Here is a 57,671-nt window from a genome sequence, read left to right as displayed (position 1 = left end):
TGCAATAACACAAACTGATCAAATTCCCCATAAAAGAAGACTATGCTTTGATTAAAGCCCAAAGGAGTGAGTACGGTCATGAATAAAAAAATTGGTTTAATATCTACTGTCATATTATCAACAGTTATGTTCACCGGCTGTCAAAATATGAGTCCGTCTGACCAGCGTATTGGTGCAGCAGCAGCGGGTGGTGCATTGGGCGGTGGTCTTGGCATGTTGGTGGTGGTATCGGTGCAGGCTTAGGTGCTGCGGTAGGTGCAGGTGTGGGTTCTAATACTCAAGGTGGCAGTAAACAAACTACAACCAAGAGTGCGATTGGTGCAGGTATTGGTTCGGTCGTTGGTAAAGCTATCATAGGTGGTGATACAGGTGCTGCAATTGGTGGCGCAATCGGCGGCGGTGCTGGTGCTGCGATTGAAGAAAAGAAATAAAAATAAGTGAAATGAAAAATAAGCGCCTTCAGGCGCTTATTTTATTAGTAGAAGGTTTTGCTTTTTTACGTCGGATATAAAGTGTCTTTTGGACTTCAGCAATTCTCACACCTGATTCATCGAAAATATTTAAATGATATGTTCTAAGAACAGGAGCATAGTTTTCGGCAAGTTCACGAATTTGTTCAATTTCTGCTAAATCAACGCGAATGTCAGCATAAACGGTACTTCGGCCAGGTGATAAAAAATTAATTTCAGCTGCTTTATCCCAAACAATATATTTTGATCCGAGATGATGCATAAGAATCAACATATAAAAGGGGTCAACCATTGAATAAAGGCTTCCGCCAAAGTGAGTGCCTACCAGATTTTGATTTTTCCAAGTAAGTGGCATTTTTACCCGAACATGACAGAGCTCTAAATTCATGACTTCAATATGAATTCCAGCTCCACGGTAAGGTGGGTAATGGTTAAATAAGAATTTGGAAATTGAAGGAATGTTCTGAAGTTTTTTTAAAATAGCCATAATAGTCAATTTTTTTTATTGCAACACTGGTCATACTAGATAAGTATCATCTTTTTTATATTGATGGCAATGCTTTATCCGATTAACGACATGATCGATTGAAAAACAAAATAGGAAATGATTATGCAGCCAAAGATTTATGCCGTAACGACAAGTGATCAACAAACCCTGTGTGCCAAAGCTTGGGGTGATGAGAAAAATACTCCATTAGTGTTAGTGCATGGTTATCCAGATAATCAGGAAGTATGGGAATCGGTCATTGAGCATTTAATCAATGATTTTTATATTGTGACTTATGATGTCCGTGGGGCAGGCTTATCCTCTATTCCTAAACGGATACGAGATTACCGTTTAGAACGTTTATCTTTAGATTTGCAGGAAGTCGTAGATGAGGTAATCCCAAATCGACAGTTCCATATGGCTGCGCATGATTGGGGTTCAATTCAGTCTTGGGAATCTGCAACAGAACCTAAATTTAAAGGCCGTTTACTCTCTTATACAACAATTTCCGGTCCATGTTTGGATCATGCGGCACTTTTCTTAAGAGAGAAGTTTAAAACATCACCTGCACAGATCCTAAAAATACTCACAAAATCATGGTATATCGGAGCATTCCATTTACCGCTAATTGCTCCAACTGCATGGTCGCTGTTTAGTCCAGAGAAGTGGGGTAAGATCTTAAATGACTTAGAGCGAAAAGATAATTTGCCTTTAAATAGTAATATTTCCTCAGATGGGAAATACGGTATTAACTTATATCGTGCGAATTTTATTCCACGTTTAACTCGTCCTCGTCAGCGTTATGCGCAATGTCCAGTTAAAGCAATTATTTTAAAGTATGACACTTTTGTCAGCCCAGAATATATTACAGAAGCGATGCCAAAATGGGTTGAAAACTTCGAATATGTTGAGCTTGAAGCAAATCATTGGGCGATTTTGAGTCAGGCTGAAAAAGTGGCAGCTCATATTCGCCAATTTATTGACTCGCAGAGCTAATAAGTGACTGTTTAATATACAAAACTGGTAATTCGGCGATATTTTCGGCTTCATAGAGGTGAATCTGGTAGAATATCGCCTTTTGTTTTGCTCTGAACTTATTCATGAATGCTGTCGTTATTGCGATTGCAGTGATGTTCTTATTATCACTGGCGCGCGTTTCTGTCGTACTGACTTTAGTGGTTTCTGCCATTGTGGGCGGCCTCGTAGCGGGTTTAAGCCTTTCTCAAACTGTTGAAGCCTTTAACGCTGGTCTTGGTGATGGTGCTGAGGTTGCACTTGCCTATGCAGTGTTAGGGGCATTTGCTCTGGCACTTTCAAAATCTGGATTACCCGATTTACTTGCCCATAAACTGATTGGTTTATTGGGAATGGAAGCGGGGAAAAGCCGAGAAACTAAAGTGAAATATTTACTATTAGGTATTTTACTGATCGCAGCTATTTTCTCTCAAAACCTTATTCCAGTTCATATTGCCTTTATTCCAGTATTGGTTCCGCCTCTATTGCGGGTAATGAACCATTTAAAATTAGACCGCCGCGCCGCAGCCTGTGTACTTACGCTAGGCTTAGTTGGGACATATATTTTCTTACCTGTTGGCTTTGGTGCGATTTTCCTTGAACAGATTTTGATGGGAAATATCAACAAAATTGGTGCTGCTTATGGTTTACATGTAGAACGTGGCATGATGCCTATTGGTATGGCAATTCCAGTTTTGGGAATGGTTCTAGGCACCTTGGTTGCGGTATTTATCAGTTACCGTAAGCCACGGATTTATGCTGACCGTTCGATAAGCCCTGTAACTACAATTGATTTAGATAAACCTCTTCGTGCAACTGCACAAGATGAAACAGCAGACTTAAAAGCAGACGCAGAAGAACTTAAACATGAGGCAGAGCAAGGCCCTGTTATTGCTAAAAAAACAATTTTTATGGCTTTACTGGCTATTGGACTCACTTTAGTTGCGCAGCTTTATTCCGGCTCAATGATCTTGGGTGGTTTAGTGGGCTTTGCAGTGCTTTCTACGGCAGGCATTTTTAAATGGCAAGATGCAGATGATGTCTTTGTACAAGGCATGAGAATGATGGCTCTAGTCGGCTTTATTATGATCTCTGCTGCCGGTTTTGCTTCGGTTATGACTCATACCGGAGATATTAACCAGTTGGTTAAAGGTGTGGTAGAAATCATTGGTGATAACCGTGCGCTTGCTGCATTTTTAATGCTTTGTATTGGCCTATTTGTCACGATTGGTATAGGTTCATCTTTCTCAAGTGTTCCTGTATTAGCTGTTATTTATGTACCTTTATGTGTCCAGTTCGGTTTCTCACCGTTAGCGACAATTGCACTTATCGGGACAGCTGCTGCTTTAGGTGATGCTGGATCTCCGGCTTCTGATTCTACCTTAGGACCAACAGCAGGTTTAGGTGTAGATGGGCAACATGACCATATTTGGGATACTGTGATACCAACATTTATTCACTTTAATATTCCGCTATTAATTTTTGGTTGGATTGCAGCCATGGTTTTATAATTTTTATAAAATATTAAATAAAGACCTCCTTAGTTTTTATCTAGAGATAATGATTAAGGAGGTTTTTTTGTGGTATAAACAAAACATGTATTTAGAATAAACTATATTAAAATACTCGGGATTTAAAGTTTATTAAAAAGGTTGGTTATATAAAATAATTCTGATTAATTAGGTTGGAATAAAAACCAATTAAAATAGTCGGTTAATATATAATTTTATTTAAAACAGTTATTTAAAAATAAATATAAAAATAATTTTATAATGGGTGTTGCATCAATTTAAAATAAATGTTTATTATAAATATAAATAAGGTTGGAGATATTAAAGTGTTCAAGAAAGTATTAGTTGTTGCATTAATGGGGGTGTCTTCATTTACTTTTGCTGGTAATTGGCAAGTAAAATTTGGGGGTAGTGTTATTGCTCCATCTGAAGATACAACAACACCTTTAGGTGTAGTAAAGGCTGATCATGAATATGCATTTTCTCCATCAGTAGAATACTTTTTTGGTCAATCTCCATTTTCGGCAGAATTATTATTAGCAACACCTATTAATCACGATGTATTGCTCAATGGCGAAAAAAAAGCGCGTATTAAACAATTACCACCAACAATTACAGCAAAATATCATTTTAAAAACTCGACTCGTTTTACACCGTATATTGGTATCGGGGCAACAGCATTTATTCCTTGGGATGAACAAGGTGTTGCTGTAAAAGTTAAAGAAGATTTTGGTGTCGCTGGCCAAGTTGGTTTTAATTTCCAACCTGCTGATGCTAAAAATTGGGGAGTATTTGTAGATGTTCGTTATGCAGATATTAGTCCAGAGGTAACAATTGACCCTTCAGTAGCTAATTATAAGTTTGATTTAGATATCAACCCGTTTGTTTACACTTTAGGTTATAGCTATAAATTCTAAGCATAATAATAAATAGAAAGAATATAATAATAAACCTAGATTCAGGCACCTCACATAGCTTTTTATGTGAGGTTTTTTATTTCATGGTTCTCACTAAAAAACGCATAAAATAGACAGTTTTATACATATTTTACCGCTCTTTATTTCTAAACTATTTTTTATACATTTTTAAAGGAATAACATGATGAATAGAAAATTTGCCATGGGGCTAGCACTTTTTAGTGGTTTAGCTTTTACGCATAGTTTGCAAGCTGCTAGTTTCTCTTGCAATGCTGCAAAAACAAAGACTGAACTCAGTATTTGTAAGAACCGGTCTTTAAATGATGCCGATGTCAAAATGGCAACGACATATCAAATTGTTTTACATGCACTACCAATGGGTGGACGTGATAATCAAAAAGATACACAGCAGCAATGGCTGAAAAAAAGAAATGCTTGTGCAGCTAATGTGAGTTGTATTTCTAAGGCATATCAGCAAAGACAAAAACAACTAGACACTATTTTACAAGATAGGGTCTTAAGCCATGGACCATTTTAATTAGAGTAAAATTTTTTAATATTCAGGATTGAAAAATTCTAGAAGTACTCCATTCATAAAGCATTCGAGAACAAACAGACTTCAAAATTTAAGGAGTGATTTATGAGTGAACAAGCATCACAAAATTATAGTTTCCAAGCGGAAGTAGCACAGCTTTTACATTTAGTGACGCATTCTCTCTATTCAAACCCTGAAATTTTCTTACGTGAACTTATCTCTAATGCATCAGATGCATGTGATAAATTGCGTTTCGAAGGAATTAATCATCCTGAATATTATGAAAATGACCCTAATTTACATGTACGAATCAGCTTAAATAAAGAAGATAAAACTTTAACGATTTCTGATAACGGTATTGGTTTAAGCCAACAAGAAGCTATTGATAACTTGGGTACAATTGCAAAATCAGGTACTAAAGATTTCATGTCAAAATTGACGGGTGACCAGAAAGCGGATGCTCAGTTAATTGGTCAGTTTGGTGTTGGTTTCTACTCAGGTTTTATTGTTGCCGATAAAATTACGGTTGAATCACGCCGCGCAGGTCTAGATGCTTCTGAAGGGGTGCGTTGGATCAGTGGTGGTACAGGTGAGTTTGAAGTTCAGCAAATTGATAAAGCTTCACGCGGTACTGACATTATTCTTCACTTACGTGATGATGCGCTTGATTATTTAGAGTCTTATAAAGTTAAGCAAATCGTTAATAAATATTCTGACCACATTAGCTTGCCAATTGAAATGCAAAAAGAAGTTTGGCAAGAAGAAGAGGTTGCTGAAGGTGAGGAGCCTAAAGGCGGCCAAATGGTCAAAACAGATGAGTGGGAAGCAATTAACTCGGCAAGTGCCCTATGGACACGTAACAAGAGTGAAGTGACTGAAGAGCAATATGTTGAGTTCTATAAAAACTTAACTCACGACTTTGAAGCTCCGCTTGCATGGGCACATAACCGTGTAGAAGGTAGTACGGAATATACCCAGTTACTTTATATTCCAAGTAAAGCACCTCATGACATTTTTACACGTGAAGCAAAAGCAGGAATTAAGCTGTATGTAAAACGCGTATTTATTATGGATGATGCGGACAATTTAATTCCAAACTATTTACGCTTTGTACAAGGTGTCGTGGACAGCGCTGATTTACCGCTTAATGTCAGCCGTGAGTTATTGCAAGAAAGCCGTGATGTTAAGACAATCCGTGAAGGTAACGCACGCCGTGTACTCACTTTGCTTGATGGCTTAGCTAAATCTGAAGATGAAAAAGACCAAGAAAAATTCAAAACGTTCTACACTGAGTTTGGCTCAGTTCTTAAAGAAGGTTTGGGTGAAGACTTCGGTAACCGCGAACGTATTTTAAAATTATTACGTTATGCAACTTCAACAAATGATGAAGTAACAACTTCTTTTGCGGACTATAAGGCACGCATGAAAGAAGGCCAAAAAGCTATCTATTATGTGACTGCTGAAAGTTTAGCTGCTGCTAAGAACTCTCCACAGTTGGAGTTGTTTAAGAAAAAAGGCATTGAAGTATTATTAATGGCAGAGCGTGTTGACGAGTGGGCAATGAACTTTGTTCACGAGTTTGACGGTACGCCATTGAAGAATGTATCTAAAGGTGCAGTTGATTTAGGTGACTTGCAAGATGCTGAAGAGAAAAAGGCACTTGAGCAAGCGGCTGAACAGTTTAAGCCTGTTGTTGAGAAATTAAGTGATTCATTGAAGGCTAAAACCAAAGAAGTCCGTGTAACGACTCGTTTGGTAGATTCTCCGGCATGTTTAGTGACTAGTGAAGGCGAGTTGTCTCCTCAACTTATTCGTATGCTCAAACAAGCAGGGCAAGCCGTACCTGAAATCAAGCCAATTTTAGAAATTAACCCTGAGCATCCTTTAGTGAAAAAACTTGAAGGTTCAGAACAATTTGATGATTTGGCGAATGTGATTTTTGATCAGGCGGTGATTGCAGAAGGTGGATTACCGGAAGATCCGGCAGCTTATGTGAAGCGCATTAATAGCTTGTTGCTAAAATAATTTTGCAATAGAAAAAGCCTCTGAATTATCAGGGGCTTTTTTGTGGATAAAGAAAGAGTTATCCACAATTTGATGGTTTTTGTCTAAAAATTAGCTTCTAGATTCATTTGGACACTGAGCTGATGCTTGGGGTCATCATCAAGATGGTTAAAGAAATTAAGATCATTTTGCATAAAAATCCAATCTCTCCATATCGGTTGACGCCATGAAATATAAGGACCCCAGCTATTTAGTCGAATATCATTTTTGGTATATACGCCACCGCTATAAATACCGTAAGTCAGACGATTATCTTTTACAAATTCAAATTGTTGGAAAGTCCAATTCCCCCAGTTGTAATCTTCTTTTCCACTCTTATTTACATTAAATGTATTGGAAAATAATGTGTTATCTTGCATTTTCTGCGTTAAGTTCAGCGTCGTTTCAGTGTAATTCCGGCTAGTCGAACCATATCGGAAAATTTGCTCAGTATCTAGACTCATGTTATGTCGTAAATTCCATTTTTTCTTGGCAAGAAATTGTACATAAACATCACTTTCCGAGTTTGAGCCTAGATCAAGATCATTTTCAAACGGCATCCAGGTTGAAATGGTATTCCAACTTGCTGTGAGCGGATTATTTTCTGAAACATGAAGAGTTGAAGCTTTCTTCTTAACCTTGCCAAAGGTTTTATAAGGATGTTTGGGTTGGGCTGCGCGACTCCACAACGTATCATTTCCAAATACCGCCATCAGGTCCTGAATAAGTGCGGTATCTGAACTATGATCTGGTTCTACTTCGCATGGTGAATGTAAAAAAGATACAGTCTGACTTTTTGTTTTCAGAGTAACCACAGACGAATACAGGGGTCGCCTTGTAGAGCGTAAGTGTTTCAAAGAAATAGGAAAAAGCTGTATATGAGGAATTAAAACCAGCATACCTAAGCTATAAATGCAAAGTAAGGCAGTAGATCTGTATTCAAATGAAAAAGAAGAGAATTGATTCATTTTTCTGAAGATCAGGAATCAAAAATTAGCTCGTTATTGTAAGAAGAAAAACTTAAATTTTTATTTAAAAGTATTTTATTATTCATCACCTTGGATGGGGAACCCAAGGTGATTTTTAAGCTTAGAAAAGGGCTTCTAATCGTAAGAATGTGCTCACATAATGGTTGCGATCTTCACGATGGTCATTAAAGTAATTGAGGTCGCCTTGTACAAAGAACCATTCACGTAAAACAGGCTGACGCCATGATACAAATGGTCCCCAACTGTTTAAACGTAAATCGTTGTCATTGTAGTAGCCACCTGTATAAATGCCATAGTTAAAACGGTTATTTGCAAAGAAGCTATGTTCTCGGAAAAGACGGTTTTCCCATGTCAAATCATCATCTTGATCATCGGCATAAGTTAAGCTGAACTGGTTTGATAAGATTGGCTGATTTGGACGAGTATGGGTAAGTTCAAGATTAGTACGTAAGTAGTTTTCACTATCTATGCCATAACGATAAATTTGTTCTGCATAAAATTTAAAATCATTACGGAGTTGCCAGTCTCTCGATGCTTTTAAACGGACATAAATATCATCGCCAGAACGGATACCTAAGTCAGCGTCTGTTTCAAAAGGTAGCTTTTTCGAGAAATTTGACCAACGTAATGCGATTGAGCTGTTGTCATCTCGAGTTCGTTTACCATCTAACTTTTTATTTGGATCTTGATTTGGGTTTTGATTGATATTGGCTGGGCTATTATTAAATTCGTCATCTAAAGAGTCATCACCAAATACCACACTTAAACGCTTCTCTAGAGTAGGTAATTTAATCTTACCGCGAATTCTGGGCTTGATTTCATAATTATCATATTCATTCCAATAGTTATCGATCATGACCCGAATGGTGGCTGACGCGGGTTTTTGTGGGTCAACTTCACCAAACCAATTATCAATTTTTCCAGATGTACGATCGGCCCAATTACGGATTTTCTTTTGTTTACGGTCAAACCAAGTCTGATCTTCGGTTTGCTCGGTTGGTGGAACAATCGGTTCGTTGGACTGCTCCGGGAAAATCGTTGGGGTTGCATCAATCCATCTTGGAATTTGGTCTAAAAGATTTTCATCTTTATTTTCTTCAGTTTGTGCTCCAGATGACAAACCGTTTACTTGTTGGGTTGAGGAAGAATTTACTTCTGCATGAGCCATACATACTGAACCAAATCCTAAGGTCAAAAGGGCAAAAAGCTGCCGATATGTAATGATGTGAAATGTTTTCATATCTATCTTTATGTTTTGTTGTTATTGTCACTTTTGTAGATTTTTCTAATAAAATCAAGAGGACGACACAAAACTTAAGTAAATTTAACTTTTCTTACATATTTGAAATTAATTAAAAAGTTTAAGCTATTAGCGATAATTTTTAAGCAAAAAAAATCCCCCAAACTAGGGGGAGTTTTTGATCAAGGAAACTTCAAATTCCGATCATTAAACACATAAAAAACAGAACATTACAGCGCGAATATTCTAAGCCGCAATCATAAACCGATTTTAAACAATTGAATAGTTCTTTTTTTAGAACGCTCTATTGCTAAAATGGTGATAAAACATACGACTCGTTCACACTTTATTATTAAGCCTATTTATTTTGTGGAATATCGCATGTTTCATCATTACAAACAGCTGCGTCATCTTGCTCGATATTTTCAGCATTTGCCTTGAGTTGTGCTTGTTCTAGTACTTGTAAAAACACTTCACGAGGTTGTGCTCCTGCAAGTGCGATTCTTTGGTCAAATACAAAGAAAGGTACGCCAGTTACATTGAGTTGCTCATGTGCAATTTTTTCATCATGACGAACAAAGTCAGCCAACTCATTTGTATCGAGTACATATTCAACTTCGGCATTATCAAGGCCAATACGAGAAGCAATTTCTTCTACAACTTCGCGTTCGCCAATAGTTAAACCTTCAGTCATATAAGCATGGAAAAAGGCTTCTTTTGCTTCGTTTCCTAAACCTTTACTTTGTGCAAGGTGGATAATACGGTGTGCATTAAAGCTATTGCCTGAGTTGGCTTTTTGCCATTGGAAGTCAATACCTTCAGAAGCAGCCATGGCCGCAATGTTGCGTTCCATTTCTTCCATCTCTTCATAGGTACGGCCATATTTTTTAGCCAAACGCTCAGTATTTGAAGTGTCATGTTTTGCGGGAGCATCAGGATCTAGTTCGAAACTATGCCAGTGAATATCAAGCTCGATACCTGCCTCGGCAGCGACATGTTCAAGGCGTTTTTTGCCGATATAGCAGAAAGGGCATACTACATCAGACCAGACATCAACACGCATGGGAGAATCTCATAAATATAATTTACCCATCATAATAGGGGTGATGTACACGGATTTAAAGCATTGAATAGAGAATAGAGTGTTGCGTATTGTGAAATAAATGGCATATAAAGAGCTATAAGCTCTATTTTATAACTATAAAGAGCAAAACTATAAGAATGGAAATAGGAGGTGTGTATGCGCCGAGTTTTGATTGCAATTGCAAGTCTGGTTGTTATTACGAGTATTGTTTTTTTTACCTATCAACATATAAAACAGCAGCAAGCCAAAGATAGCAGTCAAATGTTTGATGTGGTAATGACTGAAAAAATGAATCAGCTTTATGATCAGGCCCAAGACTGGACTAAACCTGTACAACTTGATATTCACGATAAACGGCTGGCAGGACACTACAAACAAGTCTCAGAGTTTCTTTTGAGTTATTGGGTCCAAAATGTAAATGCACGTAATGAATATTTAAGAGAATTAAAAGCTGCGAAATGGGATACGTTTTTAAATGTTGACCGTTTAGATCATGATAAAAAACAAAAATATGCTGAAACCGAAAAAATGCTAGCCGATGTTCGCAGAGCTTCAGATAAGTATCAATCCGAATATGAAAAAATTCATAAAACCTTCTTGGCAAAAATTCAGGAACTGTCTGTTGATAAAGAGATGAGACAAATCCTCGAAATAAAATTAGGAGCTCAGCAAAAAGCCGATCAGGACCATGCAATTTTTATGATTGAGCTACAAATTTTAGATAAAGCAGAAGAAATGTTTAAGCTTTTAAAAACTTATCCATGGCAAAAGAAAGATCAGATGATACTTTTCCATGAAAATGCTCAGGTCAAAAAGTTTAATGCACTGTATCAAGACGTTTTAAAACTTAATGCAAAAATTGAAAAAATTAAGAAAAAGAATGTAGCTGCCTTGGAAGGAGAGTTAAAAGAATAGCTATAGGAGGAGCATCACTTTTTAAATATTGGTGCTCTCAGCTTTTCCTTTTGCCAAGAAAGATTGTAATAAACTTTGAGAAGTTTGCAGTTTGTTTAACTGATCGGACACATGCTTAAGTTCTGTTTGCAGTTTTTCTTGAACCACTGGACACAGCGTAAATACCCGTTCATCTAAATCAAAACATGGCAATAAAACATGAATGTCTTTCAGGTTCATACCTGCGTCATTTAATATTTTAATTTTCTTAATATTTTCAATATCTTTTTGCGTATAACTTCGATAATTATTACTCGCTCGATGAGGCTGTATAAGCCCTAAATTTTCATAATACCGCAGCATACGTGGGCTTACTTTTGTGAGCTCGGAAACTTTAGCTAGGTTCATAAAATATGGGTTGACCTTAACAGTGGTGTCATAGTTTAGCATGTTTTTATATTTCAAAATGGTACTTGTTCAATGATTAGAAAACTCATTTTATTGGTGATATTCGGATTAATGTCATTTGTTGCAAATGCCAAAACACTTGAACTTCAGGAGAAGAACATGCGTCAAATATTTGTGCTTCACGGTTACTCTGCTTCTATCGATGATCATTGGTTTCTAGATTTAAAACATCAAATAGAAAATGAAAATACAACGGTTACTTTAATTCCATTTCCAGATGCTGAGAATCCAGACGTAGATGCATGGCAGAAAGTTTTAGATCAACAGATCCCTAAGGTGGATGAAAATACCTATTTTGTTGCGCACAGTTTAGGGGTGATTACGTTACTGCACTTTTTGCAAAGACATGACTATCAAAATATTGGAGGAATGATTTTAGTATCCGGATTTTCTGGTTACATTTCAGTTTCTTCTGTTCTTAATAGTTATATAACGAAGAGTAAAGTCGATACAAATTACTTTAAGGACATAAAGAAAAAGCTGGTGTATTTATCGGATAATGATGATTTGGTTCCGCCCAAACTGACGATTGAATTGGCGAAAGAAATTGATGCGCCGCACATTACCGTTCCTAATGGTGGGCATTTTTTGGGTAGAGAAGGTTATACGAAATTTCCGCAATTAGTTGATTCTTTAAAACAGATGTTAGACAGCAAATAAAACCAATAAGTTAAATTGCACTCTATAATCTGAACACTTTTCTTTTGTCCAAGTTATAGAGTGTTTTATATAAATTTCATTCTTGAATAAATAAAGTCTCTTACTATTACATTAAAAATTTTAATTATATTTACCGTTTATCTGAGCCTTACTGAATCAAATTCGACTTTGTTGTAGCCTATTTATAGATACTTTTAATTTAATCATCATCTTTTAGTTGAAAATAGGGTGAGTGATTTTTGGAGCAAGTTATGAACTTTCTAAAACAATCAGCCTTCATTGCTGCATTTGCTTTTATGGGTTTACCGACTGTTCAAGCAGGAGAAGTGGCTACTTTACCAACAATTCGCGTTATGGCTGAATCTGAGCTACGTGAAGAGGTAGGATTTGTACCCTTCCAAGAAGATAAAAAAGTGCGTCAGGCGCTGCAACATCATGAGTATAAAACGCATTACGATATACAAAATGCTTTAGTCCCTGAAGGCATGACTACGGTAGATTATCAGCCAGTTATGGCACAGCCTGATTTGTCTCAACTTTCTCCATTTCTACAAGAATATATTTTAGCGGTAGCGGGTGGGATACAGTCTTCTGATCCAACCAATGGTATTTTTAAGATGTTAGAGCCTCTGAAAATTTACCGAAGTAATGTCGATGCTTTTCGTGAAGGTACGATGAAAGTAAATATTGATGACATTATAGATTTGCAGAAGAAAATCGAGAATGGATTAGCTGGTCGATAAAAAAATCCCCGCATTGAGCGGGGATTTTTATTTAAAAAGAATCTGTTATTTTGATCGAAAAGTAAAAGTTGCGTTATTATGGGTGTAACTATACTTATTTAAAAATAAAGATATGAGTACAAGATTAATTCAGCACCTCAAGAATAAATGCGAAGCAGATGCTAACGTTGCAATTTTATATGCTCAGTGGGAGTTCGATCAAAAGTTAGTAGGAAAGGCATTAGAAAATATTGGGGGATTTTATCCGCACTTTAGTAATCATAATGCATCACACTCACAACAAATATTAGTGAATATCGAACGTGTTCTTGGTGAAGATGTTGATTTGTTAAGTGCCACAGATGCATGGTTAATTCTTGAAGCTGCATATTGGCATGACGTAGGAATGTTAGTAGATGCAAAAAATGCTAAAGACGTGCATTCAAATCCTGACTTCAATTTTATGATCCAAACAATCGCGAATGAAAAAGGACATGATTTACAGAAATTTTGCCAAGCTTATGTCGAAAATAATTGGTTATCAGCAATTGGTACTGTAGATCATCCTTTTGATGGGGTGGAAAAATATCGCCAACTAATTGCGGAATGGTTTAGAAGAGGGCATGACAAAAGAGTTGGAAAATTGGTTGAAGACCCTTTCAAAGATTTAGGAATAACATCACCTAGAACAGAACTTTTACCGAACCGAATTTATCGTTATTTAGGACAAATTTGTGTTTCTCATGGTATGAGTTTTGATATTTTAATGGAAACGTTACCTTATAAACAGACAGGTTTAGGTACAGAAGATTGTCATCCGCGCTTTATAGGATGTTTACTTCGTTTAGGTGATTTATTTGATTTAGATGACAACCGTTTTTGCCCTGTTATGGCAAAGCATGTCAGTAATATGCCTTCAGTAAGTAAACATCATAATAATAAACATCTGTCATTGCGTGAATTTCAGCTTGATAAACGAACAGTAAAGCTAGTTGCAGAATGTCCTGATGAGATGTCTTATGTCGAAACTCAAAATTGGTTTGGATGGATACGTGAAGAATTCCAAAATCAGATGTCTCAATGGAATTTAATCGTACCAAGTTTAAAATTTGGTTCACTACCGACAATTGAGCAATTAGAAGTGAGGATGGAGGTAAAATATGATAAAGGTGTGAAAAAAGAAAAAATACTTTTAAATAATAAACCGATGAAGTTTACTATTGATGAAAAAAATGGCATGGAATTATTGCAGGGAGCAAATTTATACAGTAGTGATTTAAGTATTTATCGTGAATTGATCCAAAATTCTATTGATGCAACTATGCTTAGAATCTGGTTGGAAGAGGATCAAGAATTTCTGAAGAATATGAATCCTTATAATGATGAGTTTAGGAAAATTCTAGAAAAATATCCATTAGAAATATTAATTAATGATATTAAAGATGAAAATAATAAAAGTATTGGAGTTTGGCAGGTTACTATCAAAGATAATGGTATTGGTATATCATCTGATGATTTAAAATATATGCAAAGTATGGCTGGTTCAAAAAATAATATTAATAAGAATAAGCTAATTAAAGAAATGCCTACTTGGATGAAACCATCTGGTGAATTTGGTATAGGTTTGCATAGTTGTTTTCTTTTATCAAAAGATCTACCCGAAGATTATAGAGATATTCACTTTGTAACTAAAAGCTTTTATGCTAATGAAAGCTTAGATATTAAAATGAGTAGCCCTTTAGGAGGAAAGAAAGGTTATTGTTTTATAACAAAAAAATATGATTTTAAAAGTAAAGTTGGTACTGAGTTATCATTCTATATTAAATCAACTGGACTAATTTTGGATAATTTTTTTGAAAGTCTTAAGAAAAATAATTCAAAATTAGATATGAATATAATTTTTGAAGAATCTAAGAGAGTTTTTTTAGAAAGTATCTATAAAATTTTTTCTTACTCACCTATTTTTATAAAAAACTCAAAAAAATTAGAGTTCAATTTTAATTGGAGTAATGAACGGAATGTAGCATACAATTTTTCACTTGAATATAATGAGGTCAGTGATCGGTTTGTTGGTTTTAGAGGGCAAAATACTAAAAACACATTTATTAATTTTCCTTTTTCTATTATGTTAGATTATTTTGGTGAAAAAGCTAATGATGCTTTAGAGGTTAATAGAGATAAATGGAAGTCTAGTTTTGAAAAAAAACATAAGTCTGATGTAATTAAATTAATGACTGAGTATTTGAATTTGAATCATGATCAGGACAAAAATATAGAAGCAAAAGTGTTAAATAAGTTAGTGTTTAGAGATAAGACAAATATCTCTGGCTGGGAAGAGTATAAATTCAAATTTAAAGATACTAAATTGTCGATTTTAGACATTTTAGAATACGATGATGTATATATTCTAACTAATAATAACTCTGTGGTAAGAAAAGTAGTAAATTATATTGATGATGAAAAAGTATTAATAATAAATGGTGAATCTTATAAACAGCTAAGAATTTTATTTGATTTCTTAAATGAAGTTAAGTATGTTAGAGATAATGATTTTAAAATAAATTTTTATGAGTTAAATGAATGTGCTGATACTGAGCAATATGATAGAGAATATATTGATATTATGTTTTTGACGAAAGTTGAAAGTGAGCCATTTGATCAAATTTATGAATATAATTTTGATTGGTCAGAAATAGAAATAAACAACTTTGTTGACCCAGCTCAACATGAAAATGATCATATTTTTGAGATTGTAAGAAGTCACTATAATCAATGGTGGGGTAATTCATCAATATTGATAGAAGATAAACTTATATTGAAACTTTTTCCAATTTTAGTAATTTCTTATAAAAACACTAATGTAATTATTAGTCCTTATCAAATAATTAATTCAAACATAGAGTTAATGGATTTATCTTTGTTATCAGAAATAGTTTTTAATAATAATGTTGATTGTTACATTTCGATTAGTGAAATTAAAAATGAATATGAAAGGTTAAAAGGAATTTTAACTAAAAAAATTTATGAAATGAATGTTGGTGAAAAGTTTGCTTTATAAAAAAATCCCCGCACATAGCGGGGATTTTTTTATCTTGGTGTTAATTAAACACGTTCGATCACTGTTGCGATACCTTGACCAAGGCCGATACACATCGTTGCAAGACCGATTTGAGTATCTTGTTGTTCCATTACATTTAACAACGTAGTGGTGATACGAGCACCTGAACAGCCTAGTGGGTGACCAAGAGCGATTGCACCACCATTTAAGTTCACGATGTCTTGTTTGTCATATAGACCTAAGCCTTTAAGAACAGACAAGCCTTGTGCAGCAAATGCTTCATTTAACTCAACAGTCTGGATATCAGCAATTGATAAGCCAGCACGTTTAAGCGCTTTTTGAGTTGCTGGAACTGGACCATAACCCATGATTGCTGCATCACAACCAGCAACCGCCATAGAGCGGATCACGGCACGTGGTTTTAAACCTAATGCTTGTGCACGTTCAGCAGACATAAGCAACATTGCAGAAGCGCCATCAGAAAGAGCAGAAGATGTTGCTGCTGTTACTGAACCACCTTTAGGGTCAAATACAGGTTTTAATGCTTTGAACGCTTCAAGATTTGCATCTGGACGAATCACTTCGTCGATGTCGCAAAGGATTTTAAAGCCATTTGCATCGTGGCCTTCAACACCAATGATTTCATTTTTGAAACGGCCTTCTTGAGTTGCAGCCCAAGCACGACGGTGAGATTCAACACCGAATGCATCTTGTTCTTCACGGGTAATGCCGTTCATGCGACCTAACATTTCAGCAGTTAAGCCCATCATGTTAGATGCTTTAGCGTAGTGTTTAGATGCTTCAGGGTTAAGGTCGATGCCGTGCATCATACCTACGTGGCCCATGTGCTCTACACCACCAATAATGAAGATATCACCTTGGTTTGTTGCAATTTGTGCAGCCGCAGTGTGGATTGCCTGCATAGAAGAACCACAAAGACGGTTAACTGTTTGACCAGCCACAGTTTTAGGCAAGCCAGCCAATAAACCGATGTTACGGCCAATGTTCATACCTTGTTCTAGGGTCTGGTTTACACAGCCCCAAATCAGGTCTTCAACTTCATTTACATCAAACTGGTTACGGGCAACGAGCGCACGTACAAGTTCAGCAGATAAACTGTCGGCACGTACATTACGGAACATACCGTTTTTAGATTTGCCCATGGCAGAACGAACGCCATCAACAATCACAACGTCACGTGGATTTAAAGTAGCCATTCACGTCGCTCCTTAACCGTAGAATTTTTTGTTGTTAGCAGCCATGTCGCGCAACATTTGTGGCGCTTCATAAGCCTTACCTAAGTGCGCATATTTGTCGCAAAGTGCAACGTATTCAGCAACACCTGTTTGGTCGATGTAACGGCATGGACCACCACGGAATGGAGGGAAACCAATACCCATAATCATTGCCATGTCTGCCTCAGACGCAGTCGCTACAATGTTGTCTTCTAAGCAACGAACAGTTTCATTGCAAAGAGCAAGCATCATACGGTCAATAATTTCTTGGTTATCAAATTCGCGTTTTTCGCCAGTTACGAATGGAGCAATCACTTCATACGCTGTTGGATCAACAGTTTTTGCTTTCTTGCCTTTCTTATCGAGTTCGTATTTGTAGAAACCTACATCATTCTTTTGACCAAGACGCTTCGCTTCGTACATTGCTTCGATCGCGCCTTTGTAGTCTGGCTTCATACGGTCAGGGAAACCTTCAGCCATCACTTCAGCACCATGTACACCTGTATCGATACCTACAACATCGATCAGATAAGCAGGACCCATTGGCCAACCGAACTTAGACATTACATTGTCGATTTGCTGGAAATCTGCGCCGTCTTTTACAAGAAGGTCAAATGCACCGAAGTAAGGGAACAATACACGGTTAACCAAGAATCCTGGGCAGTCATTTACAACGATTGGTGTTTTACCCATTTTTTGAGCAAGAACGACCGTAGTTGCAATTGCTTCTTCAGAAGTTTTTTCACCACGAATAACTTCAACAAGTGGCATCATGTGAACTGGGTTGAAGAAGTGCATACCAACAAAGTTTTCAGGACGTTGTAATGCTTTTGCTAAACGTGTAATTGAAATAGTAGAGGTGTTAGAAGCAATGATCGTGTTTTCACGAACATTTTTCTCAGTTTCAGCAAGTACGATTTCTTTTACTTTTGGATTTTCAGTTACCGCTTCGATCACGATGTCGACTTCTTTAAACTCTTCGTAGCTTAAAGTAGGACGGATGCGAGCAAGTGTTTCACCCATTTGCGCAGGTTTCATTTTCTTGCGTTCAACTTGCTTGGTTAACAAGTTGTTTGCTTCTTTCATACCTAATGCAAGTTGTGGGTTACCAATATCCTTCATGATGATTGGAGTGCCTTTGCTTGCCGCTTGATAAGCAATACCACCACCCATGATACCTGCGCCAAGTACAGCAGCTTGGTTTACAGGATGAGCACCTTTTTCATGTTGCTTAGATGCTTTTTTAACAACTTGGTCATTAATGAATAAACCAATTAATGCTTCAGCTTGAGGAGTTACGGCTGCTTTGGCAAAGCCTTCAGCCTCAGCTTTTAACGCTTCATCACGTGCAAGGCTTGCACCAGCTTGTAATGAATCAAGTAATAATTTTGGAGCAGGGTATTGAGCAGGATTTGCTTTAGCAAGTACCGCACCTTTTGCTGTGTTAAACGCCATCATTTGTTCAAGTGGGTTCAATTTTACAGCTTCAAGTTTTTCTTGGCGTTTTGCTTTCCAGTTTAAACGACCAGAAATCGCTTGCTTAACCAGATCAGTAGCAGCGTCAAGTAATTTGTCCGCAGCAACCACAGCATCTACAGCGCCATCTTTAAGTGCAGCAGCCGGTTTCTTTGGAGTAGCCATTGCCATCCATTCAACTGCATTATCAATACCAATAAGACGGCTTAAACGAACACTACCACCGAAACCAGGGTAAATACCGAGTTTGATTTCTGGTAAACCGACTTGTGCAGCTTCTGACATCACGCGATAGTCACAAACTAAACACATTTCAAAACCACCACCCAAAGCCATGCCGTTAATAGCAGCAACTTTTGGAAGGTCTAAATCTTCAAAGCTATTGAAGATTTCGTGAACAGGCATAAGCCAGTCAACAATCGCTTTTTCGCCTTGTGCAAAGTTTTGACCAAATTCGGTAATATCTGCACCAACAATGAATGTAGATTTGCCCGAGGTAACAACTAAGCCTTTAATATCGTTATTAGCTTTTACAGCCGCGATAGCAGCTTTGAAATCTTCAATTGTTGCACGGTTGAATTTATTGACCGACTCACCTTGTAAGTCAAAGCGGAATTCTGCAATTCCGTCCGCAAGCATTTGGACGGTAATGGCATTGCCAGCGTGGATCATGCCTGATCTCCTTAGTTTTGGAGGATTTCTAAGTTGATGTTATGAAGCGTGTGTACAGCTCCGGTACACATTTATGCTTCGCTAATCTTACGATAACTATATCTAAAAAGAACCCGACAAGTTGTATCAAGCCGTGACGCAAGGGTCATCTTATTTTTAATTGAATTCATACCAATTAAATGCATAAAGAAAATCATAGAGATAGCTGCTGAGTAAAGGCTTTTGTTTTAATTTAAGTTTTTATTTATAAAAAGTATAAATCTTTAATTTTTTATATAAAAAATGAGAATTTTATCCTATTCACTTCTTGTCAAAAAGGTCAATTGTTCTGGGGTAATGTCTAAAAAAAATCGACTACAAAGTCACAATTTTCTAATGAATGATCACCACCACAAATTAAGCGCTTTTTTTATATTAAGGCCTCTTAATTTTCCGAAATGCACTGTTTAATTTTTTACATTCGCTTTTTATAAGTCAATTTTGTTAAAATTTGCGCCAATTAAATAAACTTCCGGTTGCTATTACCTTAGAAAATTAAGGTAAGGTTGCCCTAAACTTTGAAAGAGTAGCAATATGATTAAGTGGATCATATTAGCGATTTTTGTGATATCTGCATTGTATATCCAACATCGCGGCAAAGTGCGTCACTCGTTTTATCGTCAATTTTTTGACCATTCAACCTTGCTCGCACCGATTAACTTTTTAATGTACATCTTTTCAAAGGTACCGAATCAACCCTATATCGACACTCAACACTTTAAAGATTTAAAAGTGTTAGATGAAAATTGGGAAATGATTCGAGATGAAGCGAAAGCTTTATATGACCAAGGTGGGATTAAAGCATCAAGTACCTACAATGATTTAGGTTTTAACTCGTTCTTTAAAACAGGGTGGAAACGTTTTTACCTCAAGTGGTATGAATCAAGCCATCCTTCAGCTGCTGAACTTTGCCCAAAAACAACGGCTTTACTCAAAACATTACCAACGATTAAAGCGGCAATGTTTACAGAACTTGCTCCTGACAGCCGTTTGGTAAAACACCGTGATCCCTATGCAGGGTCACTCCGTTATCATTTGGGTCTGATTACTCCAAATGATGACCGTTGTTTCATTGATGTAGATGGTGAAAGATACTCTTGGCGTGACGGTCAAAGTGTCGTGTTTGACGAAACTTATATTCACTATGCTGAAAATAAGACCGATCAAAACCGTATCATCTTCTTTGCCGATGTTGAACGTCCAATGAAAGTAAAATGGATGGAACGTTTCAATCATTGGTTTGGTCGTAACGTAATGACTGCGGCAAGCTCACCGAATGAAACAGGTGACCAAACAGGGGGCTTAAATAAAGCCTTTGGTTATGTTTATCAAATTCGTATTAAAGCTAAAGCTTTAAAAGCTAGTAATCGTAAGTTGTATTACTTCTTGAAATGGTTCCTCATGCTTGGAATTTTCTTCCTGATTTTTGTTCGACCATACGTATTTTAATGAAAGCGCCCGAAAGGGCGTTTTTTTTATTGTGATTATTTAAATAATTTAGATTTATTTTTATGCATTTAAAACGATGATTATTAGCGTGGGGAGTATTTTATTTAAAATTTCAGGTGAATTCTATTTTAATTATTGGGATGATAAGGCGATTGGTAAATATATGCCTTTCTTGTACTTAATAAATTTTAAAAATTTGCGTGGAATATAAATGAATACGGTGATGAAACAAGCTTTAGTAATAACTACATTCACTGCAGCAGTGATATTGACTGGATGTGGTAAATCTAAGCCAGAGCCAAAATCAAAAACAGAAAAAGTCGAAGCAATTTCGGATTGGAGCTGTACGTACCCTGATAATTTAAATCAGATTCAAACCTCTTTGAAAAAAGAATATTTGAAACAAATCGAACGTAGTTTAAGGCAAAGTCAATATCAGGTTGATACGGATATTCTTAATAAAATTAATCACGGTTTGAAGTTTGAAATTAAAAATGTTCGCACTTTACCGTTAGAAGATGAAAGCCAAAAAAATACACAACTCAGCTGTGAAAGCCAATTGGTTGTTTCATTTCCTAAAGGTTTACAAAAACGTGCGGAAAAAGCATATATTGAAGAGTTGCGTCATTCTGATAAAGAATCGGATACGCTCAATGACTATTTTTCGGATAATGAATCCTCTTTGACCCTTGAAAATGATCAATTGAAAGGTGACTTTTTCTATAACATTACAAAAACAGATAAAGAAGGTTTGGTGTTTGACTTGCCAACTCAAAATAGTGTGATTGAAGGATTGGTTTTTGTTGCCACTAAAGCTGTGCAATATGCAGCTTATGTTAAAGAAAATGAGTTGATTGAAGAAAATATTGAAGAAAATCTGCAAATATCTGAGCAAAATAATGAAGAGCAGACTGCTCTGGCTCAGGAAGCCATGGATGTTCGTAAAAAAGAATTGGATGCTGACAAAGCGAAGCAAGTGGAACGCTTAAATCTGACTTGGGATAAATTGAGTGCCGATAAAAAAACTCAATTTAAACAAGATCAATCGGATTGGTTTAAAAAACGTGATGTTGAATGTAAGGTGCTGGCACAAAAGACTGTAGATGAAATTCCTGAAAAAGACTTAGAAACTTACCAAAAGCAATCCGATTATTGGACCGCTGAGATGCGTAAGCAAAATCAGGAAATGCAATATACACAATGCTTTATTCAAAAAACTGCAGAGCGAACAGTTTATTTAAATAATTTAAACTAATCTGAAACTCTCTATAAGTGCTTGGTCAATCGTGTTGAAATAGATGGGATTGACCAATCTTTAGTAAGTTCGAAAGGGCGTTTTTTTATGCTGTACAGTACTTAACGAATTCTGTGACTCATTTCACAGTGCTGGCAATTTGTTACAACTATTAAAAGCCAACAGATAATTTTGATTCTACAATGGCGCGGTTTTTTCGAAGACTTGGTTAGCGGAAGTAGGTTTTACAATGGCTCATGCTCATCACGCAGCTCATGCATATGTTCACCATATCAAAGTGAGAAAAGAAGAAAGTTCTCAAGGTGACTTAAAAACAAAAGCGATGTTAAGCAAAGCTTCTTCGGGAAATAAAAAATATCATCGATCGGCTTCTAAACGACATAAATCGGAAGATCAAAATATTGATCTACATAAGTTCTCAAGTAAGCTTGAAAGTATGTCTGCAAAGCACAGTAAAGAAAAATGTGCCAAGAATATTCGTATTGCTTTACAAGCAGCAGGCGCCGATGTGTCTAAGCATCCGGTAGCAGCTTCAGACTGGGGGCATACACTTGAGAAGAACGGTTATAAGAAAATTAAACCTGCTTTTAACCGTCCACAAGAAGGCGATATTTATATTATTGAGCGAACAAGTGGACACACATATGGTCATATTGCAGGTTACACAGGCAATGGCTGGTTCTCAGATTTTCGTCAAAAAACCTATGCGGTCTATAAAGAAAAAGACGTTAAATATAGCTACTATCGCCTCGATTCTTAAGGAAGTACGACACACTTTGTCGGGCTACTTTCCTATCCCTTTTCAAATTTAGGTTCTGGCACAGTAAAGCACTTGAAAAGTAAAGGTGAAAACATCACATTAGGTATTCAATATTAAGCCATGTATGCCAATAGTGAATCAAAACGCTCGTCCCCATATTGAAAAAATTTTAGCTAATCTGACCCAACTTCCAGGCGTTTATAAGATGCTAGGGAAAGAGGGGGAGTTGTTATATGTTGGTAAAGCTAAAAATCTAAAAAATCGGGTGTCGAGTTATTTTGTTAAAACCATTGAGCATCCGAAAACTCAAGCTTTAGTCGCTCGAATTTATGATATTGAAACGCTAGTTACACGTTCAGAAACCGAAGCGCTGCTTTTAGAACAAAACTTAATTAAACAACATCGTCCGCCTTATAACATTATGCTGCGAGACGACAAGTCATACGTCTATATCTTTGTATCGGCAGATAAACCGTATCCACGAATTGCCAGTGGACGTGGCAAAGGTAAGCACCAAATTGGTAAATTCTTTGGGCCTTATCCAAGTGCTTATAGTGCCCGAGATACCTTACTGGTTTTACAAAAGCTTTTTAATATTCGCCAATGTGAAAATAGTTACTTTTCACAGCGCAAACGTCCATGTTTGCAATATCAAATCAAACGTTGTTCGGCCCCTTGTGTAGGTTTGGTCTCGCCAGAAGATTACAAAGAAGATGTGAATAACAGTATTCGTTTCTTACAAGGTGATACTAAAGAGTTAAACCAGGAACTGATTGCGAAAATGGAACAGGCAGCGGCAGATCTTGAATTTGAAAAAGCTGTTTTTTATCGGGATCGGTTGTCTTTACTTCGCGAAGTACAAGCACAGCAAGCCGTTTTCAAAGTGAAAGGTGAAGCTGATATTTTGGCAATTGCCTATCAGGCTGGCGTGACATGTGTGCAGATTATGCATGTACGTAACGGTCGTATGTTAGGAGGTAAAAGTTATTTTCCTGATATGTTAGGCGATGACCTTGGTCAAATGCTAAGTGACTTTATGGCAAACTTTTACTTTCAGGTTGCCGATGAAGTACCAAGCGAACTGATTGTGAATACTGCCTTACCTGACCGTAAAGAGTTGGAAGAAGCCTTAGCACAGCAGTTTGAAAAGAAAGTCCAGATTAAGAGCAGTGTACGAGAAACACGTGCCGAATGGTTAGAACTTGCCGAAATGAATGTTCAACATGCAATTAAAGGGCAGTTGAGTAATCACTTAGAACTCAATGAGCGTTTCCACCAGCTTGAGCAGGTAGTTGGCCGTCCAATTGATCGGATTGAATGTTTTGATATTAGCCATACTATGGGTGAAGCACCGATTGCATCATGCGTAGTGTTTGACCAAGGTGGAGCACGTAAACGGGACTATCGCCAATTTGCCATTCAAGATATTACTGCGGGTGACGATTATGCAGCAATGCGCCAAGCTTTAACGCGTCGCTATAAAAAGGCAATGTTACCAGATCTGCTTTTAATTGATGGTGGTAAAGGCCAGCTCCATATGGCCATGGAAGTAATGCAAGAGCTTGGGTTAGAAGCTTTTATGATAGGTGTATCAAAAGGTGAAGGCCGTAAACCGGGGCTTGAAACGCTTCATTTTACCGATGGCACAAAAATCCAGTTACCTGAAGATAGTAAGGCGCTACATTTGATTCAACAGGTACGTGATGAAGCTCACCGTTTTGCCATTACTAAACACCGCGCTAAACGTGATAAACGCCGCAGTACTTCAGTTTTAGAAGCAATTCCGGGCTTAGGACCTAAACGCCGTCGAGATTTATTAACACATTTTGGTGGGATTCAAGGTGTGTTAAAAGCATCTGAAAAAGAACTGACAGTCGTGCCGGGCTTAGGTGAAGTGATGGCAAGAACGATTTATAAAATTTTGCATGAGTAGTCATGTCTTGAGAAGATGAGTGACAAAAGCGCTCGTAAATTAATAGCTGAATGATCATTCACATATTGGTCAAAATGATGAAAGATATTTCTTAATCATGCGCATGATTTAGGGATATGAATGTCATTACTGCAACTATGGGAAGATGTAAAACAAAATGAATGGATTGATATACCTGCAGGATGGTTACAGGACCGCACCGTTTTTGGTGGTCTTGTTGCTGGGTTATTAATGCAAAAAGCATGCTCCTATATTCAAGATTCAAATAAAAGATTATTAAGTTGTAGTGTTACTTTTGTAGGCCCTGTACAACAAGGCGCTGCCCGATTGACTATTGAAGTTTTAAGAGAAGGAAAGTCAGTCACTACGCTTGAAGCACGTTTATGGCAAGATGATGCAGTACAAACGATTTTGGTTGCAAGTTTTGGGGCTTCTCGTGCATCGAGTATTGAGGTAAAGCAAGAGCCAGTCGTCCCTGCTTATGTACCACCTGAAAACTTATCTGTCTTTCCTTTTGCGAAACATATGCCTGAATGCTTTCAGCATTTTGAAGTCTGTTGGGCTGAGGGGAATTATCCGGTAACGGGAAGTAAACACCCCGACTTTGGTGGCTGGTCAAGGTTCTCACCAGAGCAGCATGCGAATCGTCAAATGACATTATCTGATTTGATTGTTCTTATGGATATTTGGCCACCAGGTGTTTTGCCTATGTTTAAGCAAGTCGCACCTGCAAGTTCTTTATCATGGCATATTACTTATGTTCATCCAGTTCGGCACCAGTTGTGTGACTGGTTTAAATATAAAGTAACTACTGAATATGCAGCTGAGGGGTACTCCACAGAATATGCATATCTTTGGGATCAAAATGATCATTTAATTGCAATCTTGCGGCAAACTGTTACGGTATTTACCTAAGTAATCTACTTTCTCGATTCACATATTTCGTATAAAGTGGCTGTTACAGATAGATACAATATTGAAGTATGTGTCTTTGTCTGTTAAAAGATGCGTGAAGACTAAATTGGCGGTGTTTATGACCACAGGGCGAATCCTGAATATCCCAAATATCCTAACTTTGGCGCGTATTGCGCTTATTCCTGTATTTTTGGTGATTGCATATTGGCCGCCTGCAATAGGTATTGGTGAGCACGTAGGAAGTATGACACGTCATATTATCTTAACGGCTATTTTCGTGCTGGCTGCCGTAACCGACTGGTTTGATGGTTATTTAGCACGAACTTTAAACCAGACTTCAGCATTTGGCCGTTTCCTAGACCCGGTTGCAGATAAACTTATGGTTGCAGCTGCACTTATTGTTTTAGTGCAGTGGAAACCGACAATTGCAATGGCTTTCGCTGCAATTGTTATTATTTCACGGGAAATTACTGTGTCTGCTTTACGTGAGTGGATGGCAGAACTTGGCGCGCGGACCAGTGTAGCCGTATCAACAGTCGGTAAATATAAAACTGCATTTCAAATGATTGCGATTAGCGTATTCCTGTTGAATTGGCAGCCTTTAGAAGTATTGGCCTATGCTTTGTTATATACCGCCGTTATTCTGACTTTATGGTCAATGTTTATTTATTTAAAAGCTGCATGGCCATACTTAAAGCAGCCATAAAGTTAAGAAGATGTTCAAAAAGCCTTTCCTTGAGAAAGGCTTTTTTATTGGAAAGTGCAAGAATCGGGTCGTCATGGGGTCTTGGCTACTTTAAAGTAAGATTGAGTACTAAGGAGGTGACAGATGCAAATGCTTTCTTCTCGGCAATTTGCTGCGATTGCCACAATTATTGAATATTTATATGAACATCTAGACCAGCAACCAAGCTTAGAAGATGTCGCTACATATATGAATTTAAGCCCGAGTTATATCCAGCGGCAGTTCCAAGAATGGGTAGGCATTAGCCCTAAGAAGTTTGTGCAATATATGAGTTTACAGCAAGCAAAATATTATTTAATGCAGCAACGTAGCTTATTAGATACTGCTTTAAATACTGGACTGTCGGGTACGGGTCGTTTACATGATTTGTTTATTCAGCTTGAAGGGATGACCCCTGGTGAATACAAGCAGCAAGGTGATGGCGTTGAACTGAATTATTCAGTTGAAACGAGTCCATTTGGTGACTTATTGGTAGTAAGTAGTGATAAAGGGATTTGTTCTGTTCGCTTTGTTGATCACAGTGAGAACATACAAGAAATCGTTAAACAGTATTTTCCGAAAGCTCAGTTAAAAAATCACTCTCCGATTTGGCATCAACAGATTGCACAGTGGTTTAGACAAGATTTCTCAGAACATTTACAGCAGAAATTACCGCTTAATCTTGCAGGAACACCATTTCAGCTACAAGTATGGGAGGCACTGCTTACTATTCCCGAAGGACAGTTACGAACCTATCAAGATATTGCTGAGCAAATTGGAAAACCTAAGGCAGTCAGAGCAGTGGCTACAGCAATTGGCCAAAATCCGATTGCGTATTTAATTCCATGTCATCGGGTCATTCGCGCAACAGGAATGGTCGGTGAGTACCATTGGCAAAAAGGGCGTAAACTGGCATTGTTAGCTTGGGAAATGGCTAAGCAGCAAGGGGAGATTGCATGACACTAGATTTATTTTCTCCAGAACCTTGTTCAAATTTATTGCCTTATGATGGTGAGGTTCAGGATTATGGATGTATTTTAACTGTCGAAGAAGCTGAACAATATTTTCATTATTTGTACCACCATTTGGCGTGGCGACATGATGAAGCGAAGCTATATGGCAAGCACTTTATAACACCTCGTAAAGTTGCTTGGTATGGAGATGAGCATTATCGATATAAATATTCTGGTGTCTTTCGTGATTCTTTACCGTGGGACAAAGCACTTGCTCAGCTAAAACAGCAAGTAGAGCAGATCCTTTCAGAAAAATTTAATTCTTGCTTGGCAAACCTGTATGAAGATGGAACACAAGGAATGGCTTGGCATAGTGATTCGGATGTGTCTTTAGCCAGAACCACTACAATTGCCTCTTTAAGTTTTGGAGCAACGCGGAAATTCTCTTTTAGGCATATTCAAACCAAAGAAAAAGTTGAGATGTGGTTACAACCGGGTCAACTTATTGTGATGCGTGGTGAGACTCAACAATATTGGCAACACCGTTTAAATCGTTCAACCAAGATTTTACAACCACGCATTAATTTGACTTTTCGTCAGTTCAAATTTTCATAAGTTTTTTCTAAAAATTGGGCAAGAAAAAAGCCCATGATGGCAACATGAGCTTATTCCTCTGAGGGAGAGCCTACTATTGATGAGCTGCTGATGAAAAGAATCATCAATAGGTGCTAAAATCATAATATGAGAATATTTTGATATTTTCAATGCTTCAAAGTGTAAGAAAACTTTAAATTATCAAAAATATTATTTTAGATCTCGCCCTTTTCTGAAAGTTCCATAAAGCGCTGCTCAATCAATGCCGCGTTTTCTTGCAAAATTTCAATCAACTTTTCAATATTTAAAAAATCAAAGCGGTTCTTTGATGCGACTAACGTTAAAGCCAAAGGAACTTCTTTACTCGAAAAACGAACGGGTACAGCAAGCCCTGAAACATTGGGGTCAATCTCACCTTGCGAGAAATAGAAGCCTTGTTTTTTTATTTTACGCATACGTTGAATAAAGCTAGGTTCGTCTACAGCAAAACCTGATTCAGACAGCTCATGTTGAAAACGTTCATAGTAGTCATGCATGCGTTGTTTGCTTAAATGTGAAACCATCGTTTTTGGTGAGGCCCCAACATAAATTGGGCGTGGGCAGCCTCGACCATATGAAAGTAATTCAGTATCTTTAAAAATCTCATGATGAATATCAATGCAGTAGTCATCATTTAAATAGGTGAGTAAACAGCAAAGTTCAGTACGCTCTACAATATTTCGCATAAATGGCGTGCTGATTTGGACCAATGGGTCGGTTGTTCTAGATACATAGTCAAGAACTGCTATTTTTGAGCCTAAAGTGTAATCGCCAGAAGTACCATTAATACGTTTTAATAAGTCGGCTGATACGAGTTCTTTCAGATAACGGTAGCTGGTCGGTTTAGACAAGCCAAGTTCTTCGCAAATAATATCGACATTAATCACTGGTCGTGAAACGGAAAATAAATCCAGTACGGTTAAAATTTTGCCAAAACTTGAAATTGCCATGATGTCTTATTCGTATCCTTAATAAACGGGTCACACTTGAGTTCTTATAACAGAAAAATTGAAGCTTTGTCTCAATTCCAAGATAACTACCTGATTTAAATATTTTACGCTCAGAATCAGAAAAGTTCTCTTGATTCACACATCATATATGATTAACTAAAAACATATCAAATTATCAAATAAAGATATTTTAGTTGACTAAATCACTTTAATTTGAAAAAATTGTGCAACAAAATATCTAATCGAGAAATTGGTTTATTCTACCGGCTTTCTCGATGTCTCTTCTTTCCTAAGCTTGGTCGTATAAATAGCGGTCAAACTGAAATCATCTCGGTACATCATGCAGAGATGTAGGAAAAATCATTGTATTGAAGGATGCTCTCATTAACTCATTTGTCTTATAGGCAAATGACAAAGTCGTATTGTCTTTTTTTAAAAGCAAACGGACACTGATGAGCATGCTCATCAGTTCAAATCTATATTTGAGATGAGTTCATGTTATTAAAGCAAATACTGGCTTTCCGCCCGAGTAAGCTTGATCTAATTTTTGCAATAAAGACATTTATTGCCGGTATGTTGGCATTATTTGTTTCGTTCGAATTAGACCTGATTAATCCAATGTGGTCGATCGGTACCGTCCTGATTATCGCCAATCCTTATTCGGGTATGGTGTCGTCTAAGTGTGTTTATCGTTTATTGGGAACGGTAGGCGGGGCCATTATTGCCTTAACCATTACTCCGCATCTGATTAATACGCCGTGGATCTTTACGGTTGTGTTATCACTATGGGTGGGCTTTGCGCTTTATGTGTCTTTATTAGACCGTACTCCTCGCAGTTATGCATTTATGTTGGCAGGTTATTCAACCGCAATGATTGTGTATAACGCGATTACTTATATTGATCAGTACAATATTTTTGATATTGCTTTGGCTCGTGTACTTGAGATTTCAATTGGTGTGATTTCGAGTGCGGTTGTGTCTGCGACTATTTTGCCCATGCATATTGGTTCGGCAATCAAACAGCGTGTAACGAAAACCCTCAAAGATACAGAAAACCTGTTTGCTAATTTGTTAAATGCAGATCAACAGCAAAACAATACACAGCTTTTAGCTGCTATTACTCGTGATACAACCGATATTCATGCTCTGGCAGTTCACTTGAGCTATGAAAAAGGTGAGTTGCATGGTATGACCAAACCTTTGCAAGAAATGCTCCATCAAATGTCGATGGTGGTTGCAAACTTGGTTGCCTTATCTGAACGAATTAAACAACTGCAAGAACTCAATTTTATTGAAAGTCATTCAGATAAATTAAAGCAGCTTTCAGGGCATGTGATTCATTTTCTGGAACAAAAAGATCAGATGACTGATGAAAATATTCTGCAGTTACCTGACGAGTTTGAAAATGATTTCTTGAACTTAAATGATTCGGCTTCTGAACATCAGCAAGTGTTATTGGCTGCCATGAAAATGGATGTGCGTCATTTCATTAGTAATGTTTTAGCTGTAAAAGTTTTATGGCAACGCATCAAGCAAGGTAATAAAGAGATTCCAGATAACATTACCCCTATGACGACTAAATATCCAAGTTTACACCGAGATCATGGTGTGGCAGTCAGAGGTGGTATTAGTGCAGTGCTGATTACATTTATTGTGACTGGTGTGTGGATTCTTTCTGGCTGGAAAGCTGGGTTCATGATGGCACAGATCGGTGCAGTAACTGCCTGTATCTTAACAGCCCTAGATAACCCTGTTCCTGTCTTACGTATTTTTATATGGGGCAGTGTGGCTTCGGCGGTTTTAGTTTTTATTTACGCGTTTGGTATTTTCCCTCATGTCACAACGTTTTGGGAACTTGGACTCGTTTTATTACCAATGTTCTTGTTTGCGGTTTCCATGATGGCGAATCAGGCACTCATGCCGGTCGGGATGGTGCTAGGTATTAATACCATGATGGGGCTGAACTTGCACAATGCTTACAGCATGGACGCAGTGTCTTATTTAGATAGCTCATTTGGTATGGTCATGGGCGTATTGGTGTCATTAGTCGTTATTGATGTTGTGCGTGCCATGTCATCCGATACCAGTGCAAACCGTATTTTGGCTTTACATTACCGTGCGATGCGCCAAGCCATATACATTCCTTATGGTATTGAATTTAAAGTTCACTTACGGGGGATGTTAGACCGTGTTGGTGTCTTAAATACTAAAATGGTTCAGTCAGAAGAGATTAAAAAATCTATTCAACAGGCTTTGGTTGAATCAAGTGCGATCATTGATTTAAGCCGACTACAAGAGCTAGCAAATCAAGTTCCGACATCTTCAGAATTGGCCCATCACATTGGCCGTTTGCAACAAGATTTAGATGAGCTATTTAGAGCTAAAGAAAATGAAAAAGGTGAAAGTGATGTATTGGTACAGCACATTCACCAAACCTTATTTGAACTTAAACAACTTGCTTCAAATATTGAAGATATGACTCTGCGTCAAAGATTATTTATTTCACTAAATAATATTGCTTATAGCATGTGTCATGTTTCATCAAACCAAATGAATGCAGATCGTACGCTTACAGGAGCCACAGCGCATGGGTGAGTTTAATGTCTACGGTATTTACGTGCCTGCTTTGCTCGTCCAAGCCATTTTTGCATATATATGTTTTCGCTGGTTAAGTCCCTTAACCAACAAATGGATTGCACAAGGCTGGATTGCATTACCCAGTATTTTCAATTTGTGTTTTTACCTTTTACTACTTTTGGTGATACACCAAATTTTTGTTGGGTTAGGTGCTTAAAGATGATTGCCAGATTAAAGATTGAGTTAGGTGAGTAAAATGAATCAATTGGAGTTGAAAAAAGTCATCCGTCCAGTGATTTTGATTGTCGCATTAATGATTGCTGTCTATACCATTGTGCATTTATGGAACTACTATAATGCAGCACCGTGGACACGTGATGGTCGAGTTCGTGGTGACGTTATTCAGGTCTCTTCAGATGTAGCAGGCCTTGTAACGGAAGTATTGGTTCAAGATAACCAGACTGTAAAAAAAGGTCAGGTGCTTTTTAAAATTGATGTCTCTCGCCGAGCTTTAGATGTAGAACAAGCAAAATCTGATTTGGCAAAAGCAAAAGCGGCCTATGCTCAAGCACAAGCAGGTCTAGCCCAAGCCAAAGCAAACTTGATTAAGTCGAGTACTAACATTAAGTTAGCCGAGAAAAACGCAAACCGTTATTCAAACTTAATGGATGGTGCGATTTCTAAGCAAGAACAAGATCAGGTCTTTGCAACTCGCGATCAATCACACGCGGAACATGAGCAACTCCAAGCTGCTATTCAACAAGCTGAAGCCACTATTAAACAGCAACAGGCATTGGTTGAAGCAGCAACAAGTAATTTACATTTAGCAGAACTCAATATGCACCGTGCGGCTGTTGTTGCACCGGCAGATGGAACATTATCTAACTTTGATTTGCGTCCGGGTAATTATGTTCAAGTTGGACAAGCGGTTGCAGCATTGCTAGATCGTAAGCAGCTTTATGTTGTGGGATATTTTGAAGAAACAAAATTAGACCGTATTCATATTGGCGATGAAGCAACTGTGCAATTAATGGGTGATAGACAGAAAATTAAAGGCCATGTGCAGGGTATTGCATCGGGTATTGAAGACCGTGAGCGTTCAAGTAGTTCGAAACTGCTTGCAAATGTAAACCCGACATTTAGCTGGGTTCGTTTAGCGCAGCGTGTACCTGTAAAAATTGTTTTAGACGAAGCACCAAAAAATGAGTTGGCTTTTGTGTCTGGCCGTACTGCTACAGTACATATTATTGAAAAATAAAAAGCTTAAGTTTTTAAACTCAATAAAAAAGCATGTTTGAAACATGCTTTTTTATTTTATGGCGTTAAACCAACAGGATTGCGATACCAGCTCTGAATTAGCAAAGCTGCGGCAAAACTATCGGCTGACAACTTCTTGGCACGACCTTGTTCTTGATAAAAACCAAGTTCTTCTCTTGCCTCACGAGTGGTGAGTCGTTCATCGACCATCCACGTTTCAATATTGGTTTGATGGCGTAGGCGACGTGCAAACTTACGTGCCCGTGTTGAAAGTTCTGACTCGCTATCATCCATATTCAATGGAAGACCAACAATAAACAAATCAGGCTGCCACTCTTTCACAATTTTTAAAAGTTGGTCCCAGTTGGGAATACCATCTTTCATCACAAAAAGTGGTAATGGGTTAGCACTTTCAATTGCAGACTGACCAATCGCCATTCCCATCTTTTGAGTGCCAAAGTCAAAAGCCATAATTGATTTTGATTGCGTTGCGGTCATTAGGCGTGCCCGATTTCAGAAGCCAGCCATGTACGATCTACACCAATTTTTTTATAGGCTGCATCCCAACGATCATCGTACGGTAAGTTAAAAATCAGATCCATATCGGCATCACAGATAAGCCAGTCACCACGAGCGATTTCATCTTCTAGCTGGTTTTTACCCCAGCTCGCATAACCAAGGGCGATTTGGTAGCGGCCAACACCTTCGTTATGCGCAATCGCATCGAGAATATCTTTACTGGTAGTAATACAGACATTCTCACCCACAGCAATAGAAGAGTGCCATGTTGGTTGGCCTGTATGAAGAACAAAGCCTGCCTCAGGGCGTAAAGGACCACCTTGTAAAACCTCATGCGGATTTACATTGTCTGCATCAATGTCTAAATCATTGAGTAGCTCTTTAATTTGGATACCGGCAGGGCGATTGATAATAATACCTTGGGCACCTTCTTCGTCATGACGGGCAAGATAAATTACTGTATTTGCAAAAAAGTCATCTGCCATTTCTGGCGGGGCAATCAGACAACGGTGAGTCATATATTGTTTGGTCACCTAAGCGGTTCTCCCTCAAAAAATGTCGCTATAGGGTCTCTCGACCCTTTTTATCTATATAGGTTCTTTTTATCAACATACAAGAGTTAATCGGATTTCGCCAATCTTTTTCTCTCATTTTCTTTATTAAGTTGAAGAAGCCTGAAATTTAAGTTGACGTAATTGTTTAGCATGCTGCAAGGTTGTTTCATTAATTTCAACACCTCCTGACATGCGCGCTAACTCGGAAATAATTTGATTTTCATCAAGTTGTACAATAGTACTACTTGCCGGATCAGTTTGTTGTTTTTTGACTAACAAATGTTGATCGGATTGTGCAGCCACCTGTGCTTGGTGGGTAATACATAAAAGTTGGACATGCTGAGCCAAGTCGGCCAATAAACGTCCAACCACTTCAGCTGTACCACCACTAATTCCGACATCAATCTCGTCAAATACCAAAACTTCTGCTTCGGTCTTTTCAGCATTCATGACTTGCATAACGAGTGCAATACGAGAAAGCTCACCACCAGATGCTACACGTGCCAATGGTTGAGGAGGTATGCCTTTATTGGCAGTAAATAAAAGTTGAATAAAACTTAAACCTTCTGCATTTGGTTGCTCTAATGGTTCAAACTTAAACTCAAAGTGTGCCTCAGGCAGCGCTAAAGGTTTAACCTGTTCAGTTAATTGTTTTGCAAGTGGAGCAGCAGCTTCACGACGAATATTGTCTAAATGCTGGGCTTTTTCTAAAAATTCTTGATGTGACTTTTCTACTTGTTCAGCCAGAGTTTCAGGGTCTTCTAACTGATGTAATTGCTCAAGCTCACTTTGCCAAGTTTCGTACTCTTCTTTAAGTGTTTCTGGTTGAGTACGGTATTTACGAGCAAGTCGATGGAAAACCTCTAGCTTGGAGTTCAGTTCTTCCATCCGTTCAGGATCGAAACTCTGACGGTCAATAAATTGACGTAAATTTGATGTGGCATCATCAATTTCACTTTGCGCATTTAATAACGAATTATAAATTTCGGAAAGCTGCTCACTACGCCCCGCATGAGACTCTAGACGGCGAATGATCGACGACATTTCTTGAGTAATGTTTTGTTCAGCTTCATCGAGCGCATTTAAACTATAGCTACAGTCTTGCATAATATGTTCATGGTGACTGAGGCGATCAAACTCTTGCTCGATTTCTTTGTAATCGGTTTGAATGACTTCCTCAAGCTCTTCAATTTGTAGCTCTAAGGTCGCAATACGTTGAAGACGGGTCGCTTGAGCATCGAGCGCAGCCTGATGCTGGCGGATATTACGCTGCCATGTACTATATGCTTCACGAACATCATTTGCTTCGGCGTAAAAATTACTATAACGATCTAGCCAATGCTTTGGATAAGGCGGCTCAAGTAGCTGTTGTTGGCTGTGCTGGCTATACAACTGAACCAATAAGCGGCCTAATTCTTTAAGCTCAGAGAGACTACTTGGACGGCCATTTACCCATGCTTTGCTACGGCCAGTTGCAAAAATAACCCGACGTAAATGAATTTCTCCTGAATCATCATCTAGTTCATGTTCTTTTAACCATTTTGCTTCAGGGCTATTGTCCTGATAAGTAAAAACTGCGGTTACATCCGCTTTGTCCGAACCATAGCGGACATAATTTGTATCTGTACGTTCCCCTAAGCAGGCAGATAGTGCATCCAGTAATAATGATTTTCCTGCACCTGTCTCACCTGTTAGAACATTAAATCCTTGTTCTATATCAATAGCTAAATGATCAGCTAATGCAAAATTAATTAAAGTTAAATGTGTGAGCATAAACGCATCCAACGCGCCAAATTATGGGTTAAAGATAGAGAAGTTTTGAATTTGCTACAAGTGATCTATTATTCTAACTGAAATTATAGAACAGCAAGATTGCGGATCTTTACAATGAAAAAAACATTAAGCTTACCGAAAGCACCAATAGGGATGATCAACCGCCATAAAAAAATTAATCCTGCTGAAATGAATAAAATTTTAAATCAGCATTTTAATGCATTTAAACAGGCTGCTGCACAAGATGATTACGTCAAAGCATATCAACATGTAAAAAAAGCAGTAAGTCTGGTTCCCGGGCATCCCGGAGCATTGTCTGATTTAGCTTATACTGAGCTACGGTTACGCCGTTATGACGATGCATATCAACATTATATGCAAGCCATTAAAGCAAGTGGTTCTAACGTTAATACAAATTTATACGATGGATTGACCGAAGTTTGTCATCATTTAAATAAAAAAGAAGAGAAGATTAAATTTGGGCGTTTAGCCATTTCAACCAAAAAAGAACTCACAAAGAATGAGCCTGCTTTAAATATACCTACTCATAAACCCGCGCCCTTTAGCCCCAATCCACAAGAAAATATTATTGCTTTTTCTCTATTTGGAGCAAATCCACGGTACTGTGAAACTTCCATTTTAAATACTAAGTTAGCTCAAGAAATCTATCCTGAGTGGACGTGTCGATTCTATGTGGATGAGAGCGTTCCCGAACTTGTACAACAGCGGTTACAAGCAAATGGTGCACAAGTCGTACATGTCAGCCCCACTCAAAAACAGTTATCAGGTTTATTTTGGCGCTTTTTAGTTATGGACGATCCGGTAGTTAAACGGTTTTTAGTACGTGATGCCGACTCTATCGTGTCTTATCGTGAGAAAGCCGCTGTTGATGCTTGGCTTAAGAGTGATCAATGGTTCCATTTAATGAGAGATAGCTATTCTCATACTGAATTAATTTTGGCAGGTATGTGGGGCGGTTGCACAGGTATTTTTCATAATATTGAAGCACATATCAGGGATTATGTTGCCACTGGAAGGTATCCGGACAATCGAGTCATAGATCAACATTACCTGCGTTATTGTATTTGGCCGACTTTAAAACAAAGTGTGCTTGTACATGATAGCCAGCAATTTGATGAAAATAGTGCCGATTTTCCGGTTTATGATCTAACTTCAATGCAAAATGACCAAGACAATTTTCATGTAGGGATGGATAATGGTTCACCAGTAGTTACAACTGCGGTTAATCATCCAACGGCAGAAAAAGTTTACTGGATTTTATTCGATGAAAATCACGATGAAGTTTGCAGATATAATGCAATTGTGTCGAAGAGTCGAAATATTGAAGTGAATTTACCCCACGCTTTTGCTAAAAAAATTCAGTTACAGCAGTGGAAATTACAAGTCTATCCGTATGAAAACTGATTGATTAGTTATTTAGGCACAATTAAACTACATTCATCATAATTTATATAAATGCGGCATTATCTGGAGAGTGTGCATGAGTTCAACCCAATTTGATCATGTAACGGTCATCAAAAAATCAAATGTTTATTTTGGTGGAGCATGTATCAGCCATACCGTGCAATTTGAAGATGGAACGAAAAAAACATTAGGTGTTATTTTGCCGACTGAACAGCCTTTAACATTTGAAACCCATGTTCCTGAGCGTATGGAAATTATTTCAGGTGAATGTCGCGTTAAAATTGCAGACAGCAATGAAAGTGAATTGTTCCGCGCTGGTCAATCTTTTTATGTACCAGGCAATAGCGTTTTCAAAATCGAGACTGATGAAGTGCTTGATTATGTTTGCCACTTAGAAGGCTAAGAAATTACTGTTTAAATCGGGTACACTATGCCCAAAGAAATCCTGTGAAGTTGGCTTTACAGGATTTTTATTTTTTGCTCAAACGTTGTTAGAGGTCATGCATGGCAAAACCGGAATATTATTATGGCGTTCACTCAGTGGAGTCATTGTTAGAACTTGAGCCGGAGCGCGTGCTGACCCTGTTTACATTGAAAGGGCGCGACGATCTGCGTTTGCAGAAAATTCTGCAATTGGCCGAGCCTTTTGGAATTAGTGTACAAAAAGCAAGCCGTGATAGCCTCGAGAAGCTTGCGGGTTTGCCATTTCACCAAGGCGTAGTTGCAGCAGTACGTCCGCACCCGACTTTAAATGAAAAAGATCTAGACCAGCTCTTGGCTGAAACTCCAGATGCCTTATTGCTGGCATTAGATCAGGTGACAGATCCACATAACTTAGGGGCATGTATCCGTACTGCCGCTGCAATGGGTGTTCAGACAGTGATTGTGCCTCGCGATCGCTCAGCAAGCTTAACTCCAACTGCTCGTAAAGTCGCAGCGGGTGGGGCCGAAAAAGTTAAATTTATTCAAGTGACTAATTTAGCTCGTACTTTAGCGCATCTTAAAGAGACAACTCACGTACGTGTGATTGGTACAATGCTTGATGAAAATGCATTACCTATTCAGAAGTGTGATTTCTCGGGTGCTGTTGTGATTGTAATGGGTGCAGAAGACACAGGTTTACGTCCAATTACTCAAGCACAGTGTGACCAAAAAGCCTATATTCCAATGTCAGGTAACTTACAAAGTTTAAATGTAAGTGTGGCAACGGGTATGGCACTTTATGAAGCTTGTCGTCAGCGTTCTGAGGTATAATTTAGCTGCCTTCCTAGTTTTTATGCAGTCTTGATATGTCTCCCCGTACGCAAGGTTATTTTTTTGTATTGGTGACCATGTGTATTTGGGGCGGGTTTACGCTTTTTGCCCGCTTAAATGCACAATGGCACATCAGTGCTTGGGATATTGCCGCACTACGCTTTGCTATAGCCTTCCTAATTTTGATGCCTATCTTAATTTATAAAAAAGATCTCGCTTTTTTATGGAGTAAGCATGCGGTTATTTTGGCATTGATTGGTGGAGTCATTTACTGCCTTACGGTTTATACAGCTTTCCTTTATGCACCAGCTGCCCATGCTGCAATATTTTTAAATGGCTGTATTCCTATCTGTACTGCTATAGCTGCTTATATTTTATTTAGACAGCCATTTGATAAACATACATGGGTGAGTCTGGCAATTATGATTACTGCCTTGGCTCTCATGAGCGCATTGATGTTGAAAAGTAGTACCTCTGCTTTTGGAATTGGAGATTTACTTCTGTTTATCAGTGCGATTTGGTGGGGGATTTTTACTGTACTACTTAAACAGTGGAAGCTCTCTGCTTGGCATTCTATGGCAAGCGTCGCAATCTGGTCCGCAATTATTTATTTGCCGATTTATTTGTTGTTCTTACCTAAGCACTTTATGGATGTAGATCCTTTGCACTTAGCTGTACAAAGTATTTTCCATGGCGTGTTTGTCGTTATTATTGCGACATTAACCTATGTTGCTGCTATTCAGCGTCTTGGCGCATTTAAAACGGGAAGTATTGTAACTTTGGCGCCGTTTATTGCTGCTATTTTAGCTGTACCTTTACTTGGTGAATCATTAAGCCCATCAATTGTAGTGGGCTTAGTAGGTATGGGAATAGGTGCTTTACAGCCTTGGCGTTGGTTTAGACAAGATAGCCTGACACAAAAGATTAAGCAGCAAAATACACAAAATTAGTTTGCACGCTTCAAATAGCTTTGATGTAAAGGCTCTAATTGCTGATATAAATGTTCGAGTAATCCGTCGTTAAACACGATGTCATTTGCAAGCTCACGTTTTCGTTCGCGTGGCATTTGTGCAGCAATAATTTTCTGGATTTGTTCTTGGTTTTGTCCATCGCGCTGGCTCGCACGCTGAATTTGAGTTTGTTCACTCGCATCAATAAGTAGCGTGTGATTGACTAGTTCATGTTGATTTGTTTCAAAAAGTAGTGGTGAAACTAAAATCACATACGGACTTTTAGGATTTTGTAGCTGTTGAATAATAGATTGACGGATTGCGGGATGGGTAATTTGCTCGAGTGTATGACGCGCTTGTGGATTTTGAAAAATATATTCACGTAAGGCACGGCGGTCCAAACTGCCATCGGGTTGAAGCACCCAATCTCCAAAGGTTTGTTGAATTTTTTGAAGGGCAGGCTGCCCTTTTTCAACTACTTCGCGAGCAACAATATCGGCATCGACGACTTGGATTCCTTGGGATTCAAACCATTGTGTTGCAGCTGATTTACCACTGCCTATACCACCTGTGATTCCCAGAATAAAAGCCATCTTAACCTCCCAAATAAATTTTCATAATCTGATCACCCCATAAAAAGGCAACCCAACCAGCAATGGCAATATATGGCCCAAAAGCAAAAGGCTGATTGTCATTTCTTAATTTTAATAAAATGATGCCAATGATTGCGCCAAGTAACGATGACAATAACACAATTAACGGCAGCATCAATGGCCCCATCCATGCTCCTAATGCTGCAAGCAATTTAAAGTCGCCGTAGCCCATACCTTCTTTGCCAGTGATCACTTTAAATAAGTAATAGACAATCCAAAGACATAGGAAACCAATGAGATAACCCCAAATGGCTGAGTTGGGTGAGGTATAAATATTAAAGGTATTAATACCTAAGCCGAGCGCAGCTAAAGGTAGGGTAAAGCGATCAGGCAATAATTGTGTATCGAAATCAATAAAGGTAAGGGCTATCAGTACCCATGTGAGGACGAGTCCAAAAAGCATTTGTATGGTTGGACCAAACACTATGACGACTACTAATGAACATAGCATGGTGAGTAGTTCGATGGCTGGATAGCGAATACTGATCGGGTGTTGGCAATGGCCACATTTTCCTCTTAACACAAGCCAGCTTATAACAGGAATATTTTGATACCAACGGATTGGTTGTTGACATGCAGGGCACGATGAAGCAGGCTTATTTAAAGTTAACCTCTCATGATCAATAATCGGTTGCTCGGGATTGAGCAGCATTTGGCATTCTTGCTCCCAATCTTGTTCCATCATTTTTGGCGTACGGTAAATCACTACATTAAGAAAGCTACCGATACATAGGCTCACGAGTGCAACAGCAATATAAAGTGCAGTTAAGTTTTGAATAAAATACGCAATGATGTCTTGCATTATACAACTGAGCCCATTTGGAAAATTGGAAGATACATAGCAATTACCAGACCGCCTACGAGCACCCCTAAAATTGCCATAATTAAAGGTTCCATCATAGAAGTTAAACCATCAACGGCATTATCCACTTCATTTTCATAGTAAGTGGCAACTTTATCGAGCATGCTGTCTAGTGCACCCGATTCTTCACCAATTGCCACCATTTGTATAGCCATAGATGGAAAACGATTAGAGACCCGCATAGCAAACTGAAGCTGTTGACCTGTTGCGACATCTTCCCGGATTTTCATCACAGCTTTTTCATAAATCACGTTATTGGTTGCGCCAGCAGTCGATTCTAATGCATCAATAAGCGGAACACCTGCGGCAAATGTTGTAGCAAGCGTGCGGCTATAGCGGGCAATAATTGCTTTATAAACCAAGTCCCCAAAAATAGGTAACTTAAGCGCCAGTTTATCTAAGCCGTCACGAAACTTTTTACTGCGTTTTTTTGCTTCCAGAAAGGCAGCAATGACTGCGCCAATCGCAATAATCATAATGAACCAGTATTCCTGCATCCATTTCGACATATTCACAACCATTTGCGTAAATGCAGGTAAATCTGCTCCAAAAGACGCAAATAAATCTTGGAAAACGGGAACTACTTTAACCATCAAAATAATGGTCACCACAATGGCTACTACAATAACTGTTGCCGGGTATTTCATTGCTTTCTTGATTTTTTGCTTGAGCAATTCACTTTTTTCTTTGTAAATTGCAACGCGGTCCAGCATCGTTTCGAGTGCGCCTGATTGTTCACCAGACTCAACAAGTGAACAAAACAAGTTATCAAAATGTTGAGGATATTTTCTTAAAGCTGAGGCAAAAGTACTACCACCTTCGACTTCACCTTTAATACCGAGTACAACCTCACGCATGGCCGGGTTTTCTAAACCTTCAGCTACAATTTCAAAGCCTTGTACGAGTGGTACACCAGCTTTCATCATAGTCGCCAGTTGTCGAGTAAAAATCGTAATATCGAGTGTGGTGACTTTTTTCTTGAATAAACCTTCAAGAATATTTTTACGTTTTTCACGTATATTTCGAACAGTCACCCCTTGTTTGCGTAAGGTTACTTTGGCTAAAGCCATGTTTTTAGCCGGAAGTTCTCCTTTGATTTTTACGCCCTTACGGTCAACCCCTTCATAAGCAAAAGTCGGCATCATTTGTGCCTTTTTGACAGCCATTAGATTATCCTTATTTTTTAAATAGTGTCTTATTCACTGGTGACACGGTTAACTTCTTGTAAAGAGGTCACCCCTTGCATCACCTTTTTTAAACCTGAACGACGTAGATTATTAAACCCCAATTTTTCAGAAGCAGCTGCGATTTCTAAAGCGTTGCCATCTTCCATAATAATCTTGGAAATTTCAGGTGTAACTTTCATTACCTCATAAATACCGACACGGCCTTTATAGCCTTCACGACATTCAGGGCAACCTACGGGCTGAAAAACCCGAAAATCTGGGTGTGCTAAATCTTGTTCGGTAAAGCCCATTTCTAATAAGCTTTGTTTAGGAATATCAGCAGGTATTTTGCATTGAGAACAAAGACGACGTGCTAAACGCTGTGCAATAACTAGGTTTACTGATGTTGCAATATTAAAAGAAGGAACCCCCATATTGCGTAGACGGGTCAATGTTTCCGGAGCACTATTAGTATGTAGTGTTGACATCACCATGTGGCCGGTTTGAGCCGCCTTAATCGCAATTTCTGCTGTTTCCAAGTCACGAATCTCACCCACCATAATAATGTCAGGGTCTTGTCGTAAAAATGATTTAAGTGCGGCCGCAAAAGTAAGCCCTACCTTGGGGTTTACGTTAACTTGATTAATTCCTTCCAGGTTAATTTCTACCGGGTCTTCGGCAGTAGAAATATTGGAGCTTTCAGTATTTAAAATATTTAAACCTGTATATAACGATACGGTTTTACCAGAACCTGTTGGTCCGGTAATTAAAAGCATGCCTTGAGGTTTATCTAATGCCTCCATAAACAAAGCTTTTTGATCTTCTTCATATCCTAGTGCATCAATTCCTAGCATTGCGCTTGATGGGTCAAGAATACGTAGAACTAACTTTTCACCAAACAAAGTCGGGAGGGAGTTCACACGAAAATCAATCGCTTTGGTTTTTGACAGCTTGAGCTTGATACGACCATCTTGTGGGACGCGTTTTTCAGAAATGTCCATTTGAGACATTACTTTTAAGCGTGATGCCAAGCGGTTTGCAAGCTGTAGAGGGGGATTGGCAATTTGACGTAACACACCATCGACACGATAGCGCACCCGATAGGATTTTTCGTACGGTTCAAAATGTAAGTCTGAAGCACCCATACGAATGGCATCAATTAATAACTTATTAATATATTTAACAATCGGGGCTTCATCGCCTTGAGGAGCTTCTTCTTCATCTTCTTGAGCGGTAGGATCATCAAGATTAACATCGAGATCAAACTCTTCATCATTGAAGTCAAAGCTGCTTTCTTCTGCAAAATGCTGGCCTAAAACTTTTTCGAGTTTATGGTGCTCCACAATTACAGGCTCAACCAGCAATTTACTATTAAAACGAATTGCATCAATCGCTTCGATATTGCTTGGATTACTGGTCGCAACATATAAAATTTGCCCTCTTTGAATGAGCGGCAAAATTCGATGTTTTAAAATCAGTTTCTGATCGACCAGATCTTTAGGAATCTGAGAGGTGTCATAAACATCCAGATCGAAATATGGTTCAGCAAACTCAGCAGAAATTGTTTCAGCCAATAACGAAGGGGAGAGATGAACCTCTTCAATTAAATATGCGACTGTGTCCTGCTTAGCTCTTTTCGCTGCATCTAATGCAGTTTGCATGGTCGCTGCCGACACATGCTTTTCTTCGACTAAACGTCGAAAAAACCCCGTAAATTTTGGAGATGTATGTAATGCTGACATCTGCCTGCCTATGTTAATGTGTTTATAATTGGTATATGAAAAATTATACTTTTGTTATGTAAAATTACTACCTTAGAAAATGTTGCTCGGGTCCTACTCAGCCTATTAAAGCTTGAACCAGTCGAAGTTTTTCTTTATTAATTTTTAGAACGTCGGACTTTTAATAAAGTAAAGTTTTTTCTTAATTTCAAACACTAGAAAAGATATGAGTAATCGCGTTAAAGAAAAGTATCTGAAATTTGTATAAATGCGTGTAGAATGTGCTGCATTTTTTGATGAAAGGTGAGCAGTATGTCGGGTTCGACGATTACGCCTTGGGTAGTTGGTAACTGGAAAATGAATCCAATGCGTGCCAACGCCAACCAACTTATAGAAGAATTTAAACAATTATTGCAACAAAACCAAATTGCAGATGAAAACTGCCATGTGGGCGTTGCCCCTGTTTCTATTGCTCTTACAACGGTACAAGCGCAATTACAGGATGCTGCAAGAACGGTATATACGGTTGCACAGGATGTATCACGTGTTGCTGGTACAGGCGCTTATACTGGCGAAGTCAGTGCAGAACTATTAAAAGATAGCCAAATTAATTTCGTACTGGTCGGACACTCTGAACGTCGTGATATTTTTGGTGACAACGTTGAAATTTTGAAGACAAAACTCCAAAATGCATTAAATGCGGGTATGACTGTCATTTATTGTGTGGGCGAAAGTCTTGAACAACGTGAGCAAGGTCAGGCCGAGCAAGTTGTTTTACAGCAAATTTGTGATATTGCACCTGTAGTTACTGCAGAACAATGGCAAAACCAAGTGGTTATTGCCTATGAACCTATTTGGGCAATTGGTACAGGTAAAACAGCTTCTCCGCAAGATGCGCAAGCGATGCATGCTAAAATTCGTGAAGGCTTATGCCAACTTACATCAGCCGGCTCAAATATTGCTATTTTGTATGGCGGTAGTGTAAAAGCTGAAAATGCTGTTGAGTTAGCTGCATGTCCAGATATCAATGGTGCGTTGGTGGGTGGTGCTTCATTAAATGCAGCATCTTTTTATCAAATTGTACAAGCCTTCGCGCAAAGCAAATAACGAGGATAGGGTATGCACTCTTTTGTACTTGTTGTACATATTATTTTAGCAGTACTGATGATTGCATTAATTTTAGTGCAACATGGTAAAGGCGCAGATGCAGGTGCCTCTTTTGGTGGAGGTGGCGCAGCAACAGTATTTGGTGCGTCTGGTTCAGGTAACTTCTTGACTCGCGTGACTGCAATTTTGACAGCTTTATTCTTTGTGACCAGTTTGACTCTGGCTGTTTTTGCCAAGAAGCAAACGACTGAAGCATATAGTTTGAAAACTGTACAAACGACTGCGCCAGTGCAGACTACATCGCCTGAAACTTCACCAAATGCACCAAAAACCGGCCAATAATTGGAAATAAGACTTTCCTTTTGGAATTGAAAGGACTAGAATGCGTCCCACAAGCTGCGGTGGTGGTGGAATTGGTAGACACGCTACCTTGAGGTGGTAGTGCTTTCGGGCGTGGGGGTTCAAGTCCCCCCTTCCGCACCAACTTTGAACCAGAAAGTTGAGTGCAAGCAGTTTTGTTTTTGATGCGGGATGGAGCAGTCTGGTAGCTCGTCGGGCTCATAACCCGAAGGTCGTTGGTTCAAATCCAGCTCCCGCTACCAATTTGATTAAGGTGCAACTTAATCAAGCGAATATTGGATAAGTTTACATTGACTTTTTTCGATATTTGTATATAATTTTTGCACGTTGATGCGGGATGGAGCAGTCTGGTAGCTCGTCGGGCTCATAACCCGAAGGTCGTTGGTTCAAATCCAGCTCCCGCTACCAAGTTTCTTAAAGAGGCTCACAGACAAGGTGGGCCTTTTTGCACAGTGGACTATTGTTTTCTGTGCTATATAGGGGCGATTAACGCCCTTTTTTATTGGTTATCGTATCGCTATCGTGTAGTGTCGACATCAATTGGTCAAATAGTCATGCTTCACTATAGTAAGTCTGTGTCGGTTAAAACAACCGATTGAATCGCACGAGAATGACGAGAGTAAATGAAATTATCAAATAAATCCCAAGCATTGTATGACATGATTGCTCCAGCAGTGGAGGCATGTGGTGTCGACCTTTGGGGAATTGAATTCCTTCCACAAGGTAAGCGTTCATTATTGCGTATTTATATCGATAGACCGGTTGATGAAAATGCTGAACCAGTGATTAATGAAGATGGTGAAGTAGAGCAAGGCCGCGGTATTGGTGTAGAAGATTGTGTTCGTGTTACACAACAGGTCGGCGCAATGCTGGATGTCCATGATCCGATTTCAGGTGAATATGCATTAGAAGTTTCTTCACCAGGTTGGGATCGCCCATTTTTTCAACTCGAACAGTTGCAAGGCTACATTGGACAACAGGTTGCTTTGCGTTTGATTGCTGCAGTAGAAAATCGTCGTAAATTTCAAGCAAAACTCCTTGCTGTAGACCTTGAAAATGAAGAGATTCAGGTTGAAGTTGAAGGAAAGCATGTGCTTGATATCGACAGCAACAATATCGATAAAGCAAACTTGATCTATCAAGATTAAATTTATTTAAATTATATAAGAAATCGGTAGGTGACTTATGGGCCGCGAAATTCTTACCGTTGTTGAAACGGTTAGTAATGAAAAAGGTGTTAGTCGTGAAGCGATCTTCGAAGCTTTAGAACAAGCTCTAGTTGCTGCAACGAAGAAAAAATTTTACGAGGGTACCAATTCTGAAGAAGCTCAGCTTCGTGTAGAAATTGATCGTAGAACTGGTGATTACCGTACTTTCCGTCAATGGACTGTTGTGGCAGATGAAGATCATGAAATGCCAGCATGCCAAGACGCAATTTCTGATGTTGATCCTGCAAAATGGTCAATTGGCGACGTTCGTGAGCTTGAAGTAGAATCGATTGAGTTCGGTCGTATCGCTGCGCAGATTGCGAAACAGGTTATCGTACAAAAAATTCGTGAAGCAGAGCGTGCATTAGTTGCTGATGCTTATGAATCAAAAGTTGGCGAGCTAATTTACGGTGAAGTGAAAAAGCAAACTAAAGATGGTTTCATCATTGACTTAGGTGACAATGCTGAAGCTTATTTAGCTCGTGAAGAAATGATTCCTAAAGAGATTCTTCGTCCAAAACAACGTGTAAATGCTATTTTATATAGTGTAAACCGTGAAGGCCGTGGTGCTCAGCTTCTATTATCACGCGCTAAGCCTGAAATGCTTATTGCTTTGATGAAGAAAGAAATTCCTGAAATTTCTGAAGAAATTATTGAAATTAAAGCTGCGGCACGTCAACCAGGTGTTCGTGCAAAAATTGCAGTAAAAACGAACGACCACCGTATTGACCCTGTTGGTGCATGTATTGGTATGCGTGGAACACGTATCCAAGCGGTACAGCAAGAGTTAAATGGTGAGCGTATTGATGTTGTAGTTTGGTCTGATGATCCAGCTCAATACATCGCAAGTGCATTAGAACCAGCTGATGTATCAGGCATTGTGCTTGATGAAGATGCAAAAAGTGCAGATATTATTTTTGCTACTAACGATCAATTGGCGCGTGCGATTGGTTCGCAAGGTCAAAATGTTCGTTTAGCTTCTGATTTAACTGGCTACAAACTCGACATGATGCTTGAAGAAGAGTATCGTGCTCGTCAGCAGAATGAAGCTCAGCAATATCTCGACATGTTCGTATCACGTTTAGATATTGAAGAAGACTTGGCAATGGCGTTAGTAGAGATGGGCTTCACTTCTTTAGAAGAGATTGCTTATGTGCCAGCTGAAACTTTTGACGAAATTGAACTTGACGCTGAGTTAGTTGAGTTATTGCAAAGTCGTGCAAAAGAAGCTGCATTAACTGATGCATTGAAACAGCAAGAAAATATTCAAGAACCGAGTGCAGACCTTCTCAATATGGAAGGCATGACCTCTGAGATCGCTTACTCGCTAGCCGCTCGCGGTATTATTACTGTTGATGATTTGGCAGATCAAGCAACTGACGATATTTCTGATATTGAAGGTCTTGGTCATGAAAAAGCAGGTCAATTGATCATGAAAGCTCGCGAATCATGGTTTAACTAGGAGATGAAATATGACGGACAAGTCGATTAAAGAGTTAGCTCTCAGCGTAGGACGTCCTGTTGAGAAGCTCCTAGAACAGGCTCGTGAAGCAGGTTTGCCTCAACGTACAGCAGACGACATTATTACCACTGAACAACAGGACACCTTAGTCAATTATTTGAAAAAGGTGCATGGTCAGGAAAGTGGTAACACAGGAAAAATTGCGTTGAAACGTAAAACAACCAGTACCGCTAAAGTTGCAAGTACTTCGGGTAAAGCAAAAACTATTAACGTAGAAGTACGTAAAAAACAGGTTTTTGCTAAACCAAACCCAGAACAAATTGCAGCAGAAGCTAAAGCGCGTGCAGAAGCAGAAGCTAAAGCCCGTGCAGAACAACAAGCGCGTGAAGCTGCAGAGCAAAAAGCGCGTCTTCAAACAGAGCAAAAAGCAAAAGCAACTTTAGATGCAATGCGTGCTGCTCATCAACAAGATAGCGCTGCACAGTCAGCTCCTAAAGCTGCTGTTGTAGTGAAAAAACGTGGTGGTGGTACAGTAAAACCTGCACCAAAACCAGCAGAAACATTAGAGCAAAAGAAAGCGCGTGAAGCACAAACAGCTCAGTTGAAAGCAACTGAAGAAGCTGCACGTCGTAAAGCGGCTGAGGAAGCTCAGCAGCGTACGCTTGAACAAATGCGTAAGATGGCATCTAAATATTCAAATGATGATGCTACTGCAACTATTCGTGTGATTGATGATTCTCCTCTTGCTTCAGGTCTTGTTGGCCAAGCTTATGAAGATTCATTTAATCAAGAAGACCGTGAAATTAAACGTGGTGGTGCTACAACTAACCCTCGCGCTGGTAAGAAAGGCGGTCGTCGTGGTCAAGAAGAGCAAAGCTTCGTTAACCATAACAAACGTGGTTTAAAATCAAGCCAAGCGAACAAGCATGGTTTTGAAAAGCCAGTTAAAAAGCAAGTCTATGATGTAGAAATCGGTTCAAGCATTGTTGTTGCCGATCTTGCTCAAAAGATGGCGATTAAAGTACGTGAAGTTATCAAGACACTTATGAAAATGGGTGAATTGGTTAACCAGAACCAGACAATTGACCAAGATACAGCTGCACTTGTTGTAGAAGAAATGGGTCATAACCCTGTTCTAGTTTCTGATACACAAGCAGAAGATAACTTACTTGAAGCAGCTGAAGAAGCACGTGGTGAACAAACTACTCGTCCTCCAGTTGTTACAATCATGGGTCACGTTGACCATGGTAAAACATCATTACTTGACCGTATCCGTCGTTCTAAAGTGGCGGCAGGTGAAGCAGGTGGTATTACCCAGCACATTGGTGCATATCACGTTGAAACAGACAAAGGGATTATTACATTCCTTGATACACCGGGACACGCAGCATTTACTTCAATGCGTGCACGTGGTGCTAAAGCAACGGATATCGTGGTATTGGTTGTTGCAGCAGATGACGGTGTAATGCCGCAAACTGCAGAAGCGATTGACCATGCACGTGCAGCAGGAACTCCAATTATTGTTGCTATCAACAAAATGGATAAAGAATCTGCTGATCCAGACCGTGTGTTAAATGAATTAACAACCAAAGAAATCGTTCCAGAAGAATGGGGCGGTGATGTTCCGGTTGCTAAGGTTTCAGCACATACTGGCCAAGGTATTGATGAACTCCTTGATTTAATTCTGATTCAATCTGAATTGATGGAATTAAAAGCATCTGCTGAAGGTGCTGCACAAGGTGTTGTTATTGAAGCACGTGTGGATAAAGGCCGTGGTGCAGTAACTTCGATTCTTGTTCAAAATGGTACATTAAATATTGGTGACCTTGTTCTTGCTGGTTCATCATATGGCCGTGTTCGTGCGATGTCTGATGAAAACGGTAAGCCGATTAAGTCAGCAGGACCATCTATTCCAGTGGAAATTTTGGGTCTACCAGAAGCTCCAATGGCGGGTGATGAAGTTCTTGTAGTAAATGACGAGAAGAAGGCACGTGAAGTTGCTGATGCTCGTGCAGACCGTGAACGTGAAAAACGTATCGAACGTCAAAGCGCAATGCGTCTTGAAAACATCATGGCATCTATGGGCAAAAAAGACGTTCCTACAGTGAATGTTGTTTTAAGAACAGATGTTCGTGGTACTTTAGAAGCATTGAATGCTGCATTACATGAACTCTCTACTGATGAAGTAAAAGTTCGCGTAATTAGTTCTGGTGTTGGTGCGATCACTGAGTCTGACGTAATTCTTGCCGAGTCTTCAGAAGCTGTATTGTTAGGCTTCAACGTTCGTGCTGATACAGCTGCTCGTCAGAAGAGTGACCAAGACGGTATCGATATTCGTTACTACAGCATCATCTATGAATTGATTGATGATGTAAAAGATGCCATGAGCGGTAAACTTGCTCCTGAACACCGTGAAACTATCTTGGGTGTTGCTCAAGTACGTGAAGTGTTCCGTTCTAGTAAGTTTGGTGCTGCTGCGGGCTGTATGGTTATGGAAGGCGTGATTCACCGTAACAAACCAATCCGTGTCTTACGTGATGATGTTGTGATTTTCCAAGGTGAACTTGAATCATTACGTCGTTATAAAGATGTCGTTGATGAAGTTCGTGCCGGTATGGAATGTGGTCTTGCCGTGAAAGGTTATAACGACATCAAACCTCTTGATAAGATTGAGGTTTATGATGTTCAAATGGTTAAACGGAGTCTTTAATGGCGGGTGGACAACGCTTAAAGCGAATGGCGGATTCAGTACAGCGCGAGCTTTCTGAACTTATCCGTCAGGAGTTGAAAGATCCGCGTCTGGGTGGTCTTGTGACCATCTCAGGCGTTAAAGTCAGTCCGGACTTAGGTTATGCCGATGTCTATGTGACCGTGATGGGTCGTGAATTAAGCGATGACCAAAACGAAGTGGCTCACCGTGAAACACTAGATATTTTGAATAAAGCATCTGGTTTTTTACGTCAGGAGTTGAGTCGTCGTATTAAAACGCGCATCACGCCTCGCTTGCGTTTCCATTACGATAAAACTAATGCATATGGTAACTATATGTTTGGTCTTATCGAAAAAGCGGTACAAGATTTACCGAAACGTGAGTCAGATGACGAAGAGTAATGAAAACTCAAAATAAAAAAGCCACCTTGGGGTGGCTTTTTTATGTGTTCAAGTTTTTATTCTTGAGGAGGTTCCATGGGTGGTTTGTTTTGTGAAAAACGTTGCCCAATTTTATAACGATCCCACGGTAGAGGACGTTCAATAGCTTCAGGAACTTCACCACTCAATGAGCGTAAACGTAAATGTAGCGCGGCTTGAGCAATTAAGTTGGCTGATACAGGTGCAGTAATAAAAGCCAACAGTGTAATAAGTAACTCGGCAAAGCCAAATCGGCCTTGAAAAGCAAAAAAGATCATTGAAGCAATTAAAAAGCTACCTAAGCCTAATGTACTCGACTTGGTAGGTGCATGTAGTCGCATGAATAAATCGGGTAGACGTACCATACCGATAGATCCGACTAACATAAAAAAAGCACCGAAAACCAGAAAGATCGAAACAATAATTTCTATTGTAATTTGCATTTTGACCTTCCCCTAATCGATTACATGACCGGTTGTAAAATAACGAGCTAAAGCAGCCGTTGAAACAAACCCTAGCATAGCGACTAACAACGCCCCTTCGAATAAAGAGGTGGTTGTCCAATAAATGCCTAACACAATAATGAGACAGGTCGCATTTAAAAATAGGGTATCAAGCGCTAGTAGGCGGTCGACAATAGATGGCCCCATCACCATTCGAAAAAGGCAAAGCAACATAGAGATTGTGATAGCAATCAAGCTAATGCCAAGAGCATAAGGTAGGATGGTCATGCGTTGTCCTCCGATTTGCTTTTCACATCAAAAATTTCCATGAGTGGAGCCTCATAGCGTTGTTTGATGTCTTGCACATCACTTTCAGTATTTTCTGTGCTAAGAGAGTGGACCAAAATATCACCACGCTCTTGATCAATACCGGCAGAGACCGTGCCAGGCGTTGTGGTAATAATCATTGCCAGTAAAGAGTTTACTTGTTCATGTTCTGTTTCTAATGGAACACGGTACCATTTAGGATGTAATTTTTTCGGTGACCCTAATACCAGTTTAGCAACCCGAAAATTGGAAATAATAATGTCCCACAAGACAACAAAACACAGTTTTATGGCAGGTTTCCAATGGATATGCGGGGTTCTGGTAATAAAAGGACGAACTAGACGGGGAATAACAAGCCCCAAAATTACAGCCATAAGCAGGTCGCTCGCATCAAGACTATGCGCGAGCATTAACCAGAAGATGATAATCAAAAAAGAAACAAATGGATGCGGAAACCAGCGGTCAAGCAATTTAGATAGCTGCATTGTTATGGCTCCATAGGTTTCAGTTGACTTTCATCAGCAATGGTTGGGGTTTGCAATTTTTCTTGCTGCTGAATTTGGCGGTGTTTATATTCAGAAATATGCTCACCGTTGAAAGTATCTTTTGAAATAATGTCAGGAATAAGATAGGCATTATGATCTTCAACCTCACCACCATATTTTGTTTCTGGTAAATAAGTTGAGTCATATGGCTGAACACTAATAACTTCGCCATTTTGATCAGTTTTAAGAATAGATTGCTGATACAGGGCATGATCTTGAATTTGCTGAGCGGTATTTGTGGTGTAATGCAATACAGGTGAAGCAAATGCTACATAAGCCACTAAACCGGCAAGCAAGATATAGATGACTGTATCGTTACGTGGCGGTGCTTTTTCAGGTAAAGCACGATAAATAATATAAGCAGGATTGATCGGGTCTTCTTCTGGTGGTGATGCACGCCAGAATAAAATAAAGCCGACACGTGTTAATGCAATAATGCTTAATAGGCTCACCAAAAGAACAATACCAATAACCCAGCCTTGATATGCAGTTTCAACAGTAGCCTGCAAAATAAATACTTTCCCAAAGAAGCCACTAAAAGGTGGTAAGCCTGCGAGCATCATGGCAATCAGGAAATAGGTCAGCATGGCTGCTTTTTCTTGTTTAATTCTTGGTGCAATCTTTAAATGGTCTTTAAAATCACCGCGCTGTGAAGTCATCCAGCCACAGAACAGGTAAAATGCTGCACCAATTAATGTACTGTGGACTAAATAGAATAATGCTCCAGACCACGCTTGCGTGTTTGACATGGCAATTGCAATCAATAAAGTACCAATTGAAGACAGCACCATAAAGCCAATAAAACGTCTGAGGCGATCTGCACCAATTGCGCCAATCACGCCATATAAAGAAGTCACTAAACCAATTGGAAGTAACCAGCTTTTAAAGATTTCTTGGCTGAGTACATCATTAAATACAGTTCCATTGACACGCAAAATGGCATAGATCCCCACTTTGGTCATAATGGTAAAAATTGCTGCGACAGGTGTACTTGCCACGGCATAAGTTTTTGGTAGCCAAAAACCAACTGGTAGCATGGCCGCTTTAATACCAAACACGACAAATAAGAGTAAGGCACCTGCAACTGCTAATTTATGTTGATCTGCATCTAAAGTCGGTAGCAAACGTGAAACGTCAGCCATATTGAGGCTACCTACACTGCCATAGATCATGCCAAGACCAATTAAGAACAGGGCAGAGGCTAAAAGGTTGATAATGACGTAGTGCACACCAAGCTGAAATCTCGGTTTTCCTTGTCCATGTAATAAGAGGACGTAGGATGCCATGAGCAAGATTTCAAAGAAAACGAACAGGTTAAATAAGTCGCCTGTGAGAAATGCGCCACATAGCCCCATTAAAAGAAAATGGAATATGGCGTGGAAATAGCGACCTCTCGTATCCCAGTTTTCACTGGCATACCATAAAACTGGAACTGCTAAGGCATAAGTTAAAACCAGCATAAAAGCTGAAAGGCGGTCGAGTACCAGCACAATACCAAAGGGAGCTGACCACTCGCTCAACTGATAAACCGTAATTTGGCCAGTGTTTGCAACAAGCAGATAACTAACAGCAGTGATTAACCCAGCTATTGCTGAGATCAAACTAATGCCACGGCGCCAAGGTTGTCGCCAATCTTCTTTTAATGCACCAGCGCCAGGGTTACCTAGAAGCAATAGGATAAAACCAGTAAATGCCGGGATGAGGATACTGAAAATTGGTGTATTAGCTTGCCAAAAAGATAAAAAATCAAACATCACGGCTCATCCTCACGTGGGTCGTATGTTGGAGAAATATCTTCTTTAGCATCAACATGGTCACTACCGGATTCATAACGGCTACGTAATGCGAGTTGCACAATAAAAGCGGTAGTGGCAAAACCGATCACGATTGCTGTTAAAACAAGTGCTTGTGGAAGTGGATCTGTAATATTGGTGGTTTCGGTTAGGATGGCTGGTGAGCTGACTTGCAAACGACCCATCGCAAACAAAAATAAGTTAACCGCATAGCCCAGCACTGCTAAGCCCAACACAACAGGGAAGGTACGCGCACGTAAAATTAGATAAATGCCTGTCGCAACAAGTAGCCCAATGGCAGAGGCCAGTAAGAATTCTAAACTGATCATGATGATTTCTCCCCATGAGGTACAGGACCAGACATACTCGAGTGGCGAGAGTCCCCTAATACAGAAATGAGTAGCATGGTAGCGCCTACTACGGTGATATACACACCCAGATCAAAGCTCGCTGCTGAAGCCAGATGTAACTTACCTAAAACTGGTAATTCAACATAGACGTGCGCACTGGTTAAGAATGGACGTGCCCAGAACCATGCGGCAATGCCAGTAAGGCCTGCAATTGTTAATCCAGAGCCAATCCAGATTTCGTAAAGACGACCGGATTGGGCTTTTAACATTTGTTCTGCTTGATCTTGACCTAAAGCAATGTACTGAATAATCAGTGCCATTGAGGTAATTAGACCTGCAATAAAGCCACCACCCGGGTAGTTGTGCCCACGCATAAAGATATAGACACTTACGACCAATGCTAAAGGTAACACCCAAGAGGCCGTAATACGGAACATGAGCGGAGATGGGTTAAAGCGGTAGGTGAGGCCTTGTGTCATGGTGGTGCCATGTACACGCATGCCATCCATCAGGCATAGCGCACCAATCGCAGCAATGCCTAGTACTGTAATTTCACCAAAGGTATCAAAGCCACGGAAGTCCACCAAAATAACATTTACAATGTTTGAACCGCCGCCAAGTGGTAAGGATTGCTGAGCAAAGAACCATGAAATCGAATTATGATCACGCGTTAAAATAAGCCATGTAATCCAACCAATTCCTAAACCGCCAATAATTGCTAACGCAGCATCTCTCCAACGTCTTGAGCGACGAGATTCATATGGTGTAAGTTGTGGGAGTAACGATAAGCTCATCAACAACAGAACAGTCGTAACTACATCTACCGTAATTTGAGTGAGTGCTAAGTCAGGCGCCGACATGGTGACAAATACCATGGTAACCACAAGACCAATTGCACCGCTAATGAGTACAGCCTTAATACGTTCATGGTGGAACCAAAGCATCATCCAGCAACCTGAGAATAAGGTCAGCCAAAGAACTACTGCAATCCATGGTGCGTGAGTCAGCTCACGTGTACCTGTGGTAAGGCCCTGATTGAACAAAGGCAGAGTAACCATGACGATGCTAAAAGCAATGATTAAGAACAGGTAACTTTGCAAAGAACCATTTTCGGTTTTTTGTTTAATTTTTCGGCTTGTTAATAATAAATGCTTTAAGAATAAGTCAAATAAAATACGGCCTTGTAAGCGCCCTAAACGTGGGTCAAGGTCGATCTTACGAATCATGCCATCTTTTGCTAGGGCAAAATAGAAAAGCGTACCGCCAACCAGAGCAATAATACTCATGATTAATGGCGCATTAAATCCATGCCAAATTGCAAGATGAGTACCTGCAAAATCAGGTTGCATAAGACTTGCACGTGTCACACTGTTAACTAGAGGCTCGACCAGTAGGGCAGGGAAAATACCGACCAAAATACATAATGTCGCAAGCAATATAGCTGGTGCTCGCATGCCGATAGGTGGCTCATGGGCATTTTTATTTGGAACTTGTTTACCTATGGGGCCATCAAAAAATACGCCGTGTACTAAGCGAATTGAATAGCTGACTGCAAAAATACCGGCAAGCGTTGCAATAATACTGGCAAAGATAACAGTTGATCCTGAAAGGCTCGCTAATAGCTCGGTAAAGAACATTTCTTTAGAAATAAAGCCATTAGTGAGAGGAACACCTGCCATGGATGCCGCTGTAATCATAGTCAGTGTTGCGGTAAATGGTAATAGTTGCCAAATCCCACTTAACTTTCTAAGATCACGTGTACCTGTTTCATGGTCAATGATCCCGGCAATCATAAACAGGGCAGCTTTAAAGGTGGCGTGGTTAATAATATGGAAAATTGCCGCAGCAACAGCCAAAGGTGAACCAATACCAAGCAGGCAAACGATAAGACCTAAATGACTAATTGTAGAATAGGCTAGTAGCCCTTTTAGATCTTCTTTAAAAATTGCGAAGCATGCGGCCATACAAAGTGTAAATAGGCCGACAAACGTGACAATGTTGTGATAAAGCGCAGCGCCAATGAAAATAGGTGCAAGACGAGCTAATAAGAAAATCCCAGCTTTTACCATGGTGGCAGAGTGCAAATAGGCCGACACGGGAGTGGGCGCTGCCATTGCATTGGGTAACCAAAAATGGAACGGGAACTGAGCACTTTTAGTAAATGCACCCAGTAAAATAAGCAAAAGCGTCGGAACAAACAGATAGTGACTTTGAATGAGGTCTTTCATTCCGACAATATCATTAATTTCGTAGGTTCCTGTGATTTGTCCTAATAAGACAAATCCACCTAGCATGGCGAGTCCACCCATACCTGTAATGGTAAGTGCCATACGCGAGCCACGTTGAGCAGCTTCGTAATGACTCCAGTAACCGACTAATAGGAAGGATGAAATACTGGTAAGTTCCCAAAAGACTAATAAAATAATTAAATTGTTAGAAAGAGAAATACCGAGCATTGCTGCCATAAACAGCATGAGTAATAAATATAATTTACTTAATGAATTTTTAGGGCCTAAATAATAATAGGCATAAATATAAATGAGTGTACCGATACCGGTAATAAGAAGAGAAAATAATAAACCAAGGGCATCAAGTCTAAAGCTCAGATTAATTCCTAATTGTGGTAACCAATCCCAACTTTGTTGAATGCTTGCACCACCAAGCACAGTTTTAGCCTGAGTCAGTAATAAACCAAAACTGGTTAAACTGACTCCGATCGCCCCTAAAGCCGTTACTCCACGTGAAAACCGTTGAAGCAATGAAACAAGGGTGGTGCCTAATATTAACGGTAATAAGATAATTATCGGTAGCACACTCGTATCCATATATAATTTAGACCGAAGCCTAAAGGTGAAATTTTCATTTCAGAATAGATAGGAATTCAAAGAGATTTCCAAAGCTTATATTCTGAAAACCCGACCAAATTAGAAAAATAAAGCGAGAAACAAGTTGTATTGCGCAACTTGAATAATAAAAACGCAAAATGAAATTTATTGTACACTAAAAAATCATTAAAAATCTGATGTTATTACATGTGGTAACAACATCTAGTGATTTTCCAGCTCAAAAAACCAGATTTCATCATATATTTAGCGAATTCGGTTTTATTATAAAAATTGAGCGAAATGGATAGGGTGTGTTGACACTTTT

At 39.1% G+C, this 57,671-nt stretch carries 51 protein-coding genes, 3 tRNA genes and 1 pseudogene; 34 read left to right on the top strand and 21 right to left on the bottom strand.

The genetic code is table 11. The annotated features are described in order from the left end of the window. The first annotated feature begins 78 nt into the window (after positions 1 to 78). Positions 79 to 431, top strand: a pseudogene (locus RFX69_RS01410) (DNA transfer protein p32). Positions 432 to 459: 28 nt separating this feature from the next. Here RFX69_RS01410 and RFX69_RS01405 read toward each other — a convergent pair. Continuing rightward, entirely contained in the window at positions 460 to 957 is a 498-nt protein-coding gene (locus RFX69_RS01405; RefSeq protein ID WP_000996189.1) for a DUF4442 domain-containing protein, read from the bottom strand. Positions 958 to 1,074: 117 nt separating this feature from the next. On the opposite strand from RFX69_RS01405, the gene RFX69_RS01400 reads away from it, so the two are divergent. The 5 genes from RFX69_RS01400 (at position 1,075) to htpG (ending at position 6,959) form a co-directional block, all read left to right on the top strand. After that, entirely contained in the window at positions 1,075 to 1,953 is an 879-nt protein-coding gene (locus RFX69_RS01400; RefSeq protein ID WP_289332648.1) for an alpha/beta fold hydrolase, read from the top strand. A gap of 104 nt (positions 1,954 to 2,057) precedes the next feature. Beyond that, positions 2,058 to 3,482, top strand: a complete 1,425-nt coding sequence (locus RFX69_RS01395) for a Na+/H+ antiporter family protein (protein ID WP_000994938.1) — start codon at positions 2,058 to 2,060, stop codon at positions 3,480 to 3,482. Between the two features lie 326 nt (positions 3,483 to 3,808). Continuing rightward, the gene (locus RFX69_RS01390; protein WP_098732283.1) at positions 3,809 to 4,399 is read left to right on the top strand and encodes an OmpW family protein; all 591 of its coding nucleotides are present in this window, start codon (positions 3,809 to 3,811) and stop codon (positions 4,397 to 4,399) included. A gap of 184 nt (positions 4,400 to 4,583) precedes the next feature. Continuing rightward, the gene (locus tag RFX69_RS01385; protein WP_001080202.1) at positions 4,584 to 4,937 is read left to right on the top strand and encodes a lysozyme inhibitor LprI family protein; all 354 of its coding nucleotides are present in this window, start codon (positions 4,584 to 4,586) and stop codon (positions 4,935 to 4,937) included. Between the two features lie 102 nt (positions 4,938 to 5,039). Beyond that, positions 5,040 to 6,959: a molecular chaperone HtpG gene (gene htpG, locus RFX69_RS01380; RefSeq protein WP_001294942.1), complete on the top strand. Its 1,920-nt coding sequence runs from the start codon at positions 5,040 to 5,042 to the stop codon at positions 6,957 to 6,959. An 83-nt stretch (positions 6,960 to 7,042) separates the two neighbouring features. On the opposite strand, the gene RFX69_RS01375 is transcribed toward htpG, so the two are convergent. The 3 genes from RFX69_RS01375 to RFX69_RS01365 form a co-directional block, all read right to left on the bottom strand. Then, positions 7,043 to 7,945, bottom strand: coding sequence for a selenocysteine synthase (locus tag RFX69_RS01375; protein WP_289332647.1), 903 nt, complete (start codon positions 7,943 to 7,945; stop codon positions 7,043 to 7,045). 121 nt (positions 7,946 to 8,066) lie between these two features. Next, the gene (locus RFX69_RS01370) at positions 8,067 to 9,206 is read right to left on the bottom strand and encodes a hypothetical protein (RefSeq protein ID WP_114155272.1); all 1,140 of its coding nucleotides are present in this window, start codon (positions 9,204 to 9,206) and stop codon (positions 8,067 to 8,069) included. A 358-nt stretch (positions 9,207 to 9,564) separates the two neighbouring features. After that, positions 9,565 to 10,269 (bottom strand): DsbA family oxidoreductase, encoded by a 705-nt coding sequence (locus RFX69_RS01365; RefSeq protein ID WP_072618202.1) that lies wholly within the window; start codon positions 10,267 to 10,269, stop codon positions 9,565 to 9,567. Between the two features lie 177 nt (positions 10,270 to 10,446). On the opposite strand from RFX69_RS01365, the gene RFX69_RS01360 reads away from it, so the two are divergent. Beyond that, complete coding sequence (locus RFX69_RS01360; protein WP_001255246.1) at positions 10,447 to 11,205, top strand: hypothetical protein; 759 nt, start codon at positions 10,447 to 10,449, stop codon at positions 11,203 to 11,205. A gap of 21 nt (positions 11,206 to 11,226) precedes the next feature. On the opposite strand, the gene RFX69_RS01355 is transcribed toward RFX69_RS01360, so the two are convergent. Further along, on the bottom strand, positions 11,227 to 11,592 hold the full coding sequence (locus RFX69_RS01355; protein ID WP_001046657.1) for a MerR family transcriptional regulator: 366 nt from the start codon (positions 11,590 to 11,592) through the stop codon (positions 11,227 to 11,229). Between the two features lie 72 nt (positions 11,593 to 11,664). On the opposite strand from RFX69_RS01355, the gene RFX69_RS01350 reads away from it, so the two are divergent. The 3 genes from RFX69_RS01350 (at position 11,665) to RFX69_RS01340 (ending at position 16,092) form a co-directional block, all read left to right on the top strand. Next, positions 11,665 to 12,312 (top strand): alpha/beta hydrolase, encoded by a 648-nt coding sequence (locus RFX69_RS01350; RefSeq protein ID WP_289332646.1) that lies wholly within the window; start codon positions 11,665 to 11,667, stop codon positions 12,310 to 12,312. Between the two features lie 251 nt (positions 12,313 to 12,563). Continuing rightward, positions 12,564 to 13,055: a hypothetical protein gene (locus tag RFX69_RS01345; protein WP_289332645.1), complete on the top strand. Its 492-nt coding sequence runs from the start codon at positions 12,564 to 12,566 to the stop codon at positions 13,053 to 13,055. A gap of 112 nt (positions 13,056 to 13,167) precedes the next feature. Further along, complete coding sequence (locus RFX69_RS01340; RefSeq protein WP_271056035.1) at positions 13,168 to 16,092, top strand: ATP-binding protein; 2,925 nt, start codon at positions 13,168 to 13,170, stop codon at positions 16,090 to 16,092. Between the two features lie 44 nt (positions 16,093 to 16,136). Here the strand turns inward: RFX69_RS01340 and fadA are convergent, their stop codons facing one another. Together fadA and fadB are read right to left on the bottom strand one after the other, a co-directional pair. After that, entirely contained in the window at positions 16,137 to 17,309 is a 1,173-nt protein-coding gene (gene fadA, locus RFX69_RS01335) for an acetyl-CoA C-acyltransferase FadA (RefSeq protein ID WP_000212712.1), read from the bottom strand. Between the two features lie 12 nt (positions 17,310 to 17,321). Continuing rightward, positions 17,322 to 19,475: a fatty acid oxidation complex subunit alpha FadB gene (fadB, locus tag RFX69_RS01330; RefSeq protein WP_000580938.1), complete on the bottom strand. Its 2,154-nt coding sequence runs from the start codon at positions 19,473 to 19,475 to the stop codon at positions 17,322 to 17,324. 573 nt (positions 19,476 to 20,048) lie between these two features. Between fadB and lpxO the strand changes: the two genes are divergently transcribed. The 8 genes from lpxO (at position 20,049) to RFX69_RS01285 (ending at position 28,118) form a co-directional block, all read left to right on the top strand. Further along, positions 20,049 to 20,963: a lipid A hydroxylase LpxO gene (gene lpxO, locus RFX69_RS01325; protein WP_000598896.1), complete on the top strand. Its 915-nt coding sequence runs from the start codon at positions 20,049 to 20,051 to the stop codon at positions 20,961 to 20,963. A 211-nt stretch (positions 20,964 to 21,174) separates the two neighbouring features. Then, the gene (locus RFX69_RS01315; RefSeq protein ID WP_005129845.1) at positions 21,175 to 22,218 is read left to right on the top strand and encodes a lysozyme inhibitor LprI family protein; all 1,044 of its coding nucleotides are present in this window, start codon (positions 21,175 to 21,177) and stop codon (positions 22,216 to 22,218) included. 229 nt (positions 22,219 to 22,447) lie between these two features. After that, a complete protein-coding gene (locus tag RFX69_RS01310) occupies positions 22,448 to 22,978 on the top strand; it encodes a CHAP domain-containing protein (protein WP_005129844.1) in 531 nt (176 codons plus the stop codon). A 133-nt stretch (positions 22,979 to 23,111) separates the two neighbouring features. Beyond that, the gene (gene uvrC, locus RFX69_RS01305; protein WP_271056082.1) at positions 23,112 to 24,911 is read left to right on the top strand and encodes an excinuclease ABC subunit UvrC; all 1,800 of its coding nucleotides are present in this window, start codon (positions 23,112 to 23,114) and stop codon (positions 24,909 to 24,911) included. A 120-nt stretch (positions 24,912 to 25,031) separates the two neighbouring features. Further along, entirely contained in the window at positions 25,032 to 25,826 is a 795-nt protein-coding gene (locus tag RFX69_RS01300; RefSeq protein ID WP_289332644.1) for a thioesterase family protein, read from the top strand. A gap of 118 nt (positions 25,827 to 25,944) precedes the next feature. Then, positions 25,945 to 26,532: a CDP-diacylglycerol--glycerol-3-phosphate 3-phosphatidyltransferase gene (gene pgsA, locus RFX69_RS01295; RefSeq protein ID WP_000206941.1), complete on the top strand. Its 588-nt coding sequence runs from the start codon at positions 25,945 to 25,947 to the stop codon at positions 26,530 to 26,532. Between the two features lie 123 nt (positions 26,533 to 26,655). After that, positions 26,656 to 27,510, top strand: coding sequence for a methylated-DNA--[protein]-cysteine S-methyltransferase (locus RFX69_RS01290; protein ID WP_001178154.1), 855 nt, complete (start codon positions 26,656 to 26,658; stop codon positions 27,508 to 27,510). Next, the gene (locus RFX69_RS01285) at positions 27,507 to 28,118 is read left to right on the top strand and encodes an alpha-ketoglutarate-dependent dioxygenase AlkB (RefSeq protein WP_000171261.1); all 612 of its coding nucleotides are present in this window, start codon (positions 27,507 to 27,509) and stop codon (positions 28,116 to 28,118) included. The genes RFX69_RS01290 and RFX69_RS01285 overlap by 4 nt, the downstream gene beginning before the upstream one ends. A 194-nt stretch (positions 28,119 to 28,312) precedes the next feature. Here RFX69_RS01285 and RFX69_RS01280 read toward each other — a convergent pair whose 3' ends face one another. Further along, positions 28,313 to 29,086, bottom strand: coding sequence for an IclR family transcriptional regulator (locus tag RFX69_RS01280; RefSeq protein WP_001018361.1), 774 nt, complete (start codon positions 29,084 to 29,086; stop codon positions 28,313 to 28,315). 495 nt (positions 29,087 to 29,581) lie between these two features. On the opposite strand from RFX69_RS01280, the gene RFX69_RS01275 reads away from it, so the two are divergent. Genes RFX69_RS01275 through RFX69_RS01265 form a run of 3 tightly spaced genes read left to right on the top strand, consistent with a single transcriptional unit; the run spans position 29,582 to position 32,921 of the window. Then, positions 29,582 to 31,681, top strand: a complete 2,100-nt coding sequence (locus RFX69_RS01275; protein WP_289332643.1) for an FUSC family protein — start codon at positions 29,582 to 29,584, stop codon at positions 31,679 to 31,681. Further along, entirely contained in the window at positions 31,674 to 31,880 is a 207-nt protein-coding gene (locus RFX69_RS01270; RefSeq protein ID WP_000503613.1) for a DUF1656 domain-containing protein, read from the top strand. The genes RFX69_RS01275 and RFX69_RS01270 overlap by 8 nt, the downstream gene beginning before the upstream one ends. A gap of 39 nt (positions 31,881 to 31,919) precedes the next feature. Next, complete coding sequence (locus tag RFX69_RS01265; RefSeq protein WP_001072475.1) at positions 31,920 to 32,921, top strand: HlyD family secretion protein; 1,002 nt, start codon at positions 31,920 to 31,922, stop codon at positions 32,919 to 32,921. 56 nt (positions 32,922 to 32,977) lie between these two features. On the opposite strand, the gene ruvX is transcribed toward RFX69_RS01265, so the two are convergent. The 3 genes from ruvX to recN form a co-directional block, all read right to left on the bottom strand. Beyond that, positions 32,978 to 33,418 carry a Holliday junction resolvase RuvX gene (gene ruvX, locus RFX69_RS01260; RefSeq protein WP_000127528.1) on the bottom strand — a complete coding sequence of 147 codons (441 nt, stop codon included), beginning with the start codon at positions 33,416 to 33,418 and terminating at the stop codon, positions 32,978 to 32,980. After that, positions 33,418 to 33,972: a YqgE/AlgH family protein gene (locus RFX69_RS01255; protein ID WP_001979301.1), complete on the bottom strand. Its 555-nt coding sequence runs from the start codon at positions 33,970 to 33,972 to the stop codon at positions 33,418 to 33,420. Before RFX69_RS01255 ends, ruvX begins: the two co-directional genes overlap by 1 nt. A gap of 126 nt (positions 33,973 to 34,098) precedes the next feature. Continuing rightward, the gene (gene recN / locus RFX69_RS01250; protein ID WP_000955429.1) at positions 34,099 to 35,766 is read right to left on the bottom strand and encodes a DNA repair protein RecN; all 1,668 of its coding nucleotides are present in this window, start codon (positions 35,764 to 35,766) and stop codon (positions 34,099 to 34,101) included. Positions 35,767 to 35,880: 114 nt separating this feature from the next. On the opposite strand from recN, the gene RFX69_RS01245 reads away from it, so the two are divergent. The 4 genes from RFX69_RS01245 (at position 35,881) to RFX69_RS01230 (ending at position 39,395) form a co-directional block, all read left to right on the top strand. Beyond that, positions 35,881 to 37,191: a tetratricopeptide repeat protein gene (locus tag RFX69_RS01245; RefSeq protein WP_289332642.1), complete on the top strand. Its 1,311-nt coding sequence runs from the start codon at positions 35,881 to 35,883 to the stop codon at positions 37,189 to 37,191. Between the two features lie 76 nt (positions 37,192 to 37,267). Then, complete coding sequence (locus tag RFX69_RS01240; protein WP_000099685.1) at positions 37,268 to 37,594, top strand: pyrimidine/purine nucleoside phosphorylase; 327 nt, start codon at positions 37,268 to 37,270, stop codon at positions 37,592 to 37,594. A gap of 101 nt (positions 37,595 to 37,695) precedes the next feature. Then, positions 37,696 to 38,445, top strand: coding sequence for a 23S rRNA (guanosine(2251)-2'-O)-methyltransferase RlmB (gene rlmB, locus RFX69_RS01235; RefSeq protein ID WP_309168539.1), 750 nt, complete (start codon positions 37,696 to 37,698; stop codon positions 38,443 to 38,445). A gap of 35 nt (positions 38,446 to 38,480) precedes the next feature. After that, entirely contained in the window at positions 38,481 to 39,395 is a 915-nt protein-coding gene (locus RFX69_RS01230) for a DMT family transporter (protein WP_000075011.1), read from the top strand. Here RFX69_RS01230 and coaE read toward each other — a convergent pair. Genes coaE through pilB form a run of 4 tightly spaced genes read right to left on the bottom strand, consistent with a single transcriptional unit; the run spans position 39,392 to position 43,818 of the window. Further along, positions 39,392 to 39,988 (bottom strand): dephospho-CoA kinase, encoded by a 597-nt coding sequence (coaE, locus tag RFX69_RS01225; RefSeq protein WP_000874125.1) that lies wholly within the window; start codon positions 39,986 to 39,988, stop codon positions 39,392 to 39,394. The two genes, RFX69_RS01230 and coaE, sit on opposite strands and share 4 nt — an antisense overlap. 1 nt (position 39,989) lies before the next feature. Next, the gene (locus RFX69_RS01220) at positions 39,990 to 40,850 is read right to left on the bottom strand and encodes an A24 family peptidase (protein ID WP_289332640.1); all 861 of its coding nucleotides are present in this window, start codon (positions 40,848 to 40,850) and stop codon (positions 39,990 to 39,992) included. Next, positions 40,850 to 42,076: a type II secretion system F family protein gene (locus tag RFX69_RS01215; protein ID WP_000279216.1), complete on the bottom strand. Its 1,227-nt coding sequence runs from the start codon at positions 42,074 to 42,076 to the stop codon at positions 40,850 to 40,852. The genes RFX69_RS01220 and RFX69_RS01215 overlap by 1 nt, the downstream gene beginning before the upstream one ends. Positions 42,077 to 42,105: 29 nt before the next feature. Continuing rightward, positions 42,106 to 43,818 carry a type IV-A pilus assembly ATPase PilB gene (gene pilB / locus RFX69_RS01210; RefSeq protein WP_001274981.1) on the bottom strand — a complete coding sequence of 571 codons (1,713 nt, stop codon included), beginning with the start codon at positions 43,816 to 43,818 and terminating at the stop codon, positions 42,106 to 42,108. Positions 43,819 to 44,109: 291 nt separating this feature from the next. Between pilB and tpiA the strand changes: the two genes are divergently transcribed. The 9 genes from tpiA (at position 44,110) to RFX69_RS01165 (ending at position 51,045) form a co-directional block, all read left to right on the top strand. Beyond that, positions 44,110 to 44,904, top strand: coding sequence for a triose-phosphate isomerase (gene tpiA / locus RFX69_RS01205; RefSeq protein ID WP_109090740.1), 795 nt, complete (start codon positions 44,110 to 44,112; stop codon positions 44,902 to 44,904). Positions 44,905 to 44,916: 12 nt separating this feature from the next. Beyond that, on the top strand, positions 44,917 to 45,246 hold the full coding sequence (gene secG, locus RFX69_RS01200) for a preprotein translocase subunit SecG (RefSeq protein WP_005129832.1): 330 nt from the start codon (positions 44,917 to 44,919) through the stop codon (positions 45,244 to 45,246). A 56-nt stretch (positions 45,247 to 45,302) separates the two neighbouring features. Continuing rightward, positions 45,303 to 45,387: transfer RNA gene (locus RFX69_RS01195), tRNA-Leu, on the top strand. A gap of 42 nt (positions 45,388 to 45,429) precedes the next feature. Beyond that, positions 45,430 to 45,506, top strand: a tRNA-Met gene (locus RFX69_RS01190). An 89-nt stretch (positions 45,507 to 45,595) separates the two neighbouring features. After that, positions 45,596 to 45,672: transfer RNA gene (locus RFX69_RS01185), tRNA-Met, on the top strand. Between the two features lie 215 nt (positions 45,673 to 45,887). Next, entirely contained in the window at positions 45,888 to 46,412 is a 525-nt protein-coding gene (gene rimP, locus RFX69_RS01180) for a ribosome maturation factor RimP (protein ID WP_000777730.1), read from the top strand. 37 nt (positions 46,413 to 46,449) lie between these two features. Beyond that, the gene (gene nusA, locus RFX69_RS01175) at positions 46,450 to 47,934 is read left to right on the top strand and encodes a transcription termination factor NusA (protein ID WP_000532248.1); all 1,485 of its coding nucleotides are present in this window, start codon (positions 46,450 to 46,452) and stop codon (positions 47,932 to 47,934) included. 10 nt (positions 47,935 to 47,944) lie between these two features. Continuing rightward, the gene (infB, locus tag RFX69_RS01170; RefSeq protein ID WP_000130326.1) at positions 47,945 to 50,644 is read left to right on the top strand and encodes a translation initiation factor IF-2; all 2,700 of its coding nucleotides are present in this window, start codon (positions 47,945 to 47,947) and stop codon (positions 50,642 to 50,644) included. Beyond that, positions 50,644 to 51,045 carry a ribosome-binding factor A gene (locus tag RFX69_RS01165; RefSeq protein WP_000897046.1) on the top strand — a complete coding sequence of 134 codons (402 nt, stop codon included), beginning with the start codon at positions 50,644 to 50,646 and terminating at the stop codon, positions 51,043 to 51,045. Before infB ends, RFX69_RS01165 begins: the two co-directional genes overlap by 1 nt. Before the next feature lie 56 nt (positions 51,046 to 51,101). Here RFX69_RS01165 and RFX69_RS01160 read toward each other — a convergent pair whose 3' ends face one another. From RFX69_RS01160 to RFX69_RS01135, 6 genes are read right to left on the bottom strand one after another with little or no spacing between them, the layout of a single operon-like run. Next, positions 51,102 to 51,506 carry a Na+/H+ antiporter subunit G gene (locus tag RFX69_RS01160; RefSeq protein ID WP_064479791.1) on the bottom strand — a complete coding sequence of 135 codons (405 nt, stop codon included), beginning with the start codon at positions 51,504 to 51,506 and terminating at the stop codon, positions 51,102 to 51,104. Between the two features lie 12 nt (positions 51,507 to 51,518). After that, positions 51,519 to 51,794: a monovalent cation/H+ antiporter subunit F gene (locus tag RFX69_RS01155; RefSeq protein ID WP_000154076.1), complete on the bottom strand. Its 276-nt coding sequence runs from the start codon at positions 51,792 to 51,794 to the stop codon at positions 51,519 to 51,521. Further along, positions 51,791 to 52,318 carry a Na+/H+ antiporter subunit E gene (locus tag RFX69_RS01150; protein ID WP_001177203.1) on the bottom strand — a complete coding sequence of 176 codons (528 nt, stop codon included), beginning with the start codon at positions 52,316 to 52,318 and terminating at the stop codon, positions 51,791 to 51,793. The genes RFX69_RS01155 and RFX69_RS01150 overlap by 4 nt, the downstream gene beginning before the upstream one ends. A 2-nt stretch (positions 52,319 to 52,320) precedes the next feature. Continuing rightward, positions 52,321 to 54,132, bottom strand: a complete 1,812-nt coding sequence (locus tag RFX69_RS01145; RefSeq protein ID WP_289332639.1) for a monovalent cation/H+ antiporter subunit D — start codon at positions 54,130 to 54,132, stop codon at positions 52,321 to 52,323. After that, positions 54,132 to 54,500, bottom strand: coding sequence for a Na+/H+ antiporter subunit C (locus RFX69_RS01140; protein ID WP_000624229.1), 369 nt, complete (start codon positions 54,498 to 54,500; stop codon positions 54,132 to 54,134). Before RFX69_RS01140 ends, RFX69_RS01145 begins: the two co-directional genes overlap by 1 nt. Further along, complete coding sequence (locus RFX69_RS01135) at positions 54,497 to 57,346, bottom strand: monovalent cation/H+ antiporter subunit A (protein ID WP_000381583.1); 2,850 nt, start codon at positions 57,344 to 57,346, stop codon at positions 54,497 to 54,499. The genes RFX69_RS01140 and RFX69_RS01135 overlap by 4 nt, the downstream gene beginning before the upstream one ends. Between the last annotated feature and the right edge of the window lie 325 nt (positions 57,347 to 57,671).

It is taken from the genome of Acinetobacter sp. 148 (assembly GCF_031196675.1).
Classification (GTDB): domain Bacteria; phylum Pseudomonadota; class Gammaproteobacteria; order Pseudomonadales; family Moraxellaceae; genus Acinetobacter; species Acinetobacter baumannii.
Note: the sequence above shows the minus strand (reverse complement) of the source record. Positions and strands in the feature narration are given on the sequence as shown.

Bases quoted from the DNA above. Each gene is read 5' to 3' on its own strand.
- RFX69_RS01405 (WP_000996189.1), bottom strand. From the start codon at position 957: ATGGCTATTTTAAAAAAACTTCAGAACATTCCTTCAATTTCCAAATTC.
- RFX69_RS01400 (WP_289332648.1), top strand. From the start codon at position 1,075: ATGATTATGCAGCCAAAGATTTATGCCGTAACGACAAGTGATCAACAA.
- RFX69_RS01395 (WP_000994938.1), top strand. From the start codon at position 2,058: ATGAATGCTGTCGTTATTGCGATTGCAGTGATGTTCTTATTATCACTG.
- RFX69_RS01385 (WP_001080202.1), top strand. From the start codon at position 4,584: ATGAATAGAAAATTTGCCATGGGGCTAGCACTTTTTAGTGGTTTAGCT.
- htpG (WP_001294942.1), top strand. From the start codon at position 5,040: ATGAGTGAACAAGCATCACAAAATTATAGTTTCCAAGCGGAAGTAGCA.
- RFX69_RS01375 (WP_289332647.1), bottom strand. From the start codon at position 7,945: ATGAATCAATTCTCTTCTTTTTCATTTGAATACAGATCTACTGCCTTA.
- RFX69_RS01370 (WP_114155272.1), bottom strand. From the start codon at position 9,206: ATGAAAACATTTCACATCATTACATATCGGCAGCTTTTTGCCCTTTTG.
- RFX69_RS01365 (WP_072618202.1), bottom strand. From the start codon at position 10,269: ATGCGTGTTGATGTCTGGTCTGATGTAGTATGCCCTTTCTGCTATATC.
- RFX69_RS01360 (WP_001255246.1), top strand. From the start codon at position 10,447: ATGCGCCGAGTTTTGATTGCAATTGCAAGTCTGGTTGTTATTACGAGT.
- RFX69_RS01355 (WP_001046657.1), bottom strand. From the start codon at position 11,592: ATGAACCTAGCTAAAGTTTCCGAGCTCACAAAAGTAAGCCCACGTATG.
- RFX69_RS01350 (WP_289332646.1), top strand. From the start codon at position 11,665: ATGATTAGAAAACTCATTTTATTGGTGATATTCGGATTAATGTCATTT.
- RFX69_RS01345 (WP_289332645.1), top strand. From the start codon at position 12,564: ATGAACTTTCTAAAACAATCAGCCTTCATTGCTGCATTTGCTTTTATG.
- RFX69_RS01340 (WP_271056035.1), top strand. From the start codon at position 13,168: ATGAGTACAAGATTAATTCAGCACCTCAAGAATAAATGCGAAGCAGAT.
- fadA (WP_000212712.1), bottom strand. From the start codon at position 17,309: ATGGCTACTTTAAATCCACGTGACGTTGTGATTGTTGATGGCGTTCGT.
- fadB (WP_000580938.1), bottom strand. From the start codon at position 19,475: ATGATCCACGCTGGCAATGCCATTACCGTCCAAATGCTTGCGGACGGA.
- lpxO (WP_000598896.1), top strand. From the start codon at position 20,049: ATGATTAAGTGGATCATATTAGCGATTTTTGTGATATCTGCATTGTAT.
- RFX69_RS01315 (WP_005129845.1), top strand. From the start codon at position 21,175: ATGAATACGGTGATGAAACAAGCTTTAGTAATAACTACATTCACTGCA.
- RFX69_RS01310 (WP_005129844.1), top strand. From the start codon at position 22,448: ATGGCTCATGCTCATCACGCAGCTCATGCATATGTTCACCATATCAAA.
- RFX69_RS01300 (WP_289332644.1), top strand. From the start codon at position 25,032: ATGTCATTACTGCAACTATGGGAAGATGTAAAACAAAATGAATGGATT.
- pgsA (WP_000206941.1), top strand. From the start codon at position 25,945: ATGACCACAGGGCGAATCCTGAATATCCCAAATATCCTAACTTTGGCG.
- RFX69_RS01290 (WP_001178154.1), top strand. From the start codon at position 26,656: ATGCAAATGCTTTCTTCTCGGCAATTTGCTGCGATTGCCACAATTATT.
- RFX69_RS01285 (WP_000171261.1), top strand. From the start codon at position 27,507: ATGACACTAGATTTATTTTCTCCAGAACCTTGTTCAAATTTATTGCCT.
- RFX69_RS01280 (WP_001018361.1), bottom strand. From the start codon at position 29,086: ATGGCAATTTCAAGTTTTGGCAAAATTTTAACCGTACTGGATTTATTT.
- RFX69_RS01275 (WP_289332643.1), top strand. From the start codon at position 29,582: ATGTTATTAAAGCAAATACTGGCTTTCCGCCCGAGTAAGCTTGATCTA.
- RFX69_RS01270 (WP_000503613.1), top strand. From the start codon at position 31,674: ATGGGTGAGTTTAATGTCTACGGTATTTACGTGCCTGCTTTGCTCGTC.
- RFX69_RS01265 (WP_001072475.1), top strand. From the start codon at position 31,920: ATGAATCAATTGGAGTTGAAAAAAGTCATCCGTCCAGTGATTTTGATT.
- ruvX (WP_000127528.1), bottom strand. From the start codon at position 33,418: ATGACCGCAACGCAATCAAAATCAATTATGGCTTTTGACTTTGGCACT.
- recN (WP_000955429.1), bottom strand. From the start codon at position 35,766: ATGCTCACACATTTAACTTTAATTAATTTTGCATTAGCTGATCATTTA.
- RFX69_RS01245 (WP_289332642.1), top strand. From the start codon at position 35,881: ATGAAAAAAACATTAAGCTTACCGAAAGCACCAATAGGGATGATCAAC.
- RFX69_RS01240 (WP_000099685.1), top strand. From the start codon at position 37,268: ATGAGTTCAACCCAATTTGATCATGTAACGGTCATCAAAAAATCAAAT.
- rlmB (WP_309168539.1), top strand. From the start codon at position 37,696: ATGGCAAAACCGGAATATTATTATGGCGTTCACTCAGTGGAGTCATTG.
- RFX69_RS01230 (WP_000075011.1), top strand. From the start codon at position 38,481: ATGTCTCCCCGTACGCAAGGTTATTTTTTTGTATTGGTGACCATGTGT.
- coaE (WP_000874125.1), bottom strand. From the start codon at position 39,988: ATGGCTTTTATTCTGGGAATCACAGGTGGTATAGGCAGTGGTAAATCA.
- RFX69_RS01220 (WP_289332640.1), bottom strand. From the start codon at position 40,850: ATGCAAGACATCATTGCGTATTTTATTCAAAACTTAACTGCACTTTAT.
- RFX69_RS01215 (WP_000279216.1), bottom strand. From the start codon at position 42,076: ATGGCTGTCAAAAAGGCACAAATGATGCCGACTTTTGCTTATGAAGGG.
- pilB (WP_001274981.1), bottom strand. From the start codon at position 43,818: ATGTCAGCATTACATACATCTCCAAAATTTACGGGGTTTTTTCGACGT.
- tpiA (WP_109090740.1), top strand. From the start codon at position 44,110: ATGTCGGGTTCGACGATTACGCCTTGGGTAGTTGGTAACTGGAAAATG.
- secG (WP_005129832.1), top strand. From the start codon at position 44,917: ATGCACTCTTTTGTACTTGTTGTACATATTATTTTAGCAGTACTGATG.
- rimP (WP_000777730.1), top strand. From the start codon at position 45,888: ATGAAATTATCAAATAAATCCCAAGCATTGTATGACATGATTGCTCCA.
- nusA (WP_000532248.1), top strand. From the start codon at position 46,450: ATGGGCCGCGAAATTCTTACCGTTGTTGAAACGGTTAGTAATGAAAAA.
- infB (WP_000130326.1), top strand. From the start codon at position 47,945: ATGACGGACAAGTCGATTAAAGAGTTAGCTCTCAGCGTAGGACGTCCT.
- RFX69_RS01165 (WP_000897046.1), top strand. From the start codon at position 50,644: ATGGCGGGTGGACAACGCTTAAAGCGAATGGCGGATTCAGTACAGCGC.
- RFX69_RS01160 (WP_064479791.1), bottom strand. From the start codon at position 51,506: ATGCAAATTACAATAGAAATTATTGTTTCGATCTTTCTGGTTTTCGGT.
- RFX69_RS01155 (WP_000154076.1), bottom strand. From the start codon at position 51,794: ATGACCATCCTACCTTATGCTCTTGGCATTAGCTTGATTGCTATCACA.
- RFX69_RS01150 (WP_001177203.1), bottom strand. From the start codon at position 52,318: ATGCAGCTATCTAAATTGCTTGACCGCTGGTTTCCGCATCCATTTGTT.
- RFX69_RS01145 (WP_289332639.1), bottom strand. From the start codon at position 54,132: ATGTTTGATTTTTTATCTTTTTGGCAAGCTAATACACCAATTTTCAGT.
- RFX69_RS01140 (WP_000624229.1), bottom strand. From the start codon at position 54,500: ATGATCAGTTTAGAATTCTTACTGGCCTCTGCCATTGGGCTACTTGTT.
- RFX69_RS01135 (WP_000381583.1), bottom strand. From the start codon at position 57,346: ATGGATACGAGTGTGCTACCGATAATTATCTTATTACCGTTAATATTA.